46 protein-coding genes, 3 tRNA genes and 2 pseudogenes (2 of these 51 cut by a window edge) are annotated in these 56,702 nt (G+C 74.0%); 29 read left to right on the forward strand and 22 right to left on the reverse strand.

Annotated elements, in window-relative coordinates; genetic code table 11:
- Both ACIP2X_RS26040 and ACIP2X_RS26045 read left to right on the forward strand, forming a co-directional pair.
- A protein-coding gene (locus tag ACIP2X_RS26040; RefSeq protein WP_401676888.1) for a DUF5914 domain-containing protein crosses the window boundary here: on the forward strand, window positions 1-457 show its 3' portion. Its footprint begins 554 nt before the window's first position; 457 of the gene's 1,011 nt are visible here — the last part of the coding sequence; its start codon lies beyond the left edge, outside the window; it ends in the stop codon at window positions 455-457.
- Between the two features lie 28 nt (window positions 458-485).
- A complete protein-coding gene (locus ACIP2X_RS26045; protein ID WP_401676890.1) occupies window positions 486-1,478 on the forward strand; it encodes a MerR family transcriptional regulator in 993 nt (330 codons plus the stop codon).
- Between the two features lie 9 nt (window positions 1,479-1,487).
- On the opposite strand, the gene ACIP2X_RS26050 is transcribed toward ACIP2X_RS26045, so the two are convergent.
- Complete coding sequence (locus ACIP2X_RS26050; protein ID WP_401676892.1) at window positions 1,488-1,949, reverse strand: RrF2 family transcriptional regulator; 462 nt, start codon at window positions 1,947-1,949, stop codon at window positions 1,488-1,490.
- A 188-nt stretch (window positions 1,950-2,137) separates the two neighbouring features.
- On the opposite strand from ACIP2X_RS26050, the gene ACIP2X_RS26055 reads away from it, so the two are divergent.
- Genes ACIP2X_RS26055 through ACIP2X_RS26065 form a run of 3 tightly spaced genes read left to right on the forward strand, consistent with a single transcriptional unit; the run spans window position 2,138 to window position 5,337 of the window.
- Window positions 2,138-2,734 carry a toxin-antitoxin system, toxin component family protein gene (locus ACIP2X_RS26055; RefSeq protein WP_401676894.1) on the forward strand — a complete coding sequence of 199 codons (597 nt, stop codon included), beginning with the start codon at window positions 2,138-2,140 and terminating at the stop codon, window positions 2,732-2,734.
- Window positions 2,735-2,753: 19 nt separating this feature from the next.
- Window positions 2,754-3,938, forward strand: a complete 1,185-nt coding sequence (locus ACIP2X_RS26060; RefSeq protein ID WP_401676896.1) for an MAB_1171c family putative transporter — start codon at window positions 2,754-2,756, stop codon at window positions 3,936-3,938.
- Window positions 3,931-5,337: an FAD-dependent oxidoreductase gene (locus ACIP2X_RS26065; protein WP_401676898.1), complete on the forward strand. Its 1,407-nt coding sequence runs from the start codon at window positions 3,931-3,933 to the stop codon at window positions 5,335-5,337. Before ACIP2X_RS26060 ends, ACIP2X_RS26065 begins: the two co-directional genes overlap by 8 nt.
- A gap of 133 nt (window positions 5,338-5,470) precedes the next feature.
- On the opposite strand, the pseudogene ACIP2X_RS26070 reads toward ACIP2X_RS26065, so the two are convergent.
- The 6 genes and pseudogenes from ACIP2X_RS26070 to ACIP2X_RS26095 all read right to left on the reverse strand — a co-directional run.
- A pseudogene (locus ACIP2X_RS26070) lies at window positions 5,471-5,702 on the reverse strand (tetratricopeptide repeat protein); the annotation flags it as partial.
- A gap of 164 nt (window positions 5,703-5,866) precedes the next feature.
- A complete protein-coding gene (locus ACIP2X_RS26075; protein WP_401676900.1) occupies window positions 5,867-8,008 on the reverse strand; it encodes a LamG-like jellyroll fold domain-containing protein in 2,142 nt (713 codons plus the stop codon).
- A 109-nt stretch (window positions 8,009-8,117) separates the two neighbouring features.
- A complete protein-coding gene (locus tag ACIP2X_RS26080) occupies window positions 8,118-8,963 on the reverse strand; it encodes an SMP-30/gluconolactonase/LRE family protein (protein ID WP_401676901.1) in 846 nt (281 codons plus the stop codon).
- Window positions 8,960-9,733, reverse strand: a complete 774-nt coding sequence (locus ACIP2X_RS26085) for an IclR family transcriptional regulator (protein ID WP_401676903.1) — start codon at window positions 9,731-9,733, stop codon at window positions 8,960-8,962. The genes ACIP2X_RS26080 and ACIP2X_RS26085 overlap by 4 nt, the downstream gene beginning before the upstream one ends.
- Window positions 9,734-9,963: 230 nt before the next feature.
- Window positions 9,964-11,292, reverse strand: coding sequence for a PucR family transcriptional regulator (locus ACIP2X_RS26090; RefSeq protein ID WP_401676905.1), 1,329 nt, complete (start codon window positions 11,290-11,292; stop codon window positions 9,964-9,966).
- A 2-nt stretch (window positions 11,293-11,294) separates the two neighbouring features.
- Window positions 11,295-11,447, reverse strand: coding sequence for a hypothetical protein (locus tag ACIP2X_RS26095; protein WP_401676907.1), 153 nt, complete (start codon window positions 11,445-11,447; stop codon window positions 11,295-11,297).
- A 362-nt stretch (window positions 11,448-11,809) separates the two neighbouring features.
- Here ACIP2X_RS26095 and ACIP2X_RS26100 point away from each other — a divergent pair, with 362 nt between their 5' ends.
- From ACIP2X_RS26100 to ACIP2X_RS26140, 9 genes are all read left to right on the forward strand, one after another.
- Window positions 11,810-12,958, forward strand: a complete 1,149-nt coding sequence (locus tag ACIP2X_RS26100; protein ID WP_401676909.1) for a glycosyltransferase family 4 protein — start codon at window positions 11,810-11,812, stop codon at window positions 12,956-12,958.
- A gap of 116 nt (window positions 12,959-13,074) precedes the next feature.
- Complete coding sequence (locus tag ACIP2X_RS26105) at window positions 13,075-13,785, forward strand: class I SAM-dependent methyltransferase (RefSeq protein WP_401676911.1); 711 nt, start codon at window positions 13,075-13,077, stop codon at window positions 13,783-13,785.
- The gene (locus ACIP2X_RS26110; RefSeq protein ID WP_401676913.1) at window positions 13,782-18,152 is read left to right on the forward strand and encodes an alpha-(1->3)-arabinofuranosyltransferase family protein; all 4,371 of its coding nucleotides are present in this window, start codon (window positions 13,782-13,784) and stop codon (window positions 18,150-18,152) included. The genes ACIP2X_RS26105 and ACIP2X_RS26110 overlap by 4 nt, the downstream gene beginning before the upstream one ends.
- Window positions 18,149-19,444: a condensation protein gene (locus ACIP2X_RS26115; protein WP_401676915.1), complete on the forward strand. Its 1,296-nt coding sequence runs from the start codon at window positions 18,149-18,151 to the stop codon at window positions 19,442-19,444. Before ACIP2X_RS26110 ends, ACIP2X_RS26115 begins: the two co-directional genes overlap by 4 nt.
- Complete coding sequence (locus ACIP2X_RS26120; protein ID WP_401676917.1) at window positions 19,441-20,169, forward strand: class I SAM-dependent methyltransferase; 729 nt, start codon at window positions 19,441-19,443, stop codon at window positions 20,167-20,169. The genes ACIP2X_RS26115 and ACIP2X_RS26120 overlap by 4 nt, the downstream gene beginning before the upstream one ends.
- A gap of 15 nt (window positions 20,170-20,184) precedes the next feature.
- The gene (locus ACIP2X_RS26125) at window positions 20,185-21,090 is read left to right on the forward strand and encodes a hypothetical protein (protein ID WP_401677246.1); all 906 of its coding nucleotides are present in this window, start codon (window positions 20,185-20,187) and stop codon (window positions 21,088-21,090) included.
- Window positions 21,087-21,326, forward strand: a complete 240-nt coding sequence (locus ACIP2X_RS26130; protein WP_401676919.1) for a Trm112 family protein — start codon at window positions 21,087-21,089, stop codon at window positions 21,324-21,326. Before ACIP2X_RS26125 ends, ACIP2X_RS26130 begins: the two co-directional genes overlap by 4 nt.
- A 58-nt stretch (window positions 21,327-21,384) precedes the next feature.
- Complete coding sequence (locus ACIP2X_RS26135) at window positions 21,385-22,209, forward strand: FkbM family methyltransferase (RefSeq protein WP_401676921.1); 825 nt, start codon at window positions 21,385-21,387, stop codon at window positions 22,207-22,209.
- Entirely contained in the window at window positions 22,172-22,786 is a 615-nt protein-coding gene (locus ACIP2X_RS26140) for a hypothetical protein (protein ID WP_401676923.1), read from the forward strand. Before ACIP2X_RS26135 ends, ACIP2X_RS26140 begins: the two co-directional genes overlap by 38 nt.
- A 45-nt stretch (window positions 22,787-22,831) precedes the next feature.
- Here ACIP2X_RS26140 and ACIP2X_RS26145 read toward each other — a convergent pair whose 3' ends face one another.
- Both ACIP2X_RS26145 and ACIP2X_RS26150 read right to left on the reverse strand, forming a co-directional pair.
- Window positions 22,832-23,704, reverse strand: coding sequence for a RimK family alpha-L-glutamate ligase (locus ACIP2X_RS26145; RefSeq protein ID WP_401676925.1), 873 nt, complete (start codon window positions 23,702-23,704; stop codon window positions 22,832-22,834).
- A gap of 80 nt (window positions 23,705-23,784) precedes the next feature.
- Window positions 23,785-24,495 (reverse strand): FadR/GntR family transcriptional regulator, encoded by a 711-nt coding sequence (locus tag ACIP2X_RS26150; RefSeq protein WP_401676927.1) that lies wholly within the window; start codon window positions 24,493-24,495, stop codon window positions 23,785-23,787.
- 165 nt (window positions 24,496-24,660) lie between these two features.
- Between ACIP2X_RS26150 and ACIP2X_RS26155 the strand changes: the two genes are divergently transcribed.
- The 5 genes and pseudogenes from ACIP2X_RS26155 to ACIP2X_RS26175 form a co-directional block, all read left to right on the forward strand.
- Window positions 24,661-26,013: an SLC13 family permease gene (locus ACIP2X_RS26155; protein ID WP_401676929.1), complete on the forward strand. Its 1,353-nt coding sequence runs from the start codon at window positions 24,661-24,663 to the stop codon at window positions 26,011-26,013.
- A 419-nt stretch (window positions 26,014-26,432) separates the two neighbouring features.
- Window positions 26,433-27,881 carry an acyl-CoA synthetase gene (locus ACIP2X_RS26160; protein WP_401676931.1) on the forward strand — a complete coding sequence of 483 codons (1,449 nt, stop codon included), beginning with the start codon at window positions 26,433-26,435 and terminating at the stop codon, window positions 27,879-27,881.
- Window positions 27,874-29,229 (forward strand): carboxyl transferase domain-containing protein, encoded by a 1,356-nt coding sequence (locus ACIP2X_RS26165; protein WP_401676933.1) that lies wholly within the window; start codon window positions 27,874-27,876, stop codon window positions 29,227-29,229. The genes ACIP2X_RS26160 and ACIP2X_RS26165 overlap by 8 nt, the downstream gene beginning before the upstream one ends.
- Window positions 29,230-29,522: 293 nt before the next feature.
- On the forward strand, window positions 29,523-30,560 hold the full coding sequence (locus tag ACIP2X_RS26170) for a rod shape-determining protein (RefSeq protein ID WP_401676935.1): 1,038 nt from the start codon (window positions 29,523-29,525) through the stop codon (window positions 30,558-30,560).
- 26 nt (window positions 30,561-30,586) lie between these two features.
- A pseudogene (locus ACIP2X_RS26175) lies at window positions 30,587-31,678 on the forward strand (GAF domain-containing protein); the annotation flags it as partial.
- Between the two features lie 8 nt (window positions 31,679-31,686).
- Here the strand turns inward: ACIP2X_RS26175 and ACIP2X_RS26180 are convergent.
- Both ACIP2X_RS26180 and ACIP2X_RS26185 read right to left on the reverse strand, forming a co-directional pair.
- A complete protein-coding gene (locus ACIP2X_RS26180; RefSeq protein ID WP_401676937.1) occupies window positions 31,687-32,658 on the reverse strand; it encodes an anti-sigma factor RsbA family regulatory protein in 972 nt (323 codons plus the stop codon).
- Entirely contained in the window at window positions 32,655-32,990 is a 336-nt protein-coding gene (locus tag ACIP2X_RS26185) for an STAS domain-containing protein (RefSeq protein WP_401676939.1), read from the reverse strand. Before ACIP2X_RS26185 ends, ACIP2X_RS26180 begins: the two co-directional genes overlap by 4 nt.
- Window positions 32,991-33,247: 257 nt before the next feature.
- On the opposite strand from ACIP2X_RS26185, the gene ACIP2X_RS26190 reads away from it, so the two are divergent.
- Entirely contained in the window at window positions 33,248-33,940 is a 693-nt protein-coding gene (locus ACIP2X_RS26190) for an ANTAR domain-containing response regulator (protein ID WP_401676940.1), read from the forward strand.
- A gap of 9 nt (window positions 33,941-33,949) precedes the next feature.
- Here the strand turns inward: ACIP2X_RS26190 and ACIP2X_RS26195 are convergent, their stop codons facing one another.
- The 4 genes from ACIP2X_RS26195 to ACIP2X_RS26210 all read right to left on the reverse strand — a co-directional run bounded on the left by ACIP2X_RS26195 (window position 33,950) and on the right by ACIP2X_RS26210 (window position 36,072).
- Entirely contained in the window at window positions 33,950-35,488 is a 1,539-nt protein-coding gene (locus ACIP2X_RS26195; protein WP_401677248.1) for an adenosine deaminase, read from the reverse strand.
- A 189-nt stretch (window positions 35,489-35,677) separates the two neighbouring features.
- Window positions 35,678-35,754 (reverse strand) — tRNA-Ile (locus ACIP2X_RS26200).
- Between the two features lie 167 nt (window positions 35,755-35,921).
- Window positions 35,922-35,994: transfer RNA gene (locus tag ACIP2X_RS26205), tRNA-Asn, on the reverse strand.
- Between the two features lie 5 nt (window positions 35,995-35,999).
- A tRNA-Asn gene (locus ACIP2X_RS26210) sits at window positions 36,000-36,072 on the reverse strand.
- Window positions 36,073-36,229: 157 nt separating this feature from the next.
- Between ACIP2X_RS26210 and ACIP2X_RS26215 the strand changes: the two genes are divergently transcribed.
- The 4 genes from ACIP2X_RS26215 (at window position 36,230) to ACIP2X_RS26230 (ending at window position 41,812) form a co-directional block, all read left to right on the forward strand.
- Window positions 36,230-36,535 (forward strand): YtxH domain-containing protein, encoded by a 306-nt coding sequence (locus tag ACIP2X_RS26215; protein ID WP_401676942.1) that lies wholly within the window; start codon window positions 36,230-36,232, stop codon window positions 36,533-36,535.
- A 50-nt stretch (window positions 36,536-36,585) separates the two neighbouring features.
- On the forward strand, window positions 36,586-38,040 hold the full coding sequence (locus ACIP2X_RS26220) for an FGGY family carbohydrate kinase (RefSeq protein ID WP_401676944.1): 1,455 nt from the start codon (window positions 36,586-36,588) through the stop codon (window positions 38,038-38,040).
- A gap of 110 nt (window positions 38,041-38,150) precedes the next feature.
- On the forward strand, window positions 38,151-39,884 hold the full coding sequence (locus tag ACIP2X_RS26225; RefSeq protein ID WP_401676946.1) for an ABC transporter ATP-binding protein: 1,734 nt from the start codon (window positions 38,151-38,153) through the stop codon (window positions 39,882-39,884).
- Complete coding sequence (locus ACIP2X_RS26230; RefSeq protein WP_401676948.1) at window positions 39,884-41,812, forward strand: ABC transporter ATP-binding protein; 1,929 nt, start codon at window positions 39,884-39,886, stop codon at window positions 41,810-41,812. The genes ACIP2X_RS26225 and ACIP2X_RS26230 overlap by 1 nt, the downstream gene beginning before the upstream one ends.
- 60 nt (window positions 41,813-41,872) lie before the next feature.
- On the opposite strand, the gene ACIP2X_RS26235 is transcribed toward ACIP2X_RS26230, so the two are convergent.
- The 5 genes from ACIP2X_RS26235 to ACIP2X_RS26255 all read right to left on the reverse strand — a co-directional run bounded on the left by ACIP2X_RS26235 (window position 41,873) and on the right by ACIP2X_RS26255 (window position 49,257).
- Complete coding sequence (locus ACIP2X_RS26235; protein ID WP_401676950.1) at window positions 41,873-43,192, reverse strand: sigma-70 family RNA polymerase sigma factor; 1,320 nt, start codon at window positions 43,190-43,192, stop codon at window positions 41,873-41,875.
- A 116-nt stretch (window positions 43,193-43,308) separates the two neighbouring features.
- Complete coding sequence (dnaG, locus tag ACIP2X_RS26240; protein ID WP_401676952.1) at window positions 43,309-45,207, reverse strand: DNA primase; 1,899 nt, start codon at window positions 45,205-45,207, stop codon at window positions 43,309-43,311.
- A gap of 38 nt (window positions 45,208-45,245) precedes the next feature.
- Window positions 45,246-46,511 (reverse strand): NAD(P)/FAD-dependent oxidoreductase, encoded by a 1,266-nt coding sequence (locus ACIP2X_RS26245; protein ID WP_401676954.1) that lies wholly within the window; start codon window positions 46,509-46,511, stop codon window positions 45,246-45,248.
- 157 nt (window positions 46,512-46,668) lie between these two features.
- Window positions 46,669-47,967 (reverse strand): deoxyguanosinetriphosphate triphosphohydrolase, encoded by a 1,299-nt coding sequence (locus ACIP2X_RS26250; RefSeq protein WP_401676956.1) that lies wholly within the window; start codon window positions 47,965-47,967, stop codon window positions 46,669-46,671.
- Window positions 47,968-48,474: 507 nt separating this feature from the next.
- Window positions 48,475-49,257, reverse strand: a complete 783-nt coding sequence (locus ACIP2X_RS26255) for a sirohydrochlorin chelatase (protein WP_401676958.1) — start codon at window positions 49,255-49,257, stop codon at window positions 48,475-48,477.
- Between the two features lie 221 nt (window positions 49,258-49,478).
- Between ACIP2X_RS26255 and ACIP2X_RS26260 the strand changes: the two genes are divergently transcribed.
- Window positions 49,479-50,159, forward strand: coding sequence for a vancomycin high temperature exclusion protein (locus ACIP2X_RS26260; RefSeq protein ID WP_401676960.1), 681 nt, complete (start codon window positions 49,479-49,481; stop codon window positions 50,157-50,159).
- A gap of 162 nt (window positions 50,160-50,321) precedes the next feature.
- Window positions 50,322-52,577: a molybdopterin oxidoreductase family protein gene (locus ACIP2X_RS26265; RefSeq protein ID WP_401676962.1), complete on the forward strand. Its 2,256-nt coding sequence runs from the start codon at window positions 50,322-50,324 to the stop codon at window positions 52,575-52,577.
- Between the two features lie 32 nt (window positions 52,578-52,609).
- Here the strand turns inward: ACIP2X_RS26265 and ACIP2X_RS26270 are convergent, their stop codons facing one another.
- The gene (locus ACIP2X_RS26270) at window positions 52,610-53,023 is read right to left on the reverse strand and encodes a gamma-glutamylcyclotransferase family protein (protein WP_401676964.1); all 414 of its coding nucleotides are present in this window, start codon (window positions 53,021-53,023) and stop codon (window positions 52,610-52,612) included.
- Between the two features lie 123 nt (window positions 53,024-53,146).
- On the opposite strand from ACIP2X_RS26270, the gene ACIP2X_RS26275 reads away from it, so the two are divergent.
- From ACIP2X_RS26275 to ACIP2X_RS26285, 3 genes are all read left to right on the forward strand, one after another.
- Entirely contained in the window at window positions 53,147-54,787 is a 1,641-nt protein-coding gene (locus ACIP2X_RS26275; protein ID WP_401676966.1) for a M4 family metallopeptidase, read from the forward strand.
- 347 nt (window positions 54,788-55,134) lie between these two features.
- Window positions 55,135-55,656 carry a hypothetical protein gene (locus ACIP2X_RS26280; RefSeq protein WP_401676968.1) on the forward strand — a complete coding sequence of 174 codons (522 nt, stop codon included), beginning with the start codon at window positions 55,135-55,137 and terminating at the stop codon, window positions 55,654-55,656.
- A 114-nt stretch (window positions 55,657-55,770) separates the two neighbouring features.
- A complete protein-coding gene (locus ACIP2X_RS26285; protein WP_401677249.1) occupies window positions 55,771-56,391 on the forward strand; it encodes a class F sortase in 621 nt (206 codons plus the stop codon).
- Here the strand turns inward: ACIP2X_RS26285 and ACIP2X_RS26290 are convergent.
- Window positions 56,375-56,702, reverse strand: the 3' portion of a protein-coding gene (locus tag ACIP2X_RS26290) for a winged helix-turn-helix transcriptional regulator (RefSeq protein WP_401676970.1). The gene runs 29 nt beyond the window's last position; only the last 328 of its 357 coding nucleotides appear in the window; the start codon falls outside the window, past its right edge; its stop codon occupies window positions 56,375-56,377. The genes ACIP2X_RS26285 and ACIP2X_RS26290 overlap by 17 nt on opposite strands.

Here is a 56,702-nt window from a genome sequence, read left to right on the forward strand (position 1 = left end):
CGACCCGTGGCACGGCGCCTGGTTCCACCCGTACTCCTTCGTCGACCTCACCGTCCTCGACGTGCCGGGCCCGGACAGGGCGGGCGACGACGGCGACGGTTTCGCCGTCGACGTGTCGTTCAAGGTCGCCGGGCGGCTCGTGGTGCCGGTACGGGCCGTGTTCACCGCTCCGGGGCCCCGCACCGTCGTGATGCGCATCGTCGCGGGCGAGGGCGAGGGTTCCGTCGTCGAGACCCATGCCACGCCGCTCGGCACGGACGAGGGGGGCAGGCCGCGCACCGCCGTGATCGAGGCGGTCGTGGCCGCCTCCGACCGGCGCGGCTTCGCCGTGGCCCGCGCGCTGTCGCCCGCGCTGCGTCCGCTGGTGCGCGCCGCCGCCGGGCGCCTGTGGCGCGACGATCTGGCGTACGCGGAGCGCCGCTGGCTCCTGCGTTCGACCGGCCGTTTCCCGGGCTGACCCGGCGTCACCGCCGTAGAGTTTGCGCATGGCACGGGAGAGGGAGCCGGTCTCCGAGGTGGGTCTGACGACCGGTGCCCTGGCCCGGCGGCTGGGGGTCTCGCCGACGACGCTGCGCTCCTGGGACCGCCGCTACGGGGTCGGCACGGAGGTCCGCACCGAGGGACGGCACCGCCGCTGGTCGCCGCAGGACGTGGCGGTGCTGGAGGCGATGTGCCGGCTGACGTCGGCGGGGGTGCCGCCGGCCGAGGCGGCCCGTGCCGCGCGCGCCGGCCTCGACGTGTCCGCGGCGCAGGACGTCCCGGACGGCGGCGGCCTCGACGGCGACGGCCGCTCCCACGCGGCCGGTGCGCTCCCGCTGGGCGACGTGCGCCAGGAGTGCCGTGGCCTCGCCCGTGCCGCCGTACGGCTGGACGCCCCGGCGGTGGACGACCTGCTCACCGCCGCCGTCGACCGCCACGGTGTCGTCGGCGCCTGGCACGACGTCATGATGCCGGTGCTGCACGCTGTGGGCCGCAAGTGGGAGACGTCGGGCGACCGTTACGTCGAGGTCGAGCATCTGCTGTCCTGGCATGTCTCGACCACGCTGCGCCGGGCCACCCGGCGGGTGGACCAGCCCGCCCCGCCGCCGGAAGCGGCCCCCGCGACCACCCCCGGTCCGGTCGTGCTGGCCTGCGTGCCCGGGGAGCAGCACACCCTGGCCCTCGAAGCGCTCACCGCGGCGCTGAGCGAACGCGGCGTGCCCACCCGGATGTTCGGCGCGGCCGTGCCGGCGGAGGCGCTGACCGCGGCGGTGCGACGGCTCGGCCCTCCGGTCGTCGTCCTGTGGGCGCAGGCCCGCAGCACGGCGAGCGCGCCCCTGGCCGCGCACGTCGCCGGCGCCCGCTGGGGCGCCCGGGGCGCACGCCGCCGTCCGCTGGTCGTGCTCGGCGGCACGGGATGGTCCGGCTCGGCCCCGTCGGGCATGCCGAGACCGGGCGGCCTGAACGAGGCACTGGAGTTGGTGTGCGGGGGGTACTAGGCGCTGCCGTCAGGTGGGGTTCTCCCAGGACGACGGTTCCGCCGCGAGTGCGCGTACCGGTTCCGGCAGCGCGTTCGCCGCGATGTCCGCGACGGTGACCCCTTCGAGGATCTTGCGTACGTTCGCCCGCAGCGCGATCCACAGCGGCAGCAGCGGCTCCGCCGAGCCCTGGTACGCCAGCCCTGTCGGGCGTTCGCCGCGCACCGAGACGATCGGTCCGTCGACGGTCCGGATGATGTCGGCGACCGTGATCGCCGACGCCTCGCGCGCCAGCCGGTAGCCGCCGCTCCCGCCGCGCCGGCTGTCGACGATCCCGCCGCGCCGCAGATCGCCGAGGATCCCCTCCAAGAACTTGTGCGGGATGTCCTGCGCGGCGGCGACGGTCTCCGCCTTCACCGGTTCGCCGCCCTGCCGTACGGCGAGTTCGAGCACCGCCCGTACCGCGTAGTCCGCCCGTGCCGAGATCCTCATGCGCCCATTGTGGGCCGACAGGACGGGCGGCCGAAATCCGTGGCCGCCCGGCACGCGGGACGGGCGGCCGCGCGCTGCCGCACGAGGTGATCGTTCTCGGTTGAACTACGGTCGCGGGACCACATGACGCGGACACATCCGGCCGCGTAGTCTCGAACCGGTCCTCGGTCGGTGGTGAGGGGGGTGCGATGGATCTCGCTGTGCTACGGCGCCGCAGGCGCGGCTCGGCCATGCGCGCGCTGGTCGCCGAGCTCGGCACCGCCCTGCGGACCCGCCCCCGGCCCCCCGCCGGGCTGCGCGAACTGTGCCGGGCCCTGTGCGAGGCGATGAGCACGCTGCGCGGCGGACGCCCGCTCGAGCTGCGCTTCGAGCGCTTCCCCGACGAGTTCGAAGTGACCGGTCTGTGGGTGGAGTTCGAGGACTTCGACCTCGTCATCGTCGAGGAGCGCGCCGAGGCGGTGCAGCAACTGGTCATCCTCGGCCACGAGTTGTGGCACATGTACGCGGGTCACGGCCATCAGCACGCCGTCGGCACGGCCGCCGCGCACGCCCTCGCGGACCGTTCCGGCCGTCCGGGCACCGCCCTCGCCGTCGCCGCCCGCAACGGCTCGCGCCGGCGGGAGGAGGCCGAGGCCGACGAGTTCGGCCACCGGCTCGCCGCGCTGTTCCGGCCCCTGGCCGCGGACGACGGGGGCGACCGTGGCCACGACGGCTCGCTCGACCCCCGCCGGCGCTCCCTCGACCCCGTACAGCGTTCCATGGGCTACCGCGGACGCCGCCGGTGATCTCTTCAGCGAGGTGCACATGACCTTCTGGCTGCCGGCCCTCGTACTGACCGCGGCCCTGGCGATCAAACTGCCCAGCATCATCAAGATGTGGCGGGACCCGCTGCTGCGGGCCGTCGGCGGTCTGCTGCTCTTCGCCTGCGCCGTGTTCGTCTTCGCCGCCCCGGGGACCATCGCCTGGACGAACCGGGTCACCGGGGTGCCCAACATCTCCGCGCCCTGGGTGTACTCCCTGCTCACCGCGCTGTGCGCGTCCTGGCTGCTGCTGATCATCGCCTGGCGCAACGGCCTCACCGACCGCGCGAACCGCACCCGCCGCGCGGTCCGCCTGGTCGTCGCCGTCTACGCGGGCGTGATCGTCACCCTGTGGGTGCTCTTCTGGCTGGCCGACGCGCCCGTGGAACGCCTGCGCGACCTGGACACGTACTACGCCACCACGCCCTTCATGCGCGAGCAGATCATGCTCTACCTGACCGCGCACACCGTGGCCTGCGCGATCACGGCGCGGCTGATCTGGAACTGGATCCGCACCGACGGCCTCGACGCCTGGCTGCGCTGGGGCCTGCGGCTGCTGGGCGTCGGCTACGCGACGAACCTGTTCTTCGACGCGTCCAAGCTCACCGCCATCGTCGCCCGCTGGACCGGCCACGACCTCGACTGGCTGAGCACCGACGTGGCGCCGGTGGCCGCCTGCGTCTCCGCCACCCTGGTCGCGATCGGATTCATCGTCCCGCACGCCGGCCAGTACCTCCAGGAGCGCTGGCGGGTCCGCGCCCGCCACCGGCAACTGCGCCCCCTGGCCCTGCTGATGCGTTCCGTCACCGACGGCCGCGAGCCCTTCGCCCCGCACGCCCCCGCCGAACTGCGCCTGATCCGCCGTGAGACGTTCATCCGTGACGCGCTGCTGCAGCTCTCCCGCCACCTCGACGAGGACCTGCGCGGCCGGGCGTACGCGACGGCCCTCGACCTCGGCTTCGAGCGCGGCCGGGCGCAGGCCCTCGCCGCCGCCGTGACGATCCTGGACGCCGTCGCCGCCCGGGAACGGTCCCGGGACGGCCGGAGCGCCGCCCCCTCGGAGCCGGACAACACCTACCTCCTGCGGGAGATCCTCGCGGTGTCCCAGGCCCTTCGCAGTTCCGACGAGATCAAGGCGGTCCGCGCCCGCGTCGCCGCCCCGGCAGAGAGTGTGTCCGCGCATGACTGAACCGTCCCTCCCCGCCAGAACCGCCGTCGTCCTCGGCGGATCCCACGCCGGGATGCTCGCGGCGCGTGCGCTGGCGGAGTTCGCCGACCGGGTCGTCGTGGTGGAGCGGGACGTGCTGCCCGAGGGGCCCGCGCCCCGCAAGGGTCTGCCGCAGGCACGGCACGCCCACATGCTGTGGTCGGGCGGCGCGCGGGCGGTGGAGGATCTGGTGCCGGGCGTCACCGAGGCCCTGCGGGAGGCCGGGGCGCGCCGGCTGCCCGTCACCACGGACATGGTCGCCCTGTCCCGGCAGGGCTGGTTCCGCCGCTGGCCCGAGTCCCACCACGTGCTCCTGGCCGGCCGCGACCTGCTGGACGCCACTATCCGGGCGCGGGTGCTCGCGGATCCGCGGATCGAGGTCCTCCAGGACACCGAGGCACTGGGCCTCGAAGGCACCGCGGCGGCCGTCACCGGGGTCCGCGTGCGGGGCCGCGACAGCGGTGACGAGAGCGTCGTCGGGGCGGGGATGGTCGTCGACGCCACCGGGCGCGGCTCCTCGGCCGCCCACTGGCTGACGGACCTGGGGCTTCCCCCCGCCCGGCACCGCGAGGTCGACCCCGGTCTGGCCTACGCCAGCCGGCTCTACCTCGCCCCCGAGGACGCCCGCTGCGGCTTCCCGGTCGTCAACGTGCAGTCCGACCCCCGGGACGGCGGGCCGGGCCGGGCGGGCTTCCTGCTGCCCATCGAGGACGGCAGGTGGATCGTCACGCTGTCCGGCACCCGGGGCGGCGAACCCTCTTCCGACACCGGCGACTTCGAGCGGTTCGCCCGCGAGGACCTGCGGCACCCGCTGATCGGCGAACTGCTGGAGCGGGCCGAGCCGCTGTCCGAGGTGTCGTTCACCCGCGCCACCGTCAACCGCCGCCACTACTACGAGCGGATGCCGGCCTGGCCCGAGAACTTCACCGTCCTCGGCGACGCGCTCGCCTCCTTCAACCCGGTCTACGGGCACGGCCTGGCGGCCGCCGCGCAGAGCGCGCTGACGTTGCGCGATCTGACGCGGCGCCACGGCTGGGCGGCACGAGGGCTCTCCCGCCGGATCCAGAAGGCGCTGGCACGACCGGTCGGCGCGGCCTGGGACCTGGCCATCGGACAGGACGTGTTCTACCCCGGGGCCACCCCCGAAGGCCCCACCCTGCGGGACCGGCTCGTGGCCTCGTACGTCGACCGGCTCATGTACACGGCCACCGGCAACGGCCGGATCGCCCGCCGGGTGACCGACGTGACCTCGCTGGAGCGGCGCTCGGAGGTGCTGCTGACCCCCTCGGTGCTGCTGGCGGCGGCGCTGGGACCGCTCCAGCCGTCGCTGCCCGGCCCCCCGTTGACCAGCGAGGAACGCAAGGCCGCGGGGCTCGCCTAGGGCCCGTCGATCGCGATGCCGGCGTAGTCGGCGAGGGAACGGTTGCAGCGCGGCAGGCGCTTCGAGAGCGCCCCAGCGCCGGCGCGGCGGCCTCGCGCTCCCGGCCGACGTCCATCAGCGCCGGCGCCAGGAACGCGGTCACGGCGTCGTCGAGGTGGTCCGAGCCGTTGTCCCGTTCCGCGGTGAGCCCCCGCCTCCGGCGCCCGCCGGTACAGCGGAACGGCTTCCTCGCCGACACCGGTCGAGTCGTTGGCGCAGGCGCGTCCGAAGTAGGCGACCGGATGACCCGCCGGAAGCTCGTCCGCGAGCGCCCCGACCTTGGCGCGGAAGTCGGCCGCGTCGTGGTCGTCGATGGCGGCCCACAACGCGGCGGAACGCCGCTCTCATTCCGATGAGATCGTCACCCCCCACCCTCGCAGAAACCCGCGCTCCCACCGAGGCCTTGGGCCGCACCCACCTCCGGCGTGACCGAAGCCGCTCGCGCCGAACCCCTGGCGGGCCGGGTCCGTCTCCCGGCCCGCCGGGGGCATCAGACGCACAGGCAGGGATCGGTCTCGTGGCCCAGGCCGATGATCTCGTCGTCGCCCAGGGCGCCCGCGAAGGCCTGGATCTCGTCGACGTCGCCCTTCAGGTACTCGACCCAGCCCTCGGCAGCACCGGCGCGACCCACCTGGAGCGGGCCGGTGCCCGTCCAGCCGTTGCGGAGGTGGGCGGTGGCCCCGGCATTCGTGTAGCCGTCGGCGTACAGCTTGACCGTGTCCGTGGCGTCGTCGTAGACGATGGCCAGCGGTGTGCCGTTCCCGCTGCTGCCGGACGGCATGGTGATTTGCGAGACGACCGTCTCGGGCGCGCCCGCCTCGTCCCGCTCCGGCATGATCAGCTGCCAGGCGTACGTCGAGGGCTCGTAGCGGAGCTTGAACACGTCGGTGTGCTCACCGGCCTGCGACAGGACGGTCATCGGCCGGGTGGCGTCGGCGTCCTGGATGCTGACGACGACTCCGAGGGTGAAGCTGTCGCCGGTGTCCACCACGGGGGCGTCGAGGACCGCGTGCCCGGTCTCGCCGTCCAGCGCCAGGTGCCCTTCGCCGACCAACGGGTACGGCTTCCACGTGCAGTCGGGATCGATGTCGACGTGGCACGAGTTGTCCGGAGTGCCGTAGATCGACGCGCCCGGTCCCAGTCGCAGCGGCGAACCGCCGTTGTTCTCGGGCGTGATGCCGTCGGAGGCGGTGCTGAACGACCAGTGTCCGAGCAACGCGGGGCGGCGGCCCCCGAGTTCGGTCACTTCCTGCGGGACGACGAGCCGGTCGTACGTGCGGACGTCGCCGATCTCGCCGTGCCAGCGCTGCCGGTAGCCGTTCGTGCCGCGGATCCGGCCGATCTGGAAGGCCCCGTCCGCCGCGACCGGTGCGGCCGTGGCCTTGGTGCCGACCTCGTGGCCGTTGACGAAGAGCTGGGCGTATCCCGTCTCGGTGTCGTAGATCCCGAGCAGGTAGGCCCACTCACCGGCCTCCGGAGCGCCGCCGGATACCTTCGCGCCGCCGAGGGTGAAGGTCCAGGTGGCCGTCGCGTCCTGCGCACCGTCCAGCCCGAGTGCGTAGGCCGTACCGGAGGCGGTGTCCTGGCTCAGTACGGTCATGTCGCGGCCGGTCTCCGCCGGGCGCACCCAGGCGCCGACGCCGAAGGTCCTGCCGCTGTCGACGGCCGCGGCGTCCGTGGTGAGGTATCCGTGACCGCTGCCGTCGAGGACGGCCGTGGAGGTGAGCGGGGTGCCCGACGGGACCGGGCCGCCGAACGTCACGCCGCGCCCCACCCGGGCCGCTTGGCCCGCGTCGGCGGCCGCCGTGGTGGAGCCGGCCTCGTCGGCGAGTCGCCAGCGGGAGACCGGCGCGCTCGGCGCCTTCGGGAAGAACGTGTAGTCGGCGGGCCAGCTGGTCCGGCCGGAGCGGTCACGGGCTTGGACTCTGAGCGTCTGCGGAGCGGTGCTCAGCGGGGCGAAGCGGATCGTGGCCGGTCCGCCGGGTTCCACGGGTCGCACCGTGCCATGCGTGCCGTCGATGAACGAGTACACGTAATCGACGACGTCCGGCGAAGGAGAGTCCATGGTGAAGCTGCCGTAGACGCCCACCCCGCCGACCCGAAGCGTCTCCTCGGGGTACTCCGGCGAGCTCACGACGGGAGCGGCCGGGTTCTGGTCGTCGTGCATGAACCGGCACGCGGCGCCGGGGGCCTCGGAGCTCCAGGCGGAGTTCGCCTTGCCGTCGTTGGCGCGGACGTGCCAGAAAATATCCGTGTCCGCCGGAATGTCCGACGGGACCTGGAAGCGATGGATCGAGTCCTGGTACATGGGGCTGGTGGTGAAGGAGCGGCGTTGCTCGGCGCCGGTCGCGTCCGACCACCAGATCTCGAACTCGGCGCTGAGCTGATCCGGGTATCCGATCCGGTCGTCCTCGACCGGATCGGTCAACCGGGCCGCGAGGACCGGAGGACTTGATACGTAGGCCTGCGTGTCCCCCGTCGCGCAGTCCTTGGACCCGGTCTTCAGGTCCTGGACGACGGGCGGCAGGTTCTCCTGCTCCGCCGCGTTCGCGGTGCCCGGTACGGCCGCCCCCACGACCGCCACGAGGCAACTGCCGAGCAGCAGCGCCCGTTTGCTGAATCTCCCTGACATCGGAAGATCTCCCTCCCCTGGATGACTGCTCGATCACCGGACGATCGAGCGGCAGGAGGCTAGCAGCGGCCGCCGACATTGCCGATCAAGTTTTCCGGCGTGGAATTCGCTAGCCCGCGAACGCCGGTTGGGGCAGGCCGGTGCCGGTGGTGGGGAGGACCAGGAGGGAGCCGGAGAGGGGGGGTGGGGTCGTCAGGCCGGTGCGGGCCGTGGTGACGTACAGGTCCGTGAGGTCGGGGCCGCCGAAGGCGCAGGCCGTGGGGCGGGGGACGGGGAGCCGGAGGGTACGGTCCAGGGCGCCGGCCGGCGTGTAGCGGCGTATCGCGCCCCCGTCCCACAGGGCCACCCAGACGCAGCCGTCGGCGTCGACCGTGAGGCCGTCGGGGAATCCGGCGCCCTCCTCGATCTCCACCAGGGTGCGGCGGCGTGACACCCGGCCGTCGGCGTGGTCGAAGACGTCTATCCGGCGCGTCGGGGAGTCGACGTAGTACATGAGGCGGCCGTCGGGGCTCCAGCCGGTGCCGTTGCTCACCGTCACGTCGCCGAGGACGAGTTCCACCGTGCCGTCGGGTGTGACGCGGCTCAGCGTGCCGCCGCCCGGCGCCTCGTCGTAGCGCATGGTGCCCGCCCACAGCGAGCCGTCGGGTGCCACGGCGGCGTCGTTGGCACGCCGGCCGGGGACCGGGTCGTGGTGCAGCGGGCGGAGGGTGCCGTCCGGGTCCAGCAGGGCCACCCCGTCCCGGAGGTTGAGGACCAGGCCGCCGCCGGCGCGGGGCTTGGCCGCGCCGATGTGCTGGTGGACGGTGCGGGTGGTGCGGCGGCCGGTGGCGGGGTCGTAGGTGTGCAGCCGGCCGCCCAGGATGTCGATCCAGATCAGCCGCCGCTCCCGCGGGTCCCACGTCGGGCCCTCGCCCAGCATCGCCTCGGCGCGCACCGCCACCTCGTAGGCCGTCATACGGTGCTCCGGTGGCCCAGCCGCTCCGACAGCTCGGCCGCGCCCTTCACGGCGAGCTGCTCCAGCTCGGCGCGGCGCTCGTCGCTCCAGCGGATCATCGGCACCGAGATGGACAGGGCTGCCACCACCTGGCCGGTACGGTCCCGGACCGGCGCGGCGACGCAGGAGACGTCCGGGTTGGACTCCCGGCTCTCCACGGCGATGCCCCGCTGCCGGATCCCGGTGAGGGCCTCGCGCAGGGCCGCCGGGTCGGTGATGCTGTTCCCCGTCATGGCGGTCAGCTCGGCGCCGTCGGGGACCCGGGCCGCGAGCTCCGGCTCGGGCAGGGAGGCGAGCAGCATCTTGCCGACGGAGGTGCAGTGGGCGGGGAGACGGCGGCCGGCCGCGGAGACCATGCGCACGGCGTGCGTGGAGTCGACCTTGGCGATGTAGATGACGTCCGTGCCCTCCAGGATCGCCACGTGCACCGTCTCGTCGCAGGTCTCGGCGACGGACCGGGCGACCTGCTGGCCCTCGGCGGCGAGGTCGAGCTGCTCGGCGTAGCGGCTGCCGAGCTGGTACGGCCGGACGCCGAGCCGGTAGCGGCCGGGCTGGCCGGGGACCTGGACGATGTACGACCGGGCGGCGAGCGTGGTGACCAGTTCGTGCACGGTGGTGCGCGGCAGCTGGAGCCTGCGCACGATGTCGGGGGCGGAGAGCGTGCCGTCCCCGTCGAGGAAGAGCTCCAGGATGTCGAGAGCCCGGGTCACGGCAGGTACGAGGCGTCCCACGGCCGGCCCCCTCCTTGCGTTCTGAGACTTGCGTCTGCGGCTTACGGCGCCCGCCGTGTTCGAAATTTCAACACGCGGTCGGAATGGCGAACACAGGCTACTCATGGAGTGTTTGCCGGGGCAATGGTCTTGCCGCGGCCAATGGTCTTGCCGGGGCCCCATGGTCTTGCCGAGCCCCCTGGTCTTGCCGGGGCCGGGTCGCCCGGGAACGACCCGGCCCGGGAGCGCGGCTACCGCGGCCGGGTCGTCGGGCGCCGCGACCTGGCCCCTCCGCCGCTCGCTGCCGCCCGACGCGACGGAGCGCCGCTCTGCCCGATCTCCCCGCGCAACCGCTGGGCACGCAGCACCAGTTCCAGTTCGAAGCGCCGGTCGGGGTCGTCGATCTCGTCGCCCCACAGCTCCCGGATCTGCCGTAACCGGTACCGGACGGTCTGCGGATGCACGCCGAGCCGCTCCGCCACCTCGGGCGCCCCGCCCCGCGTCTCCAGCCACGCCAGCAGGGTCTCCGCGAGCCGGCGCGCGTGCGCGGGCCCGCAGTGCGCGAGCGGGGCGAGACAGCGCAGGGCCAGGTCGTCGAGGAGTTCCTCGGGCTGGAGCAGGACCAGCGCCTCGGTGTGCTCGGTGCAGAACAGCACCTCCCCGGCGGGCAGCAGCCGCCGTTCCATCAGGCGTACGGCGGCCTCGGCCCAGCGCAGCGACTTCGCGGCGTCGGTCAGCGGCACCGGCGGGCCGATGGCCCCCGCCCAGCCGGTGAGCGCGCGCTGCAGCAGCTCCTGGCGCCCGGCGGCGTCCGGTTCGGGCACGACCATGCGGGGCTGCTCGCCCTCCAGGTCGAGCAGCACGCCCTGCCCGACGGCGGGCGCGACCGCCTCCCGCGCCGGGCGCAGCAGCACCCCGACGGCGACCTTGTCGGGCAGGTGCCAGCCGATCCGCGCGGCGCGCTCGGCGAGGGCGTCGGCCACGTCGCCGCGGTGGCGTTCGGCGAGCAGCAGTTCCATCAGGCGGCGTTGCAGGCGCAGCCGCTCCCCGGCCTGGCGGGCGGCGGCCTCGGCGTAACCGCGCACGGACTGGTCGACGAGGCCGTCGAGGTACTCGTAGCCGGCGTCGACCAGTTCGTACATGGCGGGCGGCGGGATCTGCACGCGCTGGCCGATGTCGGCGAAGCGGCGCCAGGCCAGCCGTACCCCCATCCGGTAGATCGCCTGGAGCGAGTCCAGGGTGCGGCCGTTGAGCCCCTCGCCGCGGCCGAAGTCCTGGAAGACGCCGGGCGGCACGGTGGGGCGGCCGGTCGAGTAGTCGGCGTGCTCCAGGTGCTGCACGAACACCTCGATGGCCCGCCGGATACCGACCAGTGCCATCGGCTCGCCGCTCTCGTCCAGCACGAGCGGCAGGTGGGGGTGCTCTCGGCGGATCTCGCGCAGGATCTCCTCGGCCAGCTCGGGCGCCTCCGCCTTGGCGATCGCCGCGAACCGGCGCACCTGGAGCCGGGGCACCTCGTGCCAGGCGGAACGGGACGCGCCGGTGGCGGGCGGGGGGACGGTTGCCGGGTGGGCGCTCACCGTCAACTCCCCTGGCCCGCTTGTTCGTAGGTGACCAACGGGCTGTTGGGCTGCTCGGGAGTGGCTTCGAGCAGGGCGACGACGCCGAGCGCGGTGCCCACGGCGAGGGCCGCCGCGACCACGACGGTCACGGTGGCGGCGATCAGTCTGGACATACGGGGGTCAGCCTCTCTGCTCCGGAGGTCGTCCCACCCCGGTGCCCGCCCCTGCCCGTCGGCCCAGTGTCGGCGCGGCCCGGGATGCCGTCAAGGCCCGGAATCGGACCGACGCTCACGTTGTGACGTGACGTCAGGTACAACAAGGCCCGAAATTGTCATGCGCGTGAGTAGCCGTGACGAACGCCTCGGCGAAAACTGTCCACCCCACCCCGCACACATCCCGTCCACAGGCCCCGCCCAGGACAGGCACGGAAACCCTGACCGCCCCACCGGCACCCCTCCCTCACCGCCAACCCTCCCCACCCCACCGGCAACTCCCCCACATCGAGTACCGCACCCCGAGACGAGTTGGAGCACCCATGCCCCAGCACGTACCGCCGCTGCGCACCGCTCTCCCCCGGCCGCAGCAGCACCCCCCGGCGCTCCCCCCACCCCCGCGCCGCATCGTCTTCCTCGCGCACCGTGACCTCGGCAACCCGGCCGCGGGCGGCTCCGAACTGCTCGTCGACCGGCTGGCCGAGGGCCTGACCCGCCACGGCCACCAGGTCACGCTCCTGTGCGGCGGCCCGGCGGCCTTCCGCGACTACCGGGTCGTCTCGGCGGGCGGCCCCTACGGCCACTACCTGCGCGCCCGCTCCGCCTTCGCCCGCCAGGTCGGCGACTGCGACCTGCTGGTCGAGGTGTGCAACGGCATGCCCTACCTCGCCCCGCTGTGGCACCGGGGCCCCACCCTGCGCCTGGTCAACCACGTCCACTCCGACCTGTGGCGGATGCGCTTCGGCGGCCCGCTGGCGCCCGCCGCGCGCATCGGCCGGCGGCTCGAACACTGGGCGCTGACCGGCGCGCGCTCCCGCGGACTGCTGGTCGCCGTCTCCCCGTCCACCGCCCACGCCCTGCGCGCGATCGGCGTGCCCCGCGAGCGCATCCGGGTCGTCCACAACGGCGTCGAGGAGCCCGGCCCGCGCGTCCCGCGCTCATCCGAGCCGCTGTTCGTGGCCGTCGGCCGGCTCGTCGAGTACAAGCGCGTCGATCTGCTGCTGCGGCTGTGGGAGCGGGTCCGCCCCGTCACCGGCGGCCGTCTGGTGATCGTGGGCGACGGCCCCGAGCGGGAGCGGCTCACCGCGCTGGCCGGACCGGGCGTCGAGTTCGCGGGCCGGGTCTGCGAGGCCGAGAAGCACCGCCTGCTGTGCGCGGCCTGGCTGCTGCTGCATCCGTCGGCGGTGGAGGGCTGGGGGCTGGTGGTGACGGAGGCGGCCGCCCGCGGGACCCCGGCGATCGGCTTCTCCGTGCCGGGGCTGCGCGACTCCGTCGTCGACGGCGAGACCGGCCTGCTGGCCACCGGCGAGTCCTCCTTCGCGGCGGCCTGGTGCACGCTGGCCCTGTCGGGTCACCGCCGGGAGCTCATGGGCAAGGCGGCCCTCGAACACGCCGCCCGGTACCGGTGGGACCGTACCGTGCCGCAGTTCCGGGCGGTTGCCGCGGAAGCGGTGCGGGGCTGGACGCCGTGACGCCCCCGCGCCGTACGCCCGCGGCCGATCGGCGACCACGGGTCGTCCCCGGTCGGTCGCGCACTTCCCCGCGCCCTTCCACGGCGTCACCTCACCAGGGTTTCAAGGACCCCTCGTTGCGGCGCTCCCTCGCCCTCTTTCGCGCGTTCCTGCACGAGCGGGACGACCCCGACGCCTGCTACACGCTGCTCGCCCGGGACGCCGCCGACCAGGTCGAGGCGTACGACGGCCCCGTGGCCGGGCGGGTCGTCGTCGACGTCGGCGGCGGCAGCGGGCACTTCACCGCGGAGTTCCGGCGGCGCGGCGCGCACGCCTACCTCTTCGAGCCCGACGCGCGCGAACTGGGCGGGCAGCCGCCCGACGGCACGGTGGTCGCCGACGGCTATCTGCTGCCGCTGCCCGACGGGGCCGCCGACGTCACGTTCTCCTCCAACGTCCTGGAGCACGTGGCCGATCCGCAGACCTTCCTCAGCGAGCTGGCCCGCGTGACCCGGCCCGGGGGCCTGATCTACGTGTCGTTCACCAACTGGCTGTCCCCGTGGGGCGGCCACGAGTGGGCGCCCTGGCACTACCTCGGCGCCGAACGGGCCCGCGCCCGCTACCGCCGCCGCACCGGCAGGCCCGCCAAGCACACCCTCGGCGAGAACCTGTTCGCCGTGCACATCGGCCCCACCCTGCGGCAGGTGCGCGCCCGCGGCGACGTCACGCTCGTCACGGCGCGCTCCCGCTACTGGCCGTTCCTCCCGCAGGCCGTCGTCAAGGCGCCCGGCATCCGCGAGGTGGCCACCTGGAACCTTCTCCTCATCCTCCGGCGGTGTCCCCCATGACGACCACGGTCCAGGCCCCTCCTCCTGCAGCCGTCCCCACCACCGCGACCGCGGCGGGCCCCCCGGAGGGCCCGCGGTCGCGGCGCTGGCTGCTGGGGTTCTGGGCCGTGGTCCTCGTGCTGTTCCTGGCGGTGCGGCCGGGCCGGCAGACCTTCGACACCAAGCTCGGGGTCACCGTCGACCCGGGCCGGTTCCTCGCCGACCTCGGCCAGTTGTGGCACGACCGGGCCGGCTTCGGCGGCATCCAGGACCAGTACGCCGGCTATCTGTGGCCGATGCTCCCCTTCCACTGGCTGTGCCGCGCGGTCGACCTGCCGGTGTGGCTGGCGGAGCGCCTGTGGATGTCGCTGGTCGTGTCCGTCGCGTTCTGGGGCGCGCTGCGGCTGGCCGAGCGGCTGCGCGTCGGCAGCGCGGCCTCCCGGCTGCCGGCCGCGGTGGTGTACGCGCTGTGGCCGCTGTTCACGATCGTGGTCGGCTCGACGTCGGCCGCCGCGCTGCCCGGCGCGTTCCTGCCGTGGGTGCTGCTGCCGCTGACGGACGAGCGGTACAGCGCCCGCGTGGCCGCGCTGCGGTCGGCACTGATCATCCCGTTCATGGGCGGGGTGAACGCGGCCTCGACGCTGGCGGCCCTGCTCCCGGTGGGCCTGTATCTGCTCTCCCGCCCGGCCGGGCCCCGGCAGCGCAAGCTGATCGCCTGGTGGGTGCCGGGCGTGCTCGTGGCGACCGCCTGGTGGTGGATCCCGCTGCTGCTGCTCGGCGCCTACGGCGAGAACTTCCTCCCCTACATCGAGAGCGCGCGGACGACGACCGACACCATGGCGGCCACCGAGGCACTGCGCGGTGCCGGGAACTGGGTGGCGTACCTGCACTTCGGCGAGGCGTGGCTGCCGGCCGGCTGGACCGTGGTGTCCTCGGCGCTCGTCGTGGTCTGCTCGGCGCTCGCCGCCGGGCTGGGGCTGGCCGGGCTGGCCCGGCGGGACATGCCGGAGCGGCGGTGGCTGGTGCTGACCGTGCTGGTGACCGTCCCGGTCCTGCTCGCCGGGTACGGCGGCGCGTTCGGGGCGCCCTTCCACGAGACCGTGCGGTCCTGGCTGGACGGCCCGCTGGCGCCGTTCCGGAACATCTACAAGTTCCAGACGGGCCTGGCCCTCGCCCTGGTCCTCGGGCTCGCCCACCTGGTGGCGGTGGCCGCCGAGCCGCGCGGCGCCCGTCGGGTGCGGGGCCGCCGGTTCGCCCCGCTGGCCGCGGCGGTGCTGGTGCTGCCGGGGCTCGCCCTGCCGTACGTCAACGGCTCGCTCCTCAACGCGGGGTCCTTCCAGGAGATCCCCACGTACTGGAAGGCCACCGCCGACTGGCTGGAGAAGTACTCCCCCGACTCCCGCGCCCTGGTCGTCCCGGCCACCGCGCACGGCATCCACACCTGGGGCTCCACCATCGACCAGCCCCTCGACGTCCTCGCCGAGTCCCGCTGGGCCCAGCGGGACCACGTCCCCTTCGGCACCCCCGGCAACCGGCGCGCCATGGACGCGGTGGAGCAGGCTCTGCTGACCGGCGCCGAAGTGCCGGGCCTGGCCGACTTCCTGAGCCGCGCGGGCATCCACTACGTCGTCGTACGCAACGACCTCGACCCCGACCAGATCGGCGCCGTCCCGACCACGACCGTCAAGCGCGCGCTGGAGCAGTCCGGTTACGAGCGGGTCACCGGGCTGGGCCCGGTCATGACCGGTGGCCGGATCGCGGACGACACCCCGCTCCAGGTCGAGGGCCTCTACCCGCGGCAGCGGGCGGTGGAGGTCTACCGGCCGGGCGGCGAGGGCGTCACCCGGCCCGGACAGGCCGCGCTGCACCCGATCGCCGACACGGCCGTCGTCTCGGGCGGCCCCGAGTCGCTGCTGCCGCTCGCCTCGGCGCTGCGCGGCCGGGCGACCGTGCTGTCCGGCGACCACCACCCCGGGCTCGGCCGGCCGCAGCTCCAGGTGACCGGCGACGGACTGCGGCGCGCCGACACGCGGTTCGGTCTCGTCCACGCGAACACCTCGTACCCGTACACCCGGGACGAGCGCAACGCGCCGGACGCCCAGCAGGACGCCGGTGAACCGCCGCACCAGATCCTGCCGGTGACCGGTGTGCGCCATCAGACGGTGGCGGAGTTGCGCGGGGCGCGGTCCGTGACGGCGTCCTCGTACGGCGGCTGGTTCTTCCATCTGCCGCAGTTCGACCCCGTGAACGCCTTCGACGGCGATCCGGCCACCGCGTGGACGGAGGGTTCGGCCGGGTCACCGAACGGGCAGTGGCTGCGGATCGGGTTCGCCGGCACGGGCGACGGCGAGGGTGCGTACGACATGCCGTCGTCGTTCGAGGTGACGCCGCTGCCGCAGGAGAGCGTGCGGGCGGCCGCCACCCGGGTGCGGGTGGAGACCGAACGCGGAGCGGTGACCAGCTTCCTCCAGCCGAACGGCATGCCGCAGCGGGTGCGGGCACCGGCGGGCGAGACCCGCTGGATGAAGCTGACGATCGTCGAATCGGAGGCGCGCAGGACCGGGCTGACCGGGGCGGGCTTCGCCGAGATCCGGCTGCCGGACGTGCAGGTGACGCGCCTGCTGCGGCTGCCGTCGGACGTCACGGAGGCGGCCTCCGAGATCGTCTCCCTGCACCGTGCGGCCGACCCCACCGGCCTGTCCCCCACCGGCACCGAGACGGGTCTGCACCGCCGCTTCGAGACGACCGCCGCCGGCACGTACGAGGTGACGGCGAGCGCGGTGCCGGTGCCCGGCGAGGAACTGGACCGGCTGCTCTACGAGATCGCGCCCGACCAGCGGCAGCGCATCACCGCGACCGCCGACTCCACGGCCCGGCTCGGCGCGGGCCTCGGCGCGCGCAACCTCACCGACGGCGACCTGACGACGGCGTGGATCGCGGGCGACCGGCCCACGGTCCGGCTGCGCTGGGAGGGCAGGCAGCCGGTGGGCGAGCTGGTGCTGGCCGCGGCCGGCGGGCTGTCCAGCCGGCCCACCCAGGTGCGTATCAGTTCCCCCGACGGCGCGGCGAGCGCCGGCGTGGACGAGAACGGCTGGGTGCGCTTCCCGGCGATCACGACCGACCGCCTGGACATCACGGTCACTGCGACGGCCCCGCTCACGCTCCACCACCCCGTCATCGACGAGGACCTGCAACTGCCGGTGGGTCTGACCGAGGCCTATCTCCCGGCCCTGGACAGCTACCGCACCCCGCAGCCCCGCCCCGAGAGGGAGTTCTCCCTGCCGTGCGGCCGGGGACCGCTGCTGGCGGTCGACGGCGAGCTGTACCGGACCGGCGTCACGGGCACCGTGCGCGACCTGACGGAACGCCGGCCGGTGGAGGTGACCCTCTGCCCGCAGGGCGGCCTGGAACTGTCGCGGGGCGCGCACCGCGTCGAGGCGGGCGACGCCGGCCCGCTGGTCCTGACGGACGTGCGGCTGACGCGCGGCACCGTGACCGACCCGGTGTCCCAGGACCGTGACCTGCGGATACGGGACTGGCTCGGCGACCGCCGCGAGGTGAGCGCCGGCAGCGGCGCCGCCTCGTACCTGACGACGTACGAGAACTACAACGACGGCTGGCGGGCCACCCTGAACGGCGCGGAACTCACGCCGGTCCGGCTGGACGGCTGGCAGCAGGGCTGGCGCGTCCCGGCCGGGCCGGGCGGCACGATCAAGCTGTCGTACGAGCCGGCCACCACGTACGAGGCGGGGCTCATCGGCAGCGGGGCCGGACTGGCCGTGCTCGTGGGCCTGGTGGTGTGGCGGCGGCGCGCGCCCAACCCCGACGCCCCGCAGCCGGCGCCCCCGGCGCCGGGGCCCTGGCTGGGCGCGGTGGCGCTGACGCTGGTGGGCGTGGTGATCGCCGGGTGGTTCGCGCTGCTGGTGCCGGCGCTCGCGGTGGCGGCGTACCGGCGGCGCGCGCTGCTGGTGCCGATCGCGTTCGGGGCGCTCGCGGCGGCGGGCGCGGTGGCGGCGGCCGGTGCGGGCGAGCCGCCCGGACAGGGCGCGGGCGCCTTCTCCCCCGCGGCCCAACTCTTCGCGTTGATCGGCCTGTTCGCCGCGCTGGTGGGCGTGCGGGAGCGGACCGGCGACCCGGGCACGACGGCGGTGCTGCCACCGGTGCCCGCGGAGCCGGGTACCACCGCGGTGCCGCCCCCCGTACGGCCTCCGGAGCCGGCCACGGCGGCGGGCCCGCCGCCGACGGCCACGGAGACCGCTCCGACACGACCGCTGCCCCGGCGCCGGAGGCCCGCACAGGACCCGTTCCCGCGCGCCGAGGCCGGACCGCCCCTGACGGCACGCGGTCCCGGCAGCCCGGAACCCCAGGGGGGAGACGACAGCCGATGACCGCACTGGACGACGTGACGCCCCGCCCGGCGGACCGCATTCCGTTCCCGGTCGTGGACGAGGTGGCCCGCCACTGCCAGCAGGACGCGGAACCGGAGACGGTCCACATCGAGGTCCGCCTGCCCGGCCCGCTGGACCCGGCGCGCCTGCGCACGGCCTTCGTCGCGGCCCTGCACCGGCACCCGCGCGTCCTGATGCGCGAGGCCCCGGGCCCGTGGTGGCGCCGTCGCTACGAGTGGGAGCTGACGGCGGACCCGGACGTGGAGGTGGTCGGCTTCGCGCGACCGGGGGGTGAGGCGCTGCGGGAGGCGCGGGCGCGGGCCCTGACCGAGGCGCCGCCGCTCTCGCTGTCCCCGCCGATCCGCCTGGAGGTCGTCCCGGGCCTCCCGGGCGAGGAAACGGCCCTCGTCCTCACCGTCAACCACACCGCCCTCGACGGACCGGCCTGCCTGCGCGTCCTGGCCACCGCCGCGGAGCTGTACGGCGGCAGGGACAACTCCCCGGCGGCCCCGCCCGTGCGCACGGCCACCGCCGCACCGCCCGCCGAGCCGGCCCCCTCCCCGTGGTCCCCGCCGGCCCGCGTCGCCCCCGGCACACCGGGCCCCTCCCCCGGCAACGGCATGCTCGTCACCGAACTGCCGCTGCCGCACCGCCCCAAGGGCTCCCCCTACACGGTCAATGACCAGCTGATGGTCGCCACCGCCCTGACCGTGGCCCACTGGAACCGCGAGCACGGCGCCCGCCCCCGCCCGCTGCGCATCACCATGCCGGTCGACGACCGCCCCCGCGACACCACCATGCCCATCGGCAACGGCACCCGCCTGGTCGACGTCCCCTTCACCCCCGACGAGCTGGGCCGGGCCGCGACCGACATGCCCGCCCTGCTCCACGGCACGGCCGGCCGCACCCGCGCCCTGAAGTCCCGGCCCCGCCCCCCACTGGGCCGCGGGGCCGCCCTCCTGGCCGCACCCGTGCTCCCCGTGCGGTGGCGCGCCGGTGTCGCCCGCACGCTGCGCAGGGCGGCCGCCCCCTGGACGTCGACCACGCTGCTGAGCAACATCGGCCGCATCCCGTACCCGCTGGACTTCGGCGACGAGGCCGGCCGCGCGCACGCGGTCTGGTTCTCGGCGCCGGCCCGCATGCCCCGGGGCCTGACGTTCACCACGGCCTCCACCGCGGGCCGTCTCCATCTGTCGCTGCGCTGGTCGCACGCCCTGCTCGGCCCCGGCGACGGCGCCCTTCTGCGGGACCTGTTCGAGCACCACCTGCACGCGACGGAGGTGCCCCGATGACGGCCACCGCACCGCCGGGGGGCCTGCGCGACTTCTACGAGAACCCCGCCGTCCCGGTGGCCTCCGGCGCCCCCCGCAGCCTCCGCCAGGCCCGCATGCTCGCCGCCGCCCTGCGCGGGAGCAGCACCGCGGGCCTCGTCCTCGACGTCGGCTGCGGCGACGGCACCGCCGCCGCGACCGCCGCCCCCCTGCTCGCCGGCCACCGCGTCGTCGGCGTGGACTGGTCCCAGGACGCCCTGCGGCGGGCCCGGCCGCGGCTGGCGTACGCCGTGCGCGGCGAACTCACCGGCGGCGGGCTGCCCCTGCGCACCGGCGCCGCCGACGCCGTCCTGTTCAGCGAGGTGATCGAGCACCTCGTCGACCCGGACGCCGCCCTCGACGAACTGCGCCGGGTACTGCGCCCCGGCGGCCATCTGATGCTCTCCACGCCCAACCTCGCCGCCTGGTACAACCGCGCCCTGCTGCTCGCCGGCGTGCAGCCCGTCTTCTCCGAGGTGAGCCTGCGCGCGATCCACGGCCGGCCGGGCCGGGAGGTGGTGGGACATCTGCGGCTGTACACCGCCCGCGCGCTGCGGGAGTTCGTCGCCGCCGCCGGCTTCGAGGTCGTACGGCTCGAAGGAGCCCCGTTCCACGGCGTACCGCGCCCGTTGCGGGCGCTGGACCGTCTCGCCTGTGCCCGGCCGGGCCTGGCCTCGATCCTGCTGCTGCACGCGCGAAGGACGTAGGCCGTGTGGTGGGGAGTGGCCGCGGCCCTGCTGGCGAACGTCCTGTACAGCGGCGGGTTCGTCCTGGAGAAGCGGGCGCTGGCCGCGCTGCCCGAGGTCACCGTGCGCCGTCCGGGCCGGCTGCTGCGCCTGGTGCTCGGCAGCCCGCTGTGGATCGGCGGTTCGCTCGCCCTCGGCGCCGGGTTCGCCGCCCAGCTCGTCGTCTACCGCACCCTGCCGATCGCCGCCGCGCAGGGCATCTTCGTCTCCGGCCTGGTCCTGCTCGTCCTGCTGTCGGCCCGGCTGCTGGGCGAGGAGACGACCGGGCGCGAGCGGTACGCGCTCGCCGCGATCCTCGCCGCGCTGCTGATGGTCGTGCTCTCCCTGGACGAGTCCGCGGACACCGTCAGCCGCGCGGCGCCCTACCCGCTCGTCTGGCTGCTGTGCGTGCCCTCGCTCGGGTGCGGCGTGTGGCTGTACCGGGCCGCCGAGCGCCGGGCGCTGCGCCGGCACCGGATGCCGACGGCGGGCGTCGAGTACGGGGTGGCGGTGGGCCTGCTCTACGGGGTCAGCTCGCTCGCGATCAAGGGCGTCTCCGGCTACTGGGCGGGAGGCGACGTCGGCGGCGCGCTGCTCGCCGTGCTGCGCTCGCCGTATCCGTATCTGCTCGTGTTCACCGGTGCGTTCGGCCTGGTCATGTCGCAGGCGGCACTGCAGCGCTGCCGGGCCTCGCTGATCGTGCCGGTGTGCACGACGGTGACCAGCCTGTACACGGCGGTGCTCGGCACGCTCTCGTTCGGCGAGGCGCTGCCGGACCACCCGCTGCGGCTCGGACTGCGGCTGGCGGGCACGGCCCTGGCGGTCGCCGTGCTGCTGGCCATGCCCAAGCACGACGAGGCGCCCCGAGCCCCCGTACCCGCGAAGGAGTTGACCCCGCCATGAGCCCCTCCACCGGCCCCGACGAGCAGTTGCTGAAGATCCTCGCGTGCCCCCTCGACAAGGGGCCGCTGCACCTGTTGCCGCCGGACGGGTCGGTGCCGCCGGCCCAGGCGCTCTACAACCCGCGCCTGCGCCGCCGCTATCCGATCGTCGACGGCATCCCGCAACTGCTGCCGTCCTCCGGCGAACAGGTCTCCGACCACGAGCACGAACAGCTCCTCAAGCGCATGGCCCCCTGACCGAAGGCCTCGGGACCGCTCGGCGCCCAGGCCCCCTCGACCCGGAACGGATGGCTCCATGACCACGCTCGCCGCCCGCCTCGCCCCTTTCCTGCCGGCCCGCCTCGTCGCGGCGACCGCCCGCGCGGTCTACCCGCGCTTCGAACCGGAGCTGGCCAGGATCGCCGAGCTGTGCCCGCCCGGCTGCGGCACGGCGGTGGACATCGGCGGCTGGTACGGCCCCTGGACCCACCGCCTGTCCGGACTCGCCCGCCGGGTGGTGACGCTCGAACCGGTCCCGCACCTGGCCCGCCTGCTCACGGCGACCGCCCCGCGCAACGTCCGGGTGATCCAGGCCGCCGCCTCGGACGGCCCGGGCTCGGCCCGGCTGTGGCTGCCGGCCGACGACACCGGGAACCGTGGGGTGTCGTCCCTCGTCCGACGGGACATCCACGCCCACGCCGTGGACGTCCGGTGCGTGGCGCTGGACGGTCTGGAGCTGCGGGACGTCGGCTTCGTCAAGATCGACGTGGACGGCAGCGAGCTGGCGGTCCTGCGCGGCGGGAGGGCCCTGCTGACCCGTGACCGCCCGGCCCTGTTCGTCGAACTGGAGTCCCGTATCCAGCCGGTCTCGCCCGTCCTGACGTATTTGGGATCGCTCGGATATGACGGCTGGGTACTCCCCGAGAACCGGTGGATCCCGCTTGCCGACTTCCCCCTGGAGGAACACCAGGCAGCCACCTCGCACGTCGCCGCGCACGGCCTGGTGCGACGCGTGCTCCCATTACACGACCGGATCAGATACGTCAACTCCGTACTGTTCCTTCCGGACGGACGGCGCCCGGGAAGGGGCCGAATGGGCGACGATGGTCCGCATGCCGTCCTCCGCAGAGAACCCCACTAGCTCCTTCACCCCCGTCGACTTCCAAGTGGTCCTGCTGCGCCGCATGGCCGACCACAACCCCGACCTGGTCGAGGACGCCCGCCGAGAGCTGGGCGTCTCCGTCAACCGTATGCAGGACGCGAACCGGCGCTGGCAGATGCTGCTGCGCTCACCGCGCGTCCGCGCCGCCCAGAGCAGGCACCGGTCGATCCTCGGCGCCCCGGAGTGGACGATCTCCCGCCGCATCGGCGACCTGGACTGCGAGGCCTGGCAGTGGCCGGTCCCGCTCTGGCCCGACCTGCGCTTCGAGGTGCTGCTCGCCCCGGGTGGCGCGGTCTGGAACGAATGGCTGGTCCGCGCCCCCGACGCCAAGCCCGCCGAGCTGCACACGGTCGAGGACCTCTACCCCTGGTCCTGCACGGTCGACGACGCGGCCCGCGCCTTCGCGCCCGCCCGCCCGCTGGAGGGCACGGCCCCCACCCGCTGGGGCCTCGCCTTCAGCGCCGACGACACCGACGGCCGGCGCCACGAGGTGACGGCGGAGTTCACCTGGGGCCTGCTCCAGCGCACGATGATCGGCGGCCGCCGGGTCCTGTGAACGCGGTCCCGGGCGTGCCGGCGGTCCCACCGGCACGCCCGCCGGTCACCGCCCGGCCGCCGCCAGCACCGCCTCGACGACCCGCGGCACGGAAGCGCCGTGCAGCGACAGGAACAGGTTCGGCTCCACCAGCTCCAGCTCCATCACGCGTGGCTCCCCGCCCTCCCCGTCGACCAGGTCGACACGGGCGTAGAGCAGTTCGGGCGCACCGGGCACGGCGCCCAGCGCCCGCTCGGCGACGGCCAGTTCGTCCCGCGTCGGCTCCCAGACCTCCAGCCCCGGATGGGCGATCTTGCGCTCGTCGTACGCCGTGCCCCGGGCCAGCACGGCACCCTTGCGGCTGGCGTGCAGCAGGCGCCCGCCGAAGAACTGCAACGCCCGTTCCCCGCTGACGTCGATGCCGGCGACGTAGGGCTGCACCATCGCGGTGAAGCCCTCGGCGTGCAGGCGGTCGAGATGCCGTACGGCGCTCCCGTGCTGGTCGGGCGTGTACCGGGCCGCGAACCGCGCCCCCGCCCCCGAGGTCGGCTTGACGACGAACTCCCGGTCGTGCGGCAGCTCGGCCGCCTCCCCCGGCGCGACGTACCGGGTCGGCACCACCGGCACGCCGGCCGCCGCCAGCTCCCCGAGATACCGCTTGTCCGTGTTCCAGCGCACCACGTCGGCCGGATTGGCCAGCCGCGTGGCCTTGCCGCAGGCCGCCACCCACTCCAGGAACTCCGCGGACCGCCAGCTGTAGTCCCAGGTCGACCGGATCAGCACGAGGTCGAACCCGCCCCAGTCGACGTCGTCCCGGTCCCACTCCACGGCGACCGCGTCGGCCCCCGCCTCCCTCAACGCCGCCACCAGCCCCGGCATGTCCGGGTCGACGCTGACCTCGGGACCCGGGCGGCAGGTGGCCAGGGCTATCCGTGCCACGGCGCCCTCCCTCCTCGTACGGACCTGGCCGGCACACGCGTTCGCGCGGCCGGTCGCCCGCAGGCTAACAACCGGGACGGTCAGTGGTCCTCGGCCGGGTCCCAGGACAGCAGGCGGACCTTCGCGACCGTGCGGACGTGGCGGCGCATCGCGGCCGCCGCCTGGCGGGGCCGCCGCGCCTCGACGGCGTCCAGGATCGCCTGGTGCTGGGCCAGGGAGCGGGCGGGGCGGTGCGGCTGGCGCAGGGACTCGGTGCGGCTCTCCGCGATCTGGTCCGCGATGGAACGCATGAACTCCGCGAGGAGGGCGCTGTGCGCGGCCTCGGTGACCGCCGCGTGGAAGAGGCGGTCGCCCTCCACGCCGTGCCCGCCCTGCTCGATCTCCCGGGCCATGTGCTCCAGCGCCGCGCGCATCGCCGTCAGGTCGTCCTCCTCGCGCCGCTCGGCGGCGAGTTCGGCGAGCTTGGTCTCCAGCGCCTCGCGGGCCTCCAGCACGTCGGGCAGGCGCCGGCGACGGTCCACCATCCGCTCGACGGGTTCCACTTCGAGGGTGTCGCGGACCAGGTACGTACCGCCGCCGTGCCGGGCCTCCACCAGGCCCTGCACCTCCAGCACCACGATCGCCTGCTTCACCGAGGCCCGGCTCACCCCGAGCCGGGCGGCCAGGTCCCGTTCGGGCGGCAGCCGGTCGCCGGCGCGCAGGCCGCCCTCGGTGACGTAGTCGCGCAGCCGGTCCAGCACCTGCTCGTAGAGGCGCTGCTGCTTCGCCATCGGGCGCAGGGCGTCGGTCACGGCGGGAGCGTAGCACCGGGCCGGCGAGTGGTTAAGTGGCTCAGCCAATTCCTGCGCGACCCCTTGACGCGCCCCGCTGCCGCCACCACGCTGGCCAGCCAGCCGCTCGATCCCCCCATTGGCTCAGCCACTCGTCCACTCCGGGGCCCAACGACGGGAGCCCGTATGTCCCCAGAACTGATCTCCATCCTCGTCCTCGTGGTGGTGTTCGTCATCGCCACCACCCGCTCGATCAACATGGGCGCCCTGTCCTTCGCCGCCGCCTTCGGAGTCGGCACCCTGGTCGCCGACCTCGACGCGGACGGCATCTTCGCCGGCTTCCCCGGCGATCTGTTCGTCGTCCTGGTCGGCGTCACGTACCTCTTCGCGATCGCCCGCGCCAACGGCACCACCGACTGGCTGGTGCACGCCGCCGTGCGTCTGGTCGGGGGCCGTGTCGCCCTGATCCCCTGGGTGATGTTCGCCCTCACCGGCGCCCTCACCGCCATCGGCGCGGTCAGCCCCGCCGCCGTCGCCATCGTCGCGCCGGTCGCCCTGAGCTTCGCCGCCCGCTACCGGATCAGCCCCCTGCTGATGGGCGCGATGGTCGTGCACGGCGCGCAGGCCGGCGGCTTCTCGCCGATCAGCATCTACGGCACGATCGTCAACGGCATCGTGGAACGCGAGAAGCTCCCCGGCAACGAGGTCGTCCTCTTCCTCGCCTCGCTCGTCGCCAACCTCGTCATCGCGGGTGTGGTGTACGCCGTGTGCGGCGGCCTGCGCCTCGGGCGCAAGGGCGACGCGGACGCCGCCGAGGGGCTCGGGGAACCGCGCGACCGGCCACGGCGGGCCCGCACGGAACCGACGCCGGAACCCGGCGCCCTCGGCTCCGCCACCGCGGTGGCGACCCGCACCGACCAGCCCGTCGGGGCCCCCACCCCGCTCACCCCCGCCCGCGTCACCACCCTCCTGTCCCTCGTCGCCCTCGTCGTCGCGGTCCTCGCCTTCGACCTCGACGCGGGCCTGACCGCGATCACCCTGGCCGTCGTCCTCAGCGCCGCCTGGCCCGACGACAGCCGCGCCGCCGTCGGCCAGATCGCCTGGCCCACCGTCCTTCTCATCTGCGGTGTCCTGACCTACGTCGGTGTCCTCGAGGAGATGGGCACCATCACGTGGGCCGGCGAGGGCGTCGGCGGCATCGGCGTACCCCTGCTGGCCGCGGTGCTGCTCTGCTACATCGGCGCGATCGTCTCGGCGTTCGCCTCATCGGTCGGCATCATGGGCGCGCTGATCCCGCTGGCGGTCCCCTTCCTCGCCCAGGGCGAGATCGGGGCGGTCGGCATGGTGGCGGCGCTGGCGGTGTCGGCGACGGTCGTGGACGTCAGCCCGTTCTCGACGAACGGGGCGCTGGTGCTGGCCGCGGCGCCGGACGTCGACCGTGAGCGTTTCTTCCGGCAGCTGATGGTGTACGGGGGAATTGTGGTGGCCGTCGTCCCCGCGGTGGTCTGGCTGGTGATGGTCGTACCGGGCTTCGGATGACCCCGCCTCGACCGCTCCGGCCCGCCGACCACCGCCGCCGCACGCCGACCCCCGACAGCGCACACCGGACCACCGACCACGCAAGCCGACCCTCAAGCCCGACAGCGCACACCGGACCACCGACCACGCAAGCCCGACGCCGCCCGCCGACGCCGGCCACCGACCACGCAAGCCCGCCGCCGGCCACCGACGCCGGCCACCGACCACCGCCGCCGCACGCCGACCCTCGAGCCCGACCACGCAAGCCCGACGCCGCCCGCCACCCACCGCCGACGCACGCCGACCCTCAAGCCCGACAGCGCACACCGGACCACCGACCACGCAAGCCCGACGCCGCCCACCGACCACTCACCATCGACGCCCGACGCCCGACCTCCGAAGCCCGACGCCCGACGCCCGATCACCAAGGAGTACGCCGCGTGTCCCCTCTCTTTCCGGCCCTCGCCGAAGGGCCGGCCGGGCTGCCCGCCCTGGCCTTCGGCGACCGCTCCCTGACGTACGCGGCGCTGGCCGCCGCGGCCGGTGCCGTCGCCGAGCGGATCGGTGCCGCCGGCCGCGTCGCCGTCTGGGCGACCCCGGACCTGGAGACCGCCGTCGCCACCGTCGGCGCCCTGGCCGCCCAGGTGGCCGCGGTGCCGCTGAACCCGAAGTCCGGCGAGAAGGAACTCGGCCACATCCTGGCCGACAGCACCCCGGACCTGGTCCTCACCGCGCCCGGCGCCGAACTCCCCGCCGCGCTCGCGGGCCTGCCGCGCGTCGAGGTCGACGTCCGGGCCACCGGCACCGCCCCGGCGCAGGACGCCGACGACGCCACGCCCGCCCTGATCGTCTACACCTCCGGCACCACCGGCCCGCCCAAGGGCGCCGTGATCCCGCGCCGCGCGATCGCCTCGACCCTCGACGCACTGGCCGACGCCTGGCGGTGGACCGGCGACGACGTGCTGGTGCACGGGCTGCCGCTGTTCCATGTGCACGGACTGGTCCTCGGGATCCTCGGCCCGCTCCGGCGCGGCGGATCCGTCCGCCACCTGGGCCGGTTCAGCCCCGAGGGCGTGGCCCGGGAGCTGGGCACCGGCGGGACCATGCTCTTCGGCGTCCCGACGATGTACCACCGCATCGCCGAGGCCCTCCCCACCGACCCCGAGCTGGTCAAGGCGCTGGCCGGGGCGCGCCTGCTGGTCTCGGGCTCGGCCGCCCTGCCCATGCACGACCACGAGCGCATCGCGTCGGCCACCGGCCGCCGGGTCGTCGAGCGCTACGGCATGACCGAGACGCTGATGAACACCGCCGTCCGCGCCGACGGCGAGGCCCGCGCGGGCACCGTCGGCGTCCCGCTCCCCGGCGTGGAGCTGCGGCTGGTGGAGGACAACGGGACGCCGCTGGCGGCGTACGACGGGGAGAGCGTCGGCGAGATCCAGGTGCGCGGCCCGAACCTGTTCACCGAGTACCTCAACCGCCCCGACGCCACCGCCGCCGCCTTCACCGCCGACGGCTGGTTCCGTACCGGCGACATGGCGGTGCGCGATCCGGACGGCCAGGTCCGCATCGTCGGCCGCAAGGCCACCGACCTCATCAAGAGCGGCGGCTACAAGATCGGCGCCGGTGAGATCGAGAACGCGCTCCTGGAGCATCCCGGGGTGCGGGAGGCCGCCGTCACCGGGGAGCCCGACCCGGACCTCGGCGAGCGGATCGTCGCCTGGGTCGTCCCGGCGGACCCCCGTTTCCCGCCCGGTGTCGAGGAACTGGCCGATCACGTCGCCCGCCGGCTCGCCCCGCACAAGCGGCCACGGGTCGTCCACCACCTCGACGCGCTCCCCCGCAACGACATGGGGAAGATCATGAAGCGGTCCCTGGGCAGCCATGCCTGAGCGCCCCTCGGCCCGCGCGGCCCTCGCCCTCGTCACCGAGGACTTCACCGAACTGCCCTACCCGGCACGGCGGTCCGCCCCCGACGGCCCCCTGAACTGGCAGGGCTACGACGCCTCCCGCGCCCGCGCCGCCGAGCGCACCGGCGAGGAGGAGTCCGTCGTCTGCGGCACCGCCCACGTCGAGGGCACCGAAGCGGTCCTCGTCGCCTTCGAGTTCGGCTTCCTCGGCGGCTCGCTCGGCGAACGCACCGGCGACCGGCTGGAGGCGGCGTACAGCCACGCCCGCGCCCACCGGCTGCCGGTCGTCGCGCTGATCGCCACCGGCGGCAGCCGTATGCAGGAGGGCATGGTCGCGCTCACCCAGCTCCAGCGCGTGGCACGGCAGTCGGCGCTCACCCGCGAGGCCGGGCTGGCGCAGCTGGCCGTCGTCCGGGACCCGACCACCGGCGGCGGCTGGGCCACCCTGGGCGCGGGCGCCGACGTGATCCTCGCGCTGCCCGGCGCCCAGGTCGGGTTCGCGGGCTCCCGGGTCCGCCCGGCCGGCGCCGACCCCGCCGCGTACACGGCGGAGGCCCAGGTGGCGGCGGGTGCCGCCGACGCGGTCGTGGCCCCGGAGGAACTGCGGCCGGTGCTCGGGCGCTGGCTGCGGCTGCTGACCGCGCCGTCCACCGCACCGGCGCCCCCGCCCCGCCCCCTGGGCGCGACCGACCTGCCCGCCACCGGCTGGGAGGCGGTCCTGCGCGCCCGCTCGCCGCGGCGCCCCCGCGCACGGAGCTATCTGGACGCCTACTTCACCGAGCGGGTCGCGATCAGCGGCGACCGCTGCGGCGGCACCGACGAGGGCATGCTGTGCGGCTTCGGAGTCCACGCGGGCCGCACCGTCGCGTACGCGGCCCAGACCGGTACGGCGACCCGCCCCGCCGGTTACCGCACCGCGGCCCGGCTGATCCGGCTCGCGGACCGGCTGGGCATCCCGGTGCTGACGCTGGTGGACACCCCGGGCGCCGCGAACGACGCGGAGGCGGAGCGGCAGGGCGCGGGGGCGGCGATCGCCGACGTGTTCGCCGCGGTCGCCGCGGCCCGTACCCCGGTCACGACCCTGGTGATCGGCGAGGGCGGCTCCGGCGGAGCGCTCGCCCTGGCCGCCCCGGGCAGCACCTGGGCGACGCCCGACAGCTACTTCTCGGTCATAGCCCCCGAGCCGGCCGCCGCGATCCTCAAGCGGCCACCGCAGGAGGTGGAGTCGACGGCCGGCCAACTCCGGCTCCGGCCGCAGGACTTGGTGGACCTGGGCATGGCCCGAACAAGTGAGCAGTTGTTCCCTGAAACAGGTGATCATCACTCATGAGGGCGAGTGGGGCAGGCGTGGCGGACGATGCTCACGGTGCGCGAGCGACGTAATGCGGACCGTGGCGGAGCGATCTGACGGTCCGAGCGGCACGACGGCGCCCCTCCCCGTCCCAGGGGGGGGCGGCGCCGTCCGCGTCAAGCGTCCCGGGCGCGGCGCTCCGAACGACCACCCGTACGGCCGCACCCCGCCCGGCCCCCTCCAGAAGGCGGCCCCCGTCCGACCCCCCGCACGATGCAGAAGAGGGCCCGCCGACCGGCGGCACCTCGGCTCGCAGGCCCGGGAGGACCGCCATGACCGCCAGTCTGGAACAGCTGCGGCGCTGCCATTTCGCCGTCGACCTGGGGGCGGCGCGGACGCGGGTGTACGTCAGGGGCGCCGGGCTCGTCGTGGACCAGCCGTCGGCTGCCGCCGTCAACACCCGTAGCGGAGCGCTGATCGCGGTCGGTGAGCTCGCCGAGCAGATGACGGGACGCACGCCGGACTACATCCGGGTCGTACGGCCGGTGTCCGGCGGCACGGTGGTCGACATCGAGATGGCCCAGCGGATGCTGCGCCATCTGCTCGGCGACAAGATGCGGCGGCACCTGCGCCGCAAGCCCCGGCTGCGGGCCGCCGCGTGCACCCCGCACGACGCCGATCCGCTCGCCCAGCGCGCGACCATCGAGACCCTCGTGGGCCTCGGGGCCCGGCGCGTCGAACTGGTCGACACGCTCATCGCGGCCGCCGTCGGCTGCGGTCTTCCGGTCGAGCAGCCCGAGGCGACGATGGTCCTGGTGTGCGGGGCCGCCGCCACGCAGGTCGCGGTGCTCTCCCTCGGTTCCATCGTCACCGCCGTGCGGATCCCGGTCGGCGGCGAGGCCGTGGACCACGCGATCGTGCAGCACCTGCGGCACGAACACGAACTGGTGCTGCCCAGCCAGTCGGTGCGGCCGCTGCAGATCGCCCTCTCGGGCAACGGGCTCACCCCTCAGGGGCCGGCCTCCACGGAGATCCACGGCCGCGACGTGGCCACCGGTCTCGCCCGCAGCGTGCGCATCGACACCGCCGCCGTGCGGGAGGCCATCCAGACGCCGCTGACCGCGGTGCTCGACGGCATCGGCAAGGTGCTGCGGGACTGCCCGCCGGACCTGGTGGCCGACCTCGCCGACCGGGGGATCATGATGGTCGGCGGCAGCGCCCTGCTCCCGGGCTTCGACCAGATGCTGCGGCAGGCCACCGGCATGCCCGTGCACATCGCCGAGCGGCCCGACGTCTGCGCGGTGCAGGGCCTCGGCACCATGCTGGAGGGCAGGATCGAACCGCTGGAGCTGGATCCGCTGGGCAGCTGAGCCGCCGCACGGGCCCCGGGCCGGACATGCCCGACGCACCCCGCCTCCCCGCCCTCCTGCTCGGGGCCGTCCTCGGCGTCGGCGCCGACCTCGGTCTGCGCGCCACCCTCCAGCGCATCGTCGACGGCGCGGCCGAACTGACCGGCGCCCGGTACGCCGCCCTCCGCCCGCGCGACCCGGGCCACGACGGCCTGGACGAGATCCGCGGGGCGGGTTCGCCCCCCACACCCCCGCGCACCCCCACCCTCGACGTACCGATCCACGTCGACGCCGAGGAGTTCGGCCATCTCCGGCTGGCCGGCAAGCACGGCGGCGGCCCGTTCACCACGGAGGACGAGCAACTGCTGCACGTCCTCGCCGCCCAGGCCGGCATCGCCCTCGGCAACGCCCGGCTGTACGAGGCCGCCCGGCAGCGGGAGCGCTGGATCGAGGGCGTGGCCGCCGTCACCACCGCGCTGCTCGGCGGCGAGAGCGCCGACGACGCGCTGAGGACGGTCGCCGAACGGGCCCGGCTCCTCGCCGACGCGGCCGCCGGCGTCATCCTGCTGCCCACCGAGGCGGGCGGCATGGAGATCGTCGTCGCCGCCCACGAGGACCCCGCCGACCTCGTCGGCACGACCATCGCGCCCGGCAGCCCCGTCCTCGAACAACTCCTCGGCGGCGAGCCGGTCTTCGTCGACGACTCGGCGACCGACCCGCGTATGACGACCCGGGTGCGGCACCGGTTCGGCCCCAGCATGCTGCTGCCGTTGCAGTCGGGCGGCCGGCTGATCGGCACCCTCGCCCTGCCCCGGCTGCGCGGCGACCGCCCGTACACACCCCTGGAGCGGCTGCTGGCCGGCCAGTTCGCCTCCCAGGCCGCGCTCGCCCTGGTCCTCGCCGACGCCCGGCACAGCCGGGCCCGCCTCGCGGTCTACGAGGACCGCGACCGGATCGCCCGCGATCTGCACGACCTGGTCGTGCAACGGCTGTTCGCCACCGCGCTGATGCTGGAGGGCGCCCAGCGCCGCGCCGAGGCCGGCGCCGTCCACCAGCGGCTCGGACGGGCGGTGGACGAACTCCACGCGACCATCGAGGAGGTCCGCGCGACGATCCTGACCCTCCAGCAGCCCCCGGCGTAGCCGCCTCAGCGGGAGAACCAGCAGCGGACCGTCGTACCCGACTCGTCCGCGTGCACCCGGACGAGGTCGGCGACCATGTTCACCAGCAGCAGCCCCCGACCGCCGCGCTGGTCACGGGAGGCCGGGCGGCGGCCCGCCAGCGGATCCGTCAGCCGTCCCTCGTCGCGCACCTCGCACACCACGTGCCCGTCCTCGGCCCACAGCCGCAGCACGCCCGAGCCGCCGCCGTGCACCACGCTGTTGGTGGTCAGCTCGGCGGTGGCCAGCGCCAGGTCCTCCAGCCCGATGCCGGCCAGCCCGAACCGCGCCGCCTCGGCGGTGGCGGCGTGCCGGGCGTCAGGCAGGGTGTCCGCGGTGAAGTGGAAGGCGGGCGCGTCCGGCACGACGGGCAGGGGCAGGTTGCAGCGGCGGGCGACGCCCTCCCAGTCGTACTCCGCGCTGCTCTGCTCCCGGCCCGCGGCGACGACCGTCGGATGGGTGGCGCGGGCGTCGGCGAGCACCTCGTCGTCCAGGGCGGCGGTGTCGTACGGGCACAGCACGGTCATCCGGCGGCCGCCGAAAGCGGCGTTGATCAGGGCCTCGTGCTGGGTGCAGGCGGGCTGCTCGGCGGGCGTGCGGCCGGCCCAGATCGGCTCGCCGACGATCCGGACCCGGCGGCCGGCCGGCTGGGCGTCGGCGAACGCGTGGAGCACACCGGGGATGATGCGGCCGGGGTTGCGCCCGGCCTCGCGCATGTCGAGCAGCCGCACCGCGTCGGCCAGGTCGCCGAGCCCGTCCCGGATCAGGGTCAGGTTCCGGCCGGGCACGGCCACCGCCACCGGCTCCCCGGCGGCGAGGCCCGCGCGGACGAAAGGGAGGACGCCGTCGAGGTACTCGGTCTCGCCGGCGTAGAACAGGGCGGGGTGCGCGAAGGGTTCGGACCGGGCCGGACGGTCGGCGAACCCGACGGAGTCGGAGGACTCGGCCGGTGCGCTCATGACGTCGTCACCTCGATCGCCGACAGATCGGGCCAGAACAGTTCCAGGGTCCGGCACAGGGCCTGCGGCGGCCGGTGCAGCACGATCCGCCGGCCGTCGGGCAGCCGCCGCGCGGCGTCCACGAGCACGTCGGCGCCCCCGACGTCCACGAACGTCACGGCGGACAGCTCCAGATGGCACACGTCCCGGCCGTCGCGCACCACCTCTTCCAGCGCGCTCTCCCAGATCCGTCGCGTGGTCAGCCCCACCTCGCCCACCGCGCGCACGCCGAACCGCTCGGCCAGCGGTGCGACGGTCAGCGCCGCCGCCGTGCCGCCGGGACGGTGCGTCATGCGGTACCGGATGGTCACTGCCGACTCCCCCTCCTCCTGGTCACCGTCGCTCGTACCCCGACGCGATCCGGTCAATCCAGGAAGTTCGGCGACCGGGGGGTGTAGGGCGCCGCACCCCGGGCAGGCGCACGTTCAGCATCGGGGCGGCGGGGGGCTCCACACGACATCGGGAAACGTGAAGAGCCGTGGGCGGAAGTGACGTCGCGCCAGGACGTCGACGGCCGCCCAGGGCTTCAGGGGACCACGAAGGCGGTGACATGACCCCAGTGGCACCACCCTCTCTCGCGGAGCGGTCGTATCCACTCACCATCGACGGGGGCGCGGACGGCAGTGGCCGGGCCGTGCTCCGCGCGCGGGGTGAGATCGTCCACGGATGCGATGCCGTCCTCGCCGCGGCACTCGCCGAACTCCCCGCCTCCACCCGGCGGGTGGAGCTGGACATGACCGGCGTGATCTTCATGGACACGGCGGGACAACACTTCCTGGACACCCTGCGCGACCACGGGCAACGACACCTGATCGCGGTCTCCGCCACCAACTGGCACGGCCAGCCGCGCCGCATCCTGGAGCTGATCGGCTTGGACACCTCCGACCCCCTGCGCCCCGTGGACCCGAACCCGCAGGGCCTGCGCTCGCGCGCCCCGCTGTCCTCCTCCGTGTCCCTGGAGCGCGCGGAACAGCTCCACGAACTGCGCGAGGAGATCGAGCACCTGCGCCGGGCCATCGCCTCCCGCCCGGTGATCGACCAGGCCCGCGGCATCCTCATGGCCACGCACTCCTGCACCTCCGACGAGGCCTGGCACATCCTGCGCGAGGCCTCCCAGCTGTCCAACACCAAGCTCCACACGGTCGCCGCGGCCATCACCTCCGGCGCGGAGAGCGAGGCCCCGCCCCCGCCCGGCGAGGTACGCGAGGCGCTGCGCCGGGCCCTGGCGCGAAGGGGCCGGTGAGCGGGTCGCCTACGAGCGGGTCCCCCGCGTCCCGCCGCCGCCGAAGGCCTCCTCGAACCGCTCGAAGGCGGCCTCCTGCCGCCACTGGAGCCGGGCTCTGTGGCTGCGCTCCAGCAGCCGGCGGCAGTCCGTCCCGGGTGCGGGCTCCCCGGGACGCTGTCCCCGGCAGGCGGCCACCGGCCGGTACCCGTCCCGCGCCGGGCTCCCGAGCCACAGGCTCCGGCCCGGCAGGAAGGCGTACTCCAGCGAGGCCCGCGCCAGATCCTTCAGATCCGGGTACGACAGCCCGTAGGTCAAGGCCGCGTACCGGTACTCGGCGCCGATGTCGGTGCGGCTGACGCCGGGGTCGTCGGTGGCGAGCACGACGGGGACGCCGTGGCGGCGGTAGACGTCGAAGGGATGGTCGTCGCCGCGCACCCCGAGGACCTGGGCGTTGCTGGTGAAGGGCACCTCGACGGCGATCTCGCGGGCGGCCATGGTGCGCAGCGTGCGCCGGCGGTCGTGCTCGTGGAGCAGGTCGACCCCGTGGCCGACGCGCTCGGCGCCGGCGACGTGGACGGCGTCATGGATGTGGAACGTCAGGTCCTCGGGCTTGACCAGCCCCGGCACCAGTTCTCCGGCGTGCAGCGTGAGGTGCGCGCGGGGGTGGAGGCGGCGCAGGTGGTCGAGCATGCGCATGTGGAGGCGGTAGTCGCGCAGGGCGACCTCCCCGTCCTCGGGCTGGACGAGGTTGACCGCGACGAAGCGGGGGTCCTCTTCGGCCAGGCGCATGCCGAGCGCGATCTGGGTGAACACCCGCTCCGGTGAACCGCCGCGCAGCACATGGGAGATGAACCGGACGGGCAGCGCGCAGGCGGGCCGCGGACGACCGGTGTCGCAGCGGGCGGCCGCACGGAACTCGGCGTCGGCGGCGTCGGCCTCCGCGCGGGCCTCGGCCACCAGCCGGTCCAGCTCGCCCCCGGCCGTGAGTCCGGCGAACATCCGTGTGAGGTCGCTGTCCCAGCCGACCTCGTCGGCGAGCCGCTCGGCCGCCGCGGCGGCCGGGGTGACCATGGTCTCCAGGTAGGACTGCTGCTGCGCGGCCACGTCGTCCGCGACCTCGGCGAGCAGCTTGCCGCGGTGCGGCTCGCTCACCGCCGCGAACTTGCCGAAGGTGGCGAAGAAGTGGTCGTGGCCCCTCCCGCCGGGCGGGAAGCCGTGCATGGACCAGGCGCGCAGGATCGTCTCGTGGAAGGCCCGGTCGGTACGGGCGTCGGCGGCCGGGCGGGTCCCGGGCCCGCACGGCGGCGCGACGGCGGTCGTCGTCGCGGTGTCGACGCACAGCCCGTCCTCGGCGGCCAGCTCGATCAGATACTCCGTGGCGGCCGCACCGGAGAGGTGCTGGTGCAGGTCCGCCCCTTTGGGCAGCCGGCGGAAGAAATCGGCCAGGAGCCGGGGGTCGTCCCGGACGGCGTATAGATACGCGTCCGTACCGCGCTCGGACGCGGTCACCGGCCGTGGCGTCAAGGCCGCTTGGGCGGGCGCGGGCATCAGCAGCGTGGTCGACATCAGCAGTGCCGACACCAGGGGGCGAAGGATCGCAGCGGTCACGCCCGCATCATCGTCAGCCGCACCCCGGCAGATGCCCGGCTCCGGCGCGGCGAAGGGGACGACCACCCGCGTGGGTGTCCTCGGGGCCCCACGCTCGTTGAACCCGACGGCCCGATGGACCAGAAACGCTTCTGCACCCGGGGTGGGTGGTGGGGCGGGTGGGACTCGAACCCACGGCCGACGGATTATGAGTCCGCTGCTCTAACCGGCTGAGCTACCGCCCCATAGCGGCGTGTCGCGCACATTTGTACGCGCCGTCTGCCGCAGCATAGCCGCTCATACGATCTCCTGCTCCGGATGGTCGGCTTCACATGACCTTGAGGACTTCCCCATGGCCCGGGCGGTTCCGCCGGACATGAAAAAGGACCCCGACGGGGTCCTCTTCAGGCTGCTCCCCCGACTGGACTCGAACCAGTAACCTGCCGGTTAACAGCCGGCTGCTCTGCCAATTGAGCTACGGAGGACCGAGCTCCCCCGACTGGACTCGAACCAGTAACCTGCCGGTTAACAGCCGGCTGCTCTGCCAATTGAGCTACGGAGGAATGCCTCGTTGCATCGAACGTACTCACCTGGGTATCCGCCAGGGGGCGCGCGCTCGCTGCGACACATACATTAGCGCAAGCAGGGGGGTGCTTCGCCAATCGGTACTCCCGGCTCGAGGCCGCGCCAGAGGACCTACGCAAGGGAAGGGTGGCCGCCATGCGTTACCGGCTCACGTTCGTCGTCGGACTCGCTCTGGGTTACGTGCTGGGCACACGGGCCGGGCGCGAACGCTACGAGCAACTGAAGAAGACCGCGCGGCAGGTCGCGCAGAACCCCGCCGTCCGCAACACCGCCGAGACGGCCGCGCTGCAGGGCCGCCAGTTCGCGGGCAAGGCGTTCCACACGGTGAGCGAGAAGGTCGGCGACCGTATGCCCGACTCGGTCGCCCATCGCGTCCGCTCCCTGCGCGAGCGCAACATCAACGGCTCGGCGGAGGACGACTGGGGCACGAGCAACACCTGAGAGGGCGCCCACGGCCCGAGCATGGGCGGCTCTGCGGCAGAATTTGAGCCATGGGGATAGTCGCCGGGTTGGACAGTTCGCCCGATTTCACTCGTATCGTCGTCTGCGACGCGGACACCGGAGCCGTGCTGCGGCAGGGCTACGCGCCGCATCCGGTGGAGGGCGCCGAGGGCGGCGGGCGGCCCAGTGACGTCGATCCACAGGCGTGGCTGCTGTCCCTGGGCGAGGCCGCCGGCGGCGGACTGCTGGAAGGCGTGCAGGCCATCGGGGTCTCCGCCCAGCAGAACGCCCTCGTACCGCTGGACGCGCAGGGCGGCACCGTGCGGCCCGCGCTGGTCGGCGCCGACAAGCGGGCGCAGGTCTCGGCGGCCGATCTGATCGACGCGCTGGGCGGGCGCGAGGCGTGGGCGCAGGCCGTGGGCTCCGTGCCGCAGGCCGCCCAGCCGGTGACCAAGCTGCGCTGGCTCGCCCGCAACGAACCCGAGAACGCGGCCCGGGTCGCCCTGCTGATGCAGGCGCACGACTGGCTGGTGTGGCAGTTGCTGGGCCGCCCGGTCCGGCGGACCACCGACCGGGGCGGCGCCTCGGGCACCGGCTACTGGTCCGCCGCCATCGGCGGCTACCGGCCCGACCTGGTGGAGCTGGCGCTCGGTCACCAGGTCATGCTGCCCGAGGTGATCGGGCCGTCCGAGGCGGCCGGTACGACGCCGGAGGGACTGCTGATCTCCGCCGGGACCGGCGAGACCATGGCCGCCGCCTTCGGGCTGGGCCTCGGCTTCGGGGACGCGGTCGTCTCGCTGGGTGCCTCCGGTTCCGTGATGGCCGTGCACCCCGAGGCGCTCCAGGACGGCTCCGGGATGATCACCTCCCTCGCCGACGCCACCGGCATGCATCTGCCCGTGGTCACCACGCTGAACGCGGTGCGCACCCTGCGCGGCACCGCCGAGCTGCTCGGGCTGCCCGACCTGGAGAGCCTGTCCGACCTCGCGATGAAGTCGACGCCCGGCTCCCACGGTCTCGTGCTGCTGCCCTATCTGGAGGGTGAGCGCACGCCCTCGCTGCCGCACACCGCGGGGACGCTGACCGGGCTGCGGCGGGAGTCGATGAAGGCGGAGCATCTGGCGCGGGCCTCCTTCGAGGGCATGCTCTGCGGCCTGGCCGACGCGCTGGACGTCCTGCGCGGGCGCGGGGTGGAGGTGCGGCGGGTCTTCCTGCTGGGGGCGGCGGCCGAGCTGCCGGCCGTCCAGGCCTCGGCCCCCTCGCTGTTCGGGGCGCAGGTCGTCGTACCGCAGCCCGCGGACTACGCGGCGATCGGGGCGGCCCGGCAGGCGGCATGGGCACTCGGCGCGTCCCAGGGCACCCTCGATCCGCGCACGCCGCCGGCCTGGCAGGGCGCGGTCGCGCAGGTGCTGGAGCCCGGCGAGGACCTGGCGGTCGGGCAGGCGGTGCGCCAGCAGTACGTCTCGGTGCGGGAGCAGACCCATCCGGGCGCGTTCCACGTCTAGGGCCTGTCGGCCTTCGGGCCGCACGGGTTGAGGTAACGCGGGTGGAGTGTCCGACGATAGGGGCCAGGGGCAACCATTCACCCCCCTGTCGCCGACTCCGAGAGAACAGCGTGCTCATACGACTGCTGCGGACCTACCTCAGGCCCTACAAGAGACCCATCGCCGTGCTGGTGCTGCTCCAGTTCCTGCAGACCTGCGCGACCCTCTACCTGCCCACGCTGAACGCCCACATCATCGACAACGGTGTCGTCCTCGGCGACACCGGTCGGATCATGTCCTTCGGCGCCGTGATGATCGGCGTCTCGCTGGTCCAGGTGGTGTGCAACATCGGTGCCGTCTACTACGGCGCCCGCACCGCCTCGGCGCTCGGCCGGGACGTGCGCGCCGCGATCTTCGACCGGGTGCAGTCGTTCTCCGCGCGTGAGGTGGGCCACTTCGGCGCGCCCTCGCTGATCACGCGGACCACCAACGACGTGCAACAGGTGCAGATGCTGTGCCTGATGACCTTCACCCTGATGGTGTCGGCACCGATCATGTGTGTCGGGGGCATCGTGCTGGCACTCGGCCTGGACGTGCCGCTGTCCGGGGTACTGGTCGCCGTGGTGCCGCTGCTGGGCCTCACCGTGACCTTGATCGTGCGGTCGCTGCGGCCGCTGTTCCGTTCGATGCAGGTGCGGTTGGACACGGTCAACCGGGTGCTGCGCGAGCAGATCACCGGCAACCGGGTGATCCGCGCCTTCGTGCGCGACGCGTACGAGCAGGACCGCTTCCGGAAGGCCAACGCCGACCTGACGGAGGTGTCGCTCGGCACCGGCAAGCTGCTCGCGCTGATGTTCCCGATCGTCATGACGGTCGTGAACGTCTCGTCGATCGCGGTGGTGTGGTTCGGCGCCCACCGCATCGACAGCGGCGGAATGCAGATCGGTGACCTGACGGCGTACCTCGCCTATCTGCTGCAGATCGTGATGTCCGTGATGATGGCCACCTTCATGTTCATGATGGTGCCGCGCGCCGAGGTGTGCGCCGAACGGATCCAGGACGTGCTGGAGACCGGCTCCAGCGTCGTGCCGCCGGTGGCGCCGGTGCGCGAGCTGCACCGGCACGGGCATCTGGAGATCCGCGGGGCCGGCTTCCGCTACCCGGGTGCCGAGGAGCCGGTGCTGAGGGGCATCGAGATGGTCGCCCGGCCCGGTGAGACCACCGCCGTGATCGGCTCGACCGGCAGCGGCAAGTCCACGCTGCTCGGGCTGGTGCCCCGGCTCTTCGACGTCACCGACGGGCAGGTGCTGGTCGACGGGGTGGACGTCCGGACGATCGACCCGAGGGTGCTGGCCAGCACCGTGGGGCTGGTGCCGCAGAAGCCGTACCTCTTCGCCGGCACGGTCGCGACCAACCTCCGGTACGGCAATCCGGACGCGACCGACGAGGAACTGTGGCACGCGCTGGAGGTGGCGCAGGCCAAGGCGTTCGTCGAGGGGCTGGAGGGCGGGCTGGACGCGCCGGTCGCGCAGGGCGGGACCAATGTCTCCGGCGGTCAGCGGCAGCGGCTCGCGATCGCGCGGACGCTGGTGCAGCGCCCCGAGATCTACCTGTTCGACGACTCCTTCTCCGCCCTCGACTACGCCACCGACGCCGCGCTGCGCGCGGCGCTCACCCGGGAGACCGCGCGGGCGACCGTGGTGATCGTCGCCCAGCGGGTGGCGACCATCCGGGACGCCGACCGGATCGTCGTGCTGGACGCCGGCCGAGTGGTGGGCACCGGGACGCACCGCGAGCTGATGGCGGACAACGAGACCTACCGGGAGATCGTGCTCTCCCAGCTGACGGAAGCGGAGGCTGCCTGATGGCCGGTCCGATGGGGCGGATGATGGCCGGGACCGGCCCCGACCATCGCTCGATGGACTTCCGGGTGTCGGGACGCCGGCTGGTCGGCCGGTTCCGGCACGAGCGGCTGACCATCGGCGCGCTGCTGCTGTGCGTGGTGGTGAGCGTGGGGCTGTCGGTGATCGGCCCGAAGATCCTGGGCGACGCCACCGACCTGGTGTTCTCGGGGATCGTCGGCCGGGAGCTGCCGGCCGGGACGAGCAAGGAGCAGGCGCTCGACGCCATGCGCGAGCGCGGTGACGGCGCCGTGGCCGACATGCTCCGCAGCACGGACTTCACGCCGGGCCGGGGCATCGACTTCGACGCGGTGGGGAACGTACTGCTGCTGGCGCTGGTGGTGTTCGTGGTCGCGGGGCTGCTGATGGCGGTGGCGACGCGGCTGGTGAACCGGGCCGTCAACCGGACGATGTACCGGATGCGCGAGGACGTGCAGACGAAGCTGTCGCGGCTGCCCCTGTCGTACTTCGACAAGCGGCAGCGCGGTGAGGTGCTGAGCCGGGCGACCAACGACATCGACAACATCGGCCAGACCCTCCAGCAGTCGATGGGACAGCTGATCAACTCGCTGCTGACCATCATCGGCGTGCTGGCGATGATGTTCTGGGTGTCCTGGATCCTGGCGCTGGTGGCGCTGGTGACGGTCCCGCTGTCGCTGTCCGTGGCGACGTACGTGGGCAAGCGGTCGCAGCCGCACTTCGTGCAGCAGTGGCGCTCGACGGGTCAGCTGAACGCGCATGTGGAGGAGATGTACACCGGGCACACGCTGGTGAAGGTGTTCGGGCGGCAGGAGGAGTCGGCGCGGCAGTTCGCCGAGCAGAACGAGGCGCTGTACGAGGCCGGGTTCCGGGCGCAGTTCAACAGCGGGGTCATGCAGCCGCTGATGCTGTTCGTGTCGAACCTGAACTACGTGCTGGTCGCGGTGGTCGGCGGTCTGCGGGTCGCCTCCGGCTCGCTGTCGATCGGTGACGTGCAGGCCTTCATCCAGTACTCGCGGCAGTTCTCGATGCCCCTGACGCAGCTCGCCTCCATGGCGAACCTGGTGCAGTCCGGGGTGGCCTCGTCCGAGCGCGTCTTCGAACTCCTCGACGCGCCGGAGCAGTCGGCGGACCCCGTGCCGGGGCTGCGTCCGCAGGAGCTGCGGGGCCGGGTGGCGCTGGAGGGCGTGTCCTTCCGGTACGACCCGGACAAGCCGCTGATCGAGGATCTGACGCTGGCGGTGGAGCCGGGGCAGACGGTCGCGATCGTCGGACCGACCGGGGCGGGCAAGACCACGCTGGTCAATCTGCTGATGCGGTTCTACGAGGTGTCCGGGGGCCGGATCACGCTCGACGGGGCCGACATCGCGCGGATGTCCCGCGACGAACTGCGGGCCGGGATCGGGATGGTGCTCCAGGACACCTGGCTGTTCGGCGGGACGATCGCCGAGAACATCGCGTACGGGGCGGCGCGCGAGGTCACCCGGGGCGAGATCGAGGAGGCGGCGCGGGCGGCCCACGCCGACCGCTTCATCCGTACGCTGCCCGACGGCTACGACACGGTGATCGACGACGACGGGGCGGGGGTCAGCGCGGGTGAGAAGCAGCTCATCACGATCGCGCGGGCGTTCCTGTCCGACCCGGTGATCCTGGTGCTGGACGAGGCGACGTCCTCGGTGGACACCCGCACCGAGGTGCTGATCCAGAAGGCGATGGCGAAGCTCGCGCACGGCCGGACCTCGTTCGTGATCGCGCACCGGCTGTCGACCATCCGGGACGCGGACACGATCCTGGTCATGGAGAACGGGGCGATCGTCGAGCAGGGGGCGCACTCCGCGCTGCTGGCCGCCGACGGTGCCTACGCGCGCCTGTACAAGGCGCAGTTCGCGGAGGCGGTGGCCGAGGTCGACTGAGCCGGTGACCGGTCCGGGGGCGCCGCCGCCACTGCCGCGGCGGCACCCCCGGGTCACGGGTCAGTCCAGGTAGCCCCTCAGCTGGTCCGCGAAGGCGTGGTCGCGCAGCTTGTTCAGGGTCTTCGACTCGATCTGGCGTATCCGTTCGCGGGTGACGCCGAAGATCCGGCCGATCTCCTCCAGCGTGCGGGGGCGGCCGTCGTCCAGGCCGTAGCGGAGCTGGACGACCTTGCGCTCCCGCTCGCCCAGGGTCGACAGGACCGCCTCCAGATGCTCCCGCAGGAGGAGGAAGGCGGCCGATTCCACGGGGCTGGCCGCGTCGCCGTCCTCGATCAGGTCGCCGAGGGCCACGTCGTCCTCCTCGCCCACGGGGGCGTGCAGGGAGACCGGCTCCTGGGCGAGGCGCAGCACCTCGCCGACCCGCTCGGGCGGCAGGTCGAGCTGGGCGGCGACCTCTTCGGGAGTGGGTTCGTAGCCGCGTTCCTGGAGCATCCGGCGCTGCACCCGGACCACGCGGTTGATCAACTCGACCACGTGGACGGGGACCCGGATCGTGCGGGCCTGGTCGGCGAGGGCGCGGGACATGGCCTGGCGGATCCACCAGGTCGCGTACGTGGAGAACTTGTAGCCGCGCGCGTAGTCGAACTTCTCGACCGCGCGGATGAGGCCGAGGTTGCCCTCCTGCACCAGGTCCAGCATGGTCAGGCCGCGGCCGACGTACCGCTTGGCGACCGAGACGACGAGCCGCAGGTTCGCCTCGATGAGACGGCGTTTGGCCATCCTGCCCATGACGACCAGGCGGTCCAGGTCCAGCGCCAGCTGCGAGTCCAGGTCGGCCGCGCCGCTCAGCTTCGCCTCGGCGAACAGTCCGGCCTCGACCCGGCGCGCGAGTTCGACCTCCTCGGCCGCGCTGAGCAGCGGGATGCGGCCGATCTCCCTCAGGTACTGGCGGAACAGGTCCGAGGACGGGCCACCGGTGTCGGCCCGGCTGGGCACGGGCGGCTCCACGGGCTCGTCCTGGATCACCGGTTCCGCGTCGGCGGCCTCCTCGGGGTGCCCGGCGGTCTCCGTGACCTCGGGCGGTTCCGTCTCCGGGTGGCGCGCGGCCCGGCCCTGCGGCGGCACGGCCACCAGTACTCCGGGCTCCGCGTCCGGCGCGCTGCCGTCGGCGCCGGTGGCACTGCCGGCGTCGGTCTGGATGAGGGTCTGGGTCTGCACGGGGGCGACCTCCAGGATGATCGCTGCTGAGACGTGCGGCAGCGCTGCTCGGGGGACGGAGTCGGCGGCCTCGCCGCTGTCCGTCCCGTACGCGACGAGCGGAACAGCGGGGGCGAGGGATCCGTCGGGGACGGATCGGCCGCGCTCCGAGGACTCAGGCACCGGGACCCAGTGTGGGGTACGACACATCGCCGCCACGAGGGGCGTGCGGTGACTTTTTGCGTCCGGCCCGTGACGGGGCGGTCATCGCGGGGCCCGGGGGGCGGTCCGCCCGGGGGTCACAGAGCGGCGGCGCCGCGCTCCCGCAGGGCCTGGCCGTACTGCTGGAGCACCCACAACTCGTTCTGCACGGCCGCCAGTTGGGCCGCGTCGCCGCTGCCGCCCAGGCGGGCCAGGGTGCTCTGGACGTCCTGGATGCGGCGGTCGACGGCCCGGCGGCGGACCCAGACCAGCTGCTCCCCCGCGTACGCCTCGTCGACCGTGCGGCGCATGATCGCCTCGACCGCCAGCTCCGTGACCATCGCGCGGACGGCGTCGTCCGGGGCCGCCTCCCGGACCCGGATCAGGTACTGCTGGGGGTCCTGCACGCCGTACTCGGCGCCGCCCGCGTCCAGGACCGCCTGGCGTACGGCGGCGTAGGGCGCGGCGGTGAATTCGTCGACGCCGTAGGCGTCGAAGGCCGGGGAGACCAGCTCGGGTCGCTGGAGAGCGAGTTTGAGGAGCTCGCGCTCGGTGGCGTACACCGGGTTGCGCAGCGTCAGGGCCGGGCCCGACGTCCGGGGCGCGGGGGCGGCGTCGTACGGCTGCTGCGGGCGCGTCGGCGCCGGGCCCTTGCCGCCGCGGTCCCGGGCCCAGCGGGCCAGTTGCGCCACGCGCTTGACCACGAACTGGGTGTCCAGGATGCCGAGCATGCCGGCGAGCTGGACGGCGACCTCGTGCTGGGCGCCGCTGTTCTTGATCCGGGCGACGATCGGGGCGGCCTCGTCGAGAGCGGCGGCCCGGCCGGCCGGGGTGTCGAGGTCGTAGCGGACGACGATCTGGCGCAGGGCGAACTCGAAGAGCGGCGTGCGGGGTTCGACCAGGTCGGACACCGCGTCGTCGCCCTTGGCGAGCCGCAGGTCGCAGGGGTCCATGCCGTCCGGCGCGATCGCGATGTAGGTCTCGGCGGCGAACTTCTGGTCGTCCTCGAAGGCGCGCAGCGCCGCCTTCTGGCCGGCCGCGTCGCCGTCGAAGGTGAAGATCACGCGGGCCGAGCCGTTGTCCATGAGGAGGCGGCGGAGGATCTTGATGTGGTCGCCGCCGAACGCCGTGCCGCAGGTGGCGATGGCGGTGGTCACACCGGCGAGGTGGCAGGCCATGACGTCCGTGTAGCCCTCGACCACCACCGCGCGGCTGGTCTTGGCGATCTCCTTCTTGGCCAGGTCGATGCCGTAGAGGACCTGGGACTTCTTGTAGATCGCCGTTTCGGGCGTGTTGAGGTACTTCGGGCCGTTGTCCGTCTCGTAGAGCTTGCGGGCGCCGAAGCCGACGACCTCGCCGCCGATGTCCCGGATCGGCCACATCAGCCGGCCGCGGAAGCGGTCGATGGGGCCGCGGCGGCCCTCCTGGGAGAGACCGGAGAGCAGCAGCTCCTTGTCGGTGAAGCCCTTGCCGCGGAGATGACGCGTGAGGTGGTCCCAGCCCTGGGGGCTGTAGCCCACGCCGAAGTGGAGGGCCGCCGACTGGTCGAAGCCGCGGTCGGCGAGGAAGACCCGGCCGGTCTCCGCCTCCGGGCCGGTGGCGAGCTGCTCCGCGTACCACTCGGCGGCGATCTTGTGGGCCTCGACCAGGCGGATGCGCTCGCCGCGCTGATGGGCGGGGTTGTAGCCGCCCTCCTCGTAGCGCAGGGTGATGCCGGCCTGGGCGGCGAGGCGCTCCACGGCCTCCGAGAAGGAGAGGTGGTCGACCTTCATCACGAACGTGATGGTGTCGCCGCCCTCCTGGCAGCCGAAGCAGTGGAAGAGTCCCTTGCTGGGGCTGACCTGGAAGGACGGCGACTTCTCGTCGTGGAAGGGGCACAGCCCCTTGAGGTTGCCGCCGCCCGCGTTCCGCAGCTGGAGGTACTCGGACACGACGGCGTCGATCGGGACCGCGTCCCGTACCGCCTTCACGTCCTCGTCATTGATCCGTCCTGCCACGAGGTGATTCTACGGGGACGGAACGACAGTCCCGTCGGCTACGGGAGCAGACTGTCCAGCGGGACGTGCGGGTCGGCCAGGGCGTCGGCGTCCAGGGGCGCCTGCGAGCGGATCAGGTTCTGGATGGGCTCTGTGACGTCCCACACGTTCACGTTCATCCCGGCCAGCACCCGGCCCTCGGCCAGCCAGAACGCGATGAACTCCCGCTTGCCCGCGTCCCCGCGGATCACCACCTGGTCGTACGTCCCCGGCGGCGCCCACCCGGAGTACTCCATGCCCAGGTCGTACTGGTCGGAGAAGAAGTAGGGCACCCGGTCGTACCTGACCGGCCGGCCCAGCATCGCCCTTGCCGCGGCCGGGCCGCCGTTCAGCGCGTTCGCCCAGTGCTCGACGCGGATGCGGGTGTCGAAGAGGGCGTGCGGGAAGGCGGCGACGTCGCCGGTGGCGAAGATGTCGGGGTCGGAGGTGCGCAGCCGCTCGTCGACCACGACGCCCCCGCCGTGCGCCCGGTCCGCGATCTCCAGGCCCGCCGCCTCGGCCAGCCCGGTCCGGGGGGCGGCGCCGATCGCGGCCAGCACGTCGTGCGCGGGGTGCTCCTCGCCGTCGTCCGTGCGGGCGGCCAGCACCATGCCGTCCTGGCCGACGATCTCGGTCAGCCGGACCCCGAAACGGAACCGGACACCGTGGTCCTGGTGCAGCTCGGCGAAGAGGGCGCCCAGCTCCGGGCCGAGCACACCGTGCAGCGGGGTCGGCTCCGGCTCGACGACCGTGACCTCCGCGCCGTACTCCCGGGCCGCCGCCGCGACCTCCAGGCCGATCCAGCCCGCGCCGGCGACGACCAGATGGCCGTTGTCCCTGCCCAGCGACTGCAGGACGCCGCGCAGCCGCTCGGAGTGCGCGAGGCGGCGCAGATGGTGCACGCCGGCCAGGTCGGTGCCGGGGACGTCCAGGCGGCGGGGCTCGGAACCGGTGGCCAGCAGCAGCCTGTCGTAGCGGACGACGGTGCCGTCCTCGCCGAAGCGGACCGTCTTCGCCGTGCGGTCGATGGCGTCGACGGTCTGGCCGAGGTGCAGTTCGACGTCGTTCTGCGCGTACCAGGCGGGCTCGTGCACGAAGACGCTGTCGCGCTCCTCCTTGCCGAGCAGATAGCCCTTCGAGAGGGCCGGGCGCTCGTACGGGTGGTCGCGTTCGTCGCAGATCAGTATCACCCGGCCGCTGAAGCCCTCCGCCCGCAGCGTCTCGGCCGCCTTCGCACCGGCGAGCCCTCCTCCGACGATGACGAACGTCTGATCCGCGTCGACCACTTGATGCCTCCTCTTAATCGTGCCGCCCCGTGCGAGTTCAACGTGCGGTCATATGCGAGCGTCCCGCACGCAGCGTGATGCGGGAAGAGGGGGTGCCCCGATCAGGCCACGCAGGGTCACCTTCGGCGCCTGGTGGGGGCCCCGTGGAGCGCCGGTCTCACAGGTGCGCCGTCAGCCGCACGTGGAGCGAGCGCGCCGAGGCGTCCGTCAGGGACGCGATCTGATCGACGATCACCCGTTTGCGGGCGCGGTCGTCGGGCGCATGGTCGAACAACGCGCGGAACTGCGGGTCCAGTCCGTCCGGGGCGCGGGCGGTGAGCGCCTCCGCCAGTTCGGCGACGACGACCCGCTGATCGGCGCGCAGCCGGGCCTGTTCGGCACGCTGCATGACGTACCGGTCGGCGACCGCCTTCAGCACCGCGCACTCCATCCGGGTCTCGCGGGGGACGACCAGTTCGGCGACGTACCGGGTGAGCCGGCCGGCGCCGTACGCTCCGCGGGTGGCGGTCTCGGCGGCCAGGCAGAAGCGGCCGATGAGCTGGCTGGTCGCGTCCTTGAGGCGGGCCTGCGCCTGGGCCGTGCCGTCGTAGCCGTGCGGCCACCACTCCTCGTCGAGGAGCCGGTCGAGGGCGGCGGCGAGCTCGGCCGGGTCGGTGTCCGCCGGGACGTACCGGCCGACGGCGACCTCGAACACCGCCCGCCGTTCCGGCTCCGCGTGCAGGCAGTTGGGGTCGATGTGGCCGGCGTGCAGGCCGTCCTCGACGTCGTGCACCGAGTACGCCACGTCGTCCGACCAGTCCATGACCTGGGCCTCGAAGCAGATGCGGGTGCCGGGGGCGTCCTTGCGGGCCCAGTCGAAGACCGGGCGGTCGTCCTCGTACACACCGAACTTCGGGGAGGCCGGGTCGGTGGGGTGGGCGCCGCGCGGCCAGGGGTACTTGGTGGCGGCGTCGAGGGCGGCGCGGGTGAGGTTGAGGCCCACGGAGCCGTCCGGGGTGAAGCGCTTGGGCTCGATGCGGGTCAGGAGCCTGAGGGACTGGGCGTTGCCCTCGAAACCGCCGCAGTCCTCGGCGAATTCGTTGAGTGCCTGTTCGCCGTTGTGGCCGAAGGGCGGGTGACCGAGGTCGTGGGAGAGGCAGGCGGCCTCGACCAGGTCGGGGTCGCAGCCGAGGGCCGCGCCGAGTTCGCGGCCCACCTGGGCGCATTCCAGGGAGTGGGTCAGGCGGGTGCGGGGGCTGGGGTCCCAGGCCGCGCCGGTCCCTCCGGGGGTCACCACCTGGGTCTTGCCGGCGAGCCTGCGCAGGGCGGCGGAGTGCAGGATGCGGGCGCGGTCGCGCTGGAAGGCTGTGCGGCCGGGGCGTTTGTCGGGCTCGGGGGCCCAGCGTTCGACCGACGTCGGGTCGTAGCCGGGGGGAGGGATGTGGTTCTCGTGCGGCTGCTGTGCGGTGCCTTCCATGACTCGACAGTAAGTGCAGGGGGTGACAAACGCGTACGCGTCTGCCGGGTTGTGGTGTGTTGGGGCGGGTGCGGGTGGATCGTGGCTTGTCGCGCAGTTCCCCGCGCCCCTGGGGGCGTCAGGCGGGCGCCGGTTGTCGGAGGGCCGCGGGTCGCGGGGTGCTGGGGCGGGTGCGGGTGGATCGTGGCTTGTCGCGCAGTTCCCCGCGCCCCTGGGGGCGTCAGGCGGGCGCCGGCTGTCGGAGGGCCGCAGGGGTGCGGGGGCGGGTGCGGGTGGTTCGTGGCTTGTCGCGCAGTTCCCCGCGCCCCTGGGGACGTCAGGCGGGCGCCGGTTGTCGGAGGCCGCGGGGGTGCTGGGGCGGGTGCGGGTGGATCGTGGCTTGTCGCGCAGTTCCCCGCGCCTCTGAGGACGTCAGGCGGGCGCCGGTTGTCGGAGGGCCGCGGGGGTGCTGGGGCGGGTGCGGGTGGATCGTGGCTTGTCGCGCAGTTCCCCGCGCCCCTGAGGACGTCAGGCGGGCGCCGGTTGGTGGAGGAGGGGGCGGGTGGGGGAGTTTGCCTCGTCGTAGCGGGTGAGTACGAGGTGGGCCATCAAGGGGTGGGCTCCCAAGGGGGCCGCGGTGATGCCCGGCGCCGCCTGCGCGCACTCGCGCGCGAAGCGGCCCGGCGCCGTGAAGTACGAGGCCAGGGCCGTGCGCTGACGGCCCTGCGCCCTGAGGGCGCGCAGCGCCTGCGCCACCGTGGGGGAGGTGGCCGAGGCGTAGGCCGCAAGGACCGGGACGCCGAGGCGCGCGGCGAGGAGCCGCGCGGTGCGGCCGGTGTCGGTCGCGGCGTCGGGGTCGCGGGAGCCGGCCGCGGCGAGCACCACGGCACTCGAGCGGCGTTCGGACTCCGTCACGGGGCCGCGCCAGCCCGCCTCGGCGAGACGGGCGCACAGGGTCTCCACGAGGAGGCGGTGCGGGCCGAGCGGCGCGGCCACCCGGGTGCGGGCCCGCGCGGCGGCGGCCATCTCGGGGATGTCCTGCTTGACGTGGTAGCCGCGGCTGAGCAGGAGAGGTACGAGGATCGCGTCGTCGTCGCCGAGGGCGGCGAGGGTGTCGGGCAGCAGGGGCTCGTTCAGCTCGATGTGGCCGAGGCGCACCCGCAGGCCGGGGCGCAGCTCGCGGACGCGGTCGAGCAGGGCGTGGACCGTGGCGAGGGTGCGCGGGTCGCGGCTGCCGTGGGCCACCAGGACCAGCGCCGGGGACCCGGGGCCCTGGCCGGACTCGTCGTGAAGCGGGAGCAACGCGGTCATGAACCGATCGTTGCGCCCCGACGTTGCCGCCCCGTTGCGCGGGCGTCACGGGTGTTTTCGTCGGGTTCACCGTCCGGGACCGGCGCGGTGTGAGGCGGGGTGACCTGGGGTTTCGGCGAGGGACGTGACGACGGCCACGGAACTCTCGGGCCTCGCGGAGCGTCTCTTCGTGTCGAACCGATGTGTCGCCGACGTGTCGGAGCCGACCGGGAGGGCATCCCATGAAGATCCGCCGACCGCGTCTGCCGCGCACCCGGACCGGGCAGCGGCGACTGGTGCAGGCGCTGCTCGCGGGGTGCGTGCTCGCGCTGCTGCCGTCGACGTGGATGTACGTGAGCACGGACGACCGGCTGCGCACGACCGCCGACGCGCCCCGCACCGAGGTCGCGGTCGTCTTCGGCGCCGGCCTGTGGAACGGCGAGCCGTCGCCCTACCTCGCCCACCGTCTGGACGCGGCCGCCGAGCTGTATCGCGCGGGGCGGGTGCGGGCGGTCCTCGTCACCGGCGACAACAGCCGCGAGGACTACGACGAGCCGGACGCGATGCGCGGCTATCTCACCCGGCACGGCGTCCCGGACGCCCGGATCGTCAGCGACTACGCGGGCTTCGACACCTGGGACTCCTGCGTGCGGGCCCGGAAGATCTTCGGGGTCGACGAGGCGGTGCTGATCAGCCAGGGTTTCCACATCCGGCGCGCGGTCGCGTTGTGCGAGGCGGCGGGGGTCACGTCGTACGGCGTCGGGGTGGACGAGCGGCACGACGCGACCTGGTACTACGGGGGCGTCCGGGAGATCCTCGCGGCGGGCAAGGCCGCGCTGGACGTCGTCCTGGAGCCGGATCCGCGGTTCCTCGGGCCGCGCGAGCAGGGGGTGGAACGGGCACTCGCCGCGGAGGAGGAGTGACAAGGGGCGACTGAATCTTGACCGGAATTGGTCGCAGACCTGCGCCCTTTTGAGCCACCTCGGCACCTCACGGCGGACCGGGCCCGGCGGGGAGATCACCGTCGCGCCCGTGTAACAAGGAGCCGACCCGGCACGTAACACCGGCCCCGCACGCTGGCCCGCATGGACCCCTCCGCGACGCCCACGCACTGCCCGTACTGCGCCCTGCAGTGCGGGATGACTCTCACGCCCGCCCCGGACGGGACCGTCGAGGTCGGTGAGCGTCCGGACTTCCCGGTGAACCGGGGGGCGCTGTGCGGCAAGGGCCGGACGGCGCCCGCGGTGCTGTCATCGCGGGTGCGGCTGACCTCGCCGCTGGTCCGCGAGAACGGCGTGCTGACGCCCGCGACCTGGGACGAGGCGCTCGGCCGGATCGCCGAGGGGCTGTCCTCGATCCGGTCGGCGCACGGACCCGACGCGCTGGGCGTGTTCGGCGGGGGCGGGCTGACCAACGAGAAGGCGTACTCGCTCGGCAAGTTCGCCCGCCTCGTGCTCGGCACCTCGCAGATCGACTACAACGGGCGGTTCTGCATGTCGTCCGCCGCGGCGGCCGGGACCAGGGCGTTCGGGCTGGACCGGGGGCTGCCGTTCCCGCTGGAGGACATCCCGAGGACGGGCTGCGTGATCCTGGTCGGCTCGAACCTCGCGGAGACCATGCCGCCGGCGCTGCGATACCTGACCGAGCTGAGGGACAACGGCGGCACGCTGATCGTCGTCGACCCGCGCCGCACCAGGTCCGCCGAGCAGGCCGACCTCCACCTCGCGCCCCGGCCCGGTACCGATCTCGCGCTGGCCGCGGGCCTGTTGCACCTGGTCGTCGCCGAGGGGCGGACCGACGAGGAGTTCATCCGGGAGCGCACGAGCGGCTGGGAGGACGCGCGGGCCGCGGCGATGGCGCACTGGCCGGAGTACGTCGAGCGGATGACCGGCGTGCCGGTACCGCAACTGAGGGAAGCGGTGCGGTTGTTCTGCGAGCCGGAGGCCGCGATGGTGCTCACCGCGCGCGGGCCGGAGCAGCAGTCCAAGGGCACGGACACGGTGGGCGCCTGGATCAACCTCTGCCTGGCGACCGGTCGGGCGGGCCGACCGCTGTCCGGGTACGGCTGCCTCACCGGCCAGGGCAACGGCCAGGGGGGACGCGAACACGGGCAGAAGGCCGACCAGTTGCCCGGGTACCGCAAGCTGACCGATCCGGCGGCGCGGCGGCACGTGGCCGGGGTGTGGGGCGTCGACCCCGACAGCCTGCCGGGCCCCGGCCGCAGCGCGTACGAGCTGCTGGACGCGCTCGGCGGCGACGTCAGGGCGCTGCTGCTGATGGGCTCCAACCCGGTGGTGTCCGCGCCGCGCGCCGCGCACGTGGAGGAGCGCCTCAGGTCCCTCGACCTCCTCGCCGTGTGCGACGTGGTGCTGTCGGAGACGGCGGCCCTCGCCGACGTCGTGCTGCCCGTGACGCAGTGGGCGGAGGAGAGCGGCACGACGACCAGCCTGGAGGGCCGGGTGCTGCTGCGCCGGCGGGCGATCACCCCGCCGGAGGGGGTGCGCAGCGATCTGGAGGTCCTGCACGAACTCGCCGCCCGGCTGGGCGTCGAGAAGGGGTTCCCGACCGACCCCGAGGAGGTCTTCGAGGAACTCCGCCGGGCGAGCGCGGGCGGTCCCGCGGACTACTCCGGCATCACCTACCGCCGTCTCGCCGAGGAGAACGGGGTGTTCTGGCCGTGCCCGGCGAACGTGGAGGACCCGGCCGCACCTGTCCGCGCGCCGGGGGCGGCAGGGGTGGCCCCCGCGTCCGGCGGACGCCGGCCCGGCGCGCCCGTGGGCGTGCACCCCGGTACTCCCCGGCTCTTCCTCGACCGCTTCGCCACCGAGGACGGCCTGGCCCGCTTCGTGTCCGTCGCGCACCGGGCCGCCGCCGAGGAACCCGACGACGCGTACCCGGTGGTGCTGACCACCGGACGGGTGGTGGCCCAGTACCAGTCCGGCGCCCAGACCCGCCGCGTCGACGAGCTGAACGCCGCCGCGCCCGGACCCTTCGTCGAGCTGCACCCGCACCTGGCGCGGCGGCTGGGCGCGGCCGAGGGCGACCCGGTGGCGGTCGTGTCCCGGCGGGGGCGGGCGGTGGCACCGGCGAGGATCACGCCGTCCATCCGCCCGGACACGGTCTTCATGCCGTTCCACTGGCCCGGCGAGGGGCGCGCCAACACCCTCACCAACCCGGCGCTGGACCCCGTCTCGCGGATGCCGGAGTTCAAGGTGTGCGCGGTGCGCGTGGAAGCCGTGGCAACCGTGAAAGCCGCGGTAGGCCCGGAATCCGGGGAAGCCCTGGAAGCCGGGTCGGAGCCGGCGGCCGCGACGCAGGTGAGCGAGGCGGCCACGGCGTAGACCGCACGGTCACGGCGCAGGCCGCGCGGGGCTCACCTGCGCGCCCGCCAGTCCCCGCCCTCGATCCGCTCGCCCCCGGCCCGCAGCCGGGCGGCGACCGCGGGGGCGGCGACGTACACCCAGGCCCGCAGTGTCGCGCCGTCGGTGTCCCGGACGACGTCGCGGGCGACGCGCTCGTAGAGGTTGCGGGCGTCTCCGGGCGCGTACTCCTCCAACCGGTCGAGCGCGGCGAGGAGTTCGCCGTAGGCGTCCGGCAGTGGCGTGATCAGTTCGCCGGTCACCACCGCGCCGGACTCCTCCACGGCGTACGGATAGCCCGGTCCTTCGTAGAGCACCGCGCCGGTGAGGCGGGCCGCCTCCTCGGTCCGGGTGCGGCCGCGCAGGAACGTGTCGTGGTGGGGCTCACCGGGGCGGAGGGTGCCGTAGACGAAGAACGGGAGGGTCACAGAAACGATTCTCACCCCTCACACACCCACACCGGACGCCTATGGACATGACAAGTCATGATCGCGTAAACCTCGGTGAACGTCTGCGCCGCCCCCCACTTCGGCGCCTTCCCGAGGAGACCGATGAGTCGAATACGGCACGCGCGAGCTTCCCGCCTCGCCGTCACCGCCGCCACCGCCGCGCTGCTGGCCGCCGCCCTCTCCCCCACCGCCGCGGGCGCGGCCGAGCGGCCCACCCGGGACCAGGCGGTCGAGAACGCGGCCGCGGCGCTCGCGCGACAGGCCGACGCCCTGGGCCTGACCGCCGCCCAGGGCACGACGGTCCGGGACGTGATCGTCGACCAGGACGGCACCCAGCACGTCCGCTACGACCGCACCTACGAACGACTCCCGGTCCTCGGCGGCGACTTCGTCGTCCATCTGGCCCCGGACGGCAGCTACCGCGGGGCGAGCCGGGCCACCCGCGCCGCCCTGTCCCTGCCGTCGGTCACGCCCCTGCTCTCCGCTCCGAAGGCCGCCGACCACGCCGCCAACTCCCTGCGCGCCACGCGTCTCGGTGAGGCGCTGAAGCGGCTGACGGCCAAGCCGGAACTGGTCGTCGACGCCCTGCACGGCACACCGAGACTGGCGTGGCGGACCGAAGCGGCCGCACTGGACGGCCGGGGCAACCCGGTCGCGCGCACGGTGCTGACGGACGCCCGCAGCGGCGCGCAGATCGACGCCTGGGACACCCTGGAGTCGGCGGAGGGCAAGGGGAGTTCGCTGTACGGCGGGACGGTGCCGCTGGAGACGACGGCCACGGGATCGTCGTACCAGCTCACGGACCCGACACGGGGCGGCACGTACACCGGTGACGCCGCGAACCGCTCCGACCTGTGTCTCCTCGGCACCATCTGCGTCGTGCGCGCCCCCTCGACCGTCTTCACGGACGCCGACAACCAGTGGGGCGACGGCACGACGACGGACCGGGTCTCTGCGGCGGTGGACGCCCAGTACGGCACCGACACCACCTGGGACTACTTCCACGACGTCCACGGGCGCAACGGCATCGCGGGCGACGGCAAGGGCTCGTACAACCGGGTCCACTACGGCACCCGGTACAACAACGCGTTCTGGGACGACACCTGCTTCTGCATGACCTACGGCGACGGTGACGGCACGAACATGGGACCGCTGGTGTCCCTCGACATCACGGGCCACGAGATGGCGCACGGCGTGACCTCCAAGACCGCCGCGCTGACGTACTCGGGCGAGTCCGGGGGGCTGAACGAGTCCACCTCCGACATCTTCGGCACCCTGGTGGAGTTCCACGCGGGCAACGCGTCGGACAAGGGCGACTGGCTGATCGGCGAGAAGGTCGTGCGCGCGGGCTTCGGGCGGGAGGCGCTGCGCCACATGGACCGCCCCTCGCGCGACGGCCTCTCGGCCGACTGCTGGAGCTCCGCCGCCGCCGGCCTCGACGTCCACTACTCCTCCGGCATCGGCAACCACTTCGCGTACCTGCTGGCGGAGGGCAGCGGCGCCAAGGCGATCAACGGCGCGGCCCACGACTCCCGCACCTGCGACGGCTCCGCGGTCGAGGGCATCGGCCGGGCCAAGCTGGGAGCGATCTGGTACCGGGCGCTGACGGTGTACATGACCTCGTCGACGGACTACGCCGGAGCGCGCACCGCGACCCTGAAGGCCGCGGCGGATCTGTACGGGGCGGACAGCGTGGAGCACTCGGCCGTGGGGGCGGCCTGGAGCGCGGTGAACGTGGGCTGAGCAGCGCACTCGCCCCGAGGCCGGTCGTCTCCGAGTCGCCCCGACTCACCCCGGAGACGGCCGGCCTCGCCGTGTCCCCGAGGCGGGGTCACCCGTTCACACCTCCCTCTCGCCCCCTTCGGATACTTTTCCCCGCCCTTCTTTCCGAGAGCCCTTGACCTGCTGAAACGCACGGGAGTGCGCACCTCGCGGGGGGCCGGGGGCACCCGTTCACCGTAAATCTGACGGCCCCTCAGCAAGCGGGCTCGCCGTCCTGCCCTTTACCTCGGAAGTGCAGGGGCGACCGACGGCGGCACATGGGGGTGCCGCGGGCCGTTGCCCGCCGGAGACGCTCGTGAGGAGCATCGATGCGACGCACCGCCCGTCTGCTGATCGGTACGGCACTCGCGGTCGCCACCGCGGGGTCGCTCGACGCGCCCGTGTACGCCGCCGACGGCGCGGGCCTGGAGGTCTTCCCGTCCACCGCGGTGCCCGGCGGTGACGTCACCGTGAACACCACGGCCTGCGGGAAGGACGGCACGGCCGAGGGCGACGCCAGCGCGGTGGGCGCCGGGCGCTTCACGCTGGCGCCCAGCACGCACGAGGGCGACGCGATCGGGCAGTTCCGGGTGCCCGCCAGCGCGCAGCCGGGGACGTACGAGATCGTCGCGAAGTGCCCCGGGGGTGGGCCGGAGGTCCGTGGTGACCTGGTGGTCGTCATGGAGTCGGCGCGGGGTTATGTGCACCCGAAGGGAATTGTGAAGACGGGGGTCGGCGGCGCTCTGGGCTCCGACCCCGTGCAGACCGCGGCCGGCGTGGCGGCTCTCGCCGTCGCCGGCGCGGGCGGTACCTGGCTCCTGCATCGCCGGGCGAGAGGCGACGGGATCTGACGGACACCCTCCGCTGTCCGTCCGCCGGTACCGCAAGTCCCCACCCCCTCCGGGTCCGACGCCCCTCGCGGCCCGGAGGGGGAACGGGTGGAACAGTCGAGCTGGGAGGCCGACATGGGCAGGTACGGCAACACCGGCGACGTCGCGATAGCCGGCGTCACCGTCTTCGCCCTGTGCGCCGGCGCGTGGTTGCTGACCGGCGGCGACGCGCCCCCGCAGCCGTCGGCCGCCGAGGCGCGGGTCGGCACGGCCCTGCGGCAGCAGGCGGCGCCGGGACTGCCGCCGTCCCCGCCCGACCGCATCCGGATCCCCGAGATCCGCGTGGACGCACCCCTGATGGGCCTCGGCCTGACCCGCGCGGGCAGCCTCGACGTGCCGCCCGCCGCGCACAAGAACCTCGCCGGCTGGTACGAGGCGGGCACCACGCCCGGGGAGACCGGCACCGCCATCGTCGCCGGGCACGTCGACAACACCGAGGGACCCGCCGTCTTCTTCCGCCTCGGCGCCCTCAAGCGCGGCAGCGCCATCGAGGTGGACCGCCGGGACGGCAGCGTCGCCCGGTTCCTGGTGGACGCGATCGAGGTCTACGACGCCAAGGACTTCCCCGACGAGAAGGTGTACGGCGCGGCGGCCCGTCCCGAGCTGCGGGTGATCACCTGCGGCGGCGGCTACTCGCGCAGCACCGGCTACCAGGGCAACGTCGTGGTGTTCGCCCATCTCACGGGGAGCGCGTGACGCCTTCCGGGGACCGTGCGAGCACATGGGCGCTCCCCCACGCGCCGAGCGGCTCCAGCGCCTCGTTGAGGGCCGCACCCCGGGGGGTCAGCGAGTACTCCACCCTCGGCGGCACCTCCTCGTACACCTCGCGGTGCACGATCCCGTCCGCCTCCAGCTCCCGCAGCTGCGCCGCGAGCACCTTCTCCGTCACCCCGGGCAGTTCCCGGCGCAGCTCGCCGAAGCGGTGCGGCCGCACGTGCAGCGCCCACAGGACGAGCACCTTCCACTTCCCGCCGATCACATCCATCGCCGCGTCGATCCCGCACACG

This window comes from Streptomyces sp. NPDC089424 (assembly GCF_044749345.1).
Taxonomy (GTDB): Bacteria; Actinomycetota; Actinomycetes; order Streptomycetales; family Streptomycetaceae; genus Streptomyces.

Bases quoted from the DNA above. Each gene is read 5' to 3' on its own strand.
- ACIP2X_RS26080 (WP_401676901.1), bottom strand. From the start codon at position 8,963: ATGACGGCCTACGAGGTGGCGGTGCGCGCCGAGGCGATGCTGGGCGAG.
- ACIP2X_RS26155 (WP_401676929.1), top strand. From the start codon at position 24,661: ATGTCCCCAGAACTGATCTCCATCCTCGTCCTCGTGGTGGTGTTCGTC.
- ACIP2X_RS26230 (WP_401676948.1), top strand. From the start codon at position 39,884: ATGGCCGGTCCGATGGGGCGGATGATGGCCGGGACCGGCCCCGACCAT.
- ACIP2X_RS26250 (WP_401676956.1), bottom strand. From the start codon at position 47,967: ATGGAAGGCACCGCACAGCAGCCGCACGAGAACCACATCCCTCCCCCC.
- ACIP2X_RS26130 (WP_401676919.1), top strand. From the start codon at position 21,087: ATGAGCCCCTCCACCGGCCCCGACGAGCAGTTGCTGAAGATCCTCGCG.
- ACIP2X_RS26170 (WP_401676935.1), top strand. From the start codon at position 29,523: ATGACCGCCAGTCTGGAACAGCTGCGGCGCTGCCATTTCGCCGTCGAC.
- ACIP2X_RS26165 (WP_401676933.1), top strand. From the start codon at position 27,874: ATGCCTGAGCGCCCCTCGGCCCGCGCGGCCCTCGCCCTCGTCACCGAG.
- ACIP2X_RS26115 (WP_401676915.1), top strand. From the start codon at position 18,149: ATGACCGCACTGGACGACGTGACGCCCCGCCCGGCGGACCGCATTCCG.
- ACIP2X_RS26135 (WP_401676921.1), top strand. From the start codon at position 21,385: ATGACCACGCTCGCCGCCCGCCTCGCCCCTTTCCTGCCGGCCCGCCTC.
- ACIP2X_RS26180 (WP_401676937.1), bottom strand. From the start codon at position 32,658: ATGAGCGCACCGGCCGAGTCCTCCGACTCCGTCGGGTTCGCCGACCGT.
- ACIP2X_RS26220 (WP_401676944.1), top strand. From the start codon at position 36,586: ATGGGGATAGTCGCCGGGTTGGACAGTTCGCCCGATTTCACTCGTATC.
- ACIP2X_RS26185 (WP_401676939.1), bottom strand. From the start codon at position 32,990: ATGACGCACCGTCCCGGCGGCACGGCGGCGGCGCTGACCGTCGCACCG.
- ACIP2X_RS26195 (WP_401677248.1), bottom strand. From the start codon at position 35,488: ATGTCGACCACGCTGCTGATGCCCGCGCCCGCCCAAGCGGCCTTGACG.
- ACIP2X_RS26095 (WP_401676907.1), bottom strand. From the start codon at position 11,447: ATGTCCAGACTGATCGCCGCCACCGTGACCGTCGTGGTCGCGGCGGCC.
- ACIP2X_RS26215 (WP_401676942.1), top strand. From the start codon at position 36,230: ATGCGTTACCGGCTCACGTTCGTCGTCGGACTCGCTCTGGGTTACGTG.
- ACIP2X_RS26255 (WP_401676958.1), bottom strand. From the start codon at position 49,257: ATGACCGCGTTGCTCCCGCTTCACGACGAGTCCGGCCAGGGCCCCGGG.
- ACIP2X_RS26045 (WP_401676890.1), top strand. From the start codon at position 486: ATGGCACGGGAGAGGGAGCCGGTCTCCGAGGTGGGTCTGACGACCGGT.
- ACIP2X_RS26060 (WP_401676896.1), top strand. From the start codon at position 2,754: ATGACCTTCTGGCTGCCGGCCCTCGTACTGACCGCGGCCCTGGCGATC.
- ACIP2X_RS26265 (WP_401676962.1), top strand. From the start codon at position 50,322: ATGGACCCCTCCGCGACGCCCACGCACTGCCCGTACTGCGCCCTGCAG.
- ACIP2X_RS26140 (WP_401676923.1), top strand. From the start codon at position 22,172: ATGGTCCGCATGCCGTCCTCCGCAGAGAACCCCACTAGCTCCTTCACC.
- ACIP2X_RS26055 (WP_401676894.1), top strand. From the start codon at position 2,138: ATGGATCTCGCTGTGCTACGGCGCCGCAGGCGCGGCTCGGCCATGCGC.
- ACIP2X_RS26100 (WP_401676909.1), top strand. From the start codon at position 11,810: ATGCCCCAGCACGTACCGCCGCTGCGCACCGCTCTCCCCCGGCCGCAG.
- ACIP2X_RS26110 (WP_401676913.1), top strand. From the start codon at position 13,782: ATGACGACCACGGTCCAGGCCCCTCCTCCTGCAGCCGTCCCCACCACC.
- ACIP2X_RS26075 (WP_401676900.1), bottom strand. From the start codon at position 8,008: ATGTCAGGGAGATTCAGCAAACGGGCGCTGCTGCTCGGCAGTTGCCTC.
- ACIP2X_RS26285 (WP_401677249.1), top strand. From the start codon at position 55,771: ATGGGCAGGTACGGCAACACCGGCGACGTCGCGATAGCCGGCGTCACC.
- ACIP2X_RS26065 (WP_401676898.1), top strand. From the start codon at position 3,931: ATGACTGAACCGTCCCTCCCCGCCAGAACCGCCGTCGTCCTCGGCGGA.
- ACIP2X_RS26190 (WP_401676940.1), top strand. From the start codon at position 33,248: ATGACCCCAGTGGCACCACCCTCTCTCGCGGAGCGGTCGTATCCACTC.
- ACIP2X_RS26050 (WP_401676892.1), bottom strand. From the start codon at position 1,949: ATGAGGATCTCGGCACGGGCGGACTACGCGGTACGGGCGGTGCTCGAA.
- ACIP2X_RS26120 (WP_401676917.1), top strand. From the start codon at position 19,441: ATGACGGCCACCGCACCGCCGGGGGGCCTGCGCGACTTCTACGAGAAC.
- ACIP2X_RS26280 (WP_401676968.1), top strand. From the start codon at position 55,135: ATGCGACGCACCGCCCGTCTGCTGATCGGTACGGCACTCGCGGTCGCC.
- ACIP2X_RS26260 (WP_401676960.1), top strand. From the start codon at position 49,479: ATGAAGATCCGCCGACCGCGTCTGCCGCGCACCCGGACCGGGCAGCGG.
- ACIP2X_RS26275 (WP_401676966.1), top strand. From the start codon at position 53,147: ATGAGTCGAATACGGCACGCGCGAGCTTCCCGCCTCGCCGTCACCGCC.